This is a genomic window from bacterium, from assembly GCA_030649025.1.
Classification (GTDB): domain Bacteria; phylum Patescibacteriota; class Minisyncoccia; order JAUYLV01; family JAUYLV01; genus JAUSGO01.
On record JAUSGO010000031.1, the window covers coordinates 1 to 57028 of the forward strand.

The following is a 57028-nucleotide window of genomic DNA, read 5'->3' on the forward strand; positions in this document are numbered from 1 at the left end:
TGCTGGGCTTTTCGCATTTTCGTTGCCGCAACCGCCTCCATAGCACGGGTGATTTTCCCCGTGTTTGCCACTGACTTCATTCTTCTTTTAAGATCGCGAATGGATGGCATAACGATACTGTATCGGGATATCTATATAAAAAACTATGCCAACTTCTTCACTTCCTCTATTGCGGCCAGGAGCTCTTTCTCATTCTCTTCGGAGAGTTCTTTTGTCGTCCGGATCGCATCCAAAGTCTTTTGCTTGTGATTATGCAGAAACTCAATAAATTTTTCAGAAACCCTTCCGATTTTCTCAACCGGAATATCGTCAAGCAGACCCGACACGGCCACATAGAGCATCGAGACCTCTTCTTCAAGAGGCATGGGCGCCAGATCAACCTGTTTTAGAATTTCTGTCAGGCGTTTTCCGCGCTCAATTTGTTTTTGCGTCGCCTCTTCCAGTTCCGCGCCGAATTGCGCAAAAGCCGCAAGCTCCCTGAATTGCGCAAGTTCAAGACGTAATTGGCCGGCAACCTTTTTCATGGCTTTGGTTTGTGCAGCCGATCCCACGCGCGATACGGAAAGCCCCACATTTATCGCAGGCCGTATGCCTTGATAAAAAAGATCGCTTTCAAGATATATTTGCCCATCTGTGATGGAAATGACGTTGGTAGGAATGTAACTTGATATGTCCCCCGCCTGGGTTTCGATGATGGGCAGTGCCGTAAGCGATCCTCCCCCATATTTTTTTGCCATCTTTGCTGCGCGTTCCAAAAGCCGTGAGTGCAGATAAAAAACATCCCCTGGGTACGCTTCACGGCCCGGCGGACGGCGCAGAAGAAGCGAAATTTGTCGATACGCCCAGGCATGCTTTGTCAGATCGTCGTAAATGATCAGCGCATCGCGTCCCTTGTCCATGAAGTACTCCCCCATCGCGCATCCGGCATACGGCGCTATGTACCAAAGCGGTGCAGAATCTGACGCCGAAGCGGAAACTACGATGGTGTATTCCATAGCGCCGCGACGTGAAAGCTCCGCGACCATGCGCGCAACTTTAGATTCCTTCTGGCCAATGGCCACGTAAATACAAATTGGGCGGGTTTCCGGAGGTTCATTAAGCTGATTCAGTATTGCATCGATCACAATTGCGGTTTTCCCCGTCTGCCGGTCTCCTAAAATAAGCTCGCGCTGTCCTCTCCCGATGGGAATCATGCCATCGATGGCTTTAATACCCGTATGAAGGGGGGTTTTTACCGATTCGCGCCTGATGACCGACGGAGCTATTTTTTCGACCGGATAGTAGTCGCTTGTTTGTATAGGCCCCCTATCGTCGATCGGCTCGCCCAAAGCATTCACCACCCGACCCAGCATTGCCTCCCCCACGGGAACCTGGAGGATCTTACCCGTACTTTTTACCACATCGCCATCTTTTATCTGCGCATAATCGCCCAACACAACAGCGCCAACTGCATCTTCCTCCAAATTTAACACCAATCCAAAAACTGTCTGTGTTTTGTGCACGTTTGTGTTTTGTGCGGTTTCAAACTCAAGCATCTCACCCGCCATCGCTTCTGATAGCCCGTCAATGCGGGCTACGCCGTCTCCGATCGAGATGACATGCCCAATGTTCTCTGCTTTCATCTCGGCGCGGAATCCTTCAATTTCTTTTTTCAGTTTTTCTATAAGTATCGACATAAAAAGTATTATTTACCTACATGCGATTTTAGCTTTTGTAACTTTCCGCGCACGCTTCCGTCCACCCGCCAATCATCCCACATAAGCACCATGCCTCCAAGAACCTCCGGCACGGTTTTTTCTTTCACTATATATTCAGTACCAAATAATTTTTGTATCTGTATCAGAGTTTTTTGAGGAAGCTTCTTGGCAACAAGTGCTTCTGCGCCCTTTCCCTGCATAAGCTCCTCAACTATTTTCAGGATGGACGGTAAAAGTTTCAACGCCCTATGCTTTCTTAATATGCCAAAAAACGTCTTGATGCGTATTGAAAATTCTTCCTTTTGGGCGTCACGGAGGCTTTCGGAGAGCGCCCTGGCATAATGTTTTGCCGAGTATTTCATGGGTACAAATTACTTTTTTTGTGCAGCTACAATCGCCTCTTCCACAAATTCATCGTAGACTTTTTCGGGCAGGCGCTCACGAAGCACTTTCTCGGTAACCATAAAAACAAGTTCTTTGACCTCTCCGGCAACCTCATCCATTGCACGGGCCTGCTCCTCGCGGATCCGTTGACGGGCTTCTTTCACGAGTTTCTCGACTTTTTGCTCCGCAGCACGCAAAAATTCCTGCTCTTTTTCTTTCGCGAGGAGGCGCGTTTCCCGCAGTATCATATCGGCCTGGCTTTTTGCCCCATCGATCTCTGCGATTTTTCGCGCCTCAATGTCCGCCAACTCTCTGGCAATGCGCTCGCCCGACAAGACACTCTCTTCTATATCTTTTTTGCGTTTTGCAAGCAGTTCTATGACGGGTTTATAGAGAAACTTCTTAAGCAAGAAGAGTAAAATCAAAAAATTCACTGCCTGGGCCAAAAGCAGTTTCCAATCGATGCCAAGTTTGTGGATAAGTTCTTCCATATCCGCCTAAATCTGGAAAATTTTTAGAGCTAATTAGATCGTGTCATCCTTGGCGTTTGATCCGCTGTAGCCGGATCATAACGAAAAATCCTTTCAGACTTAAATGGGTACATTGACAAGTTCGTCCCAGAAGGTGTACTCTAAAAAAAGGTTTTGTATCTTAAAAAATATGGGAGGCGCCCTGTGAGCCACTATCAAATATCGATAGTCATCATGGTGGCGATCTCCTTTGGAGTTATTGCTGCCTATCGTAGGTTGGAATTGTTGCAGAACGTAAGGTGGCAGAAATGGTTTTTGTGGTTCTCGATAGGATCTCTGTTTGATTGGGCAACGACCACGCTCTGCTATCTCATGCTGGGAGACGCGCACGACGAAGGCAATCCCCTTGCACGATATCTTTTTGAGCAATACGGCTTTGGGATAGGACTTTTGATCCACGGGAGCATCGTTACCGCCCTCATGCTCGCGGTCGGAATCACGCTCGGAAAACGTCATGCCTATGCCCGGCTTGCTCTTCTCGTCGGAATGATTTTTCGTTTCTACGCTACAGTCGCAAATGTCTATCTCCTCTTCTCTTAGAAGCCGAATAATCGTATTCGGCTTTTTTCAATTTTGCCCGCGAGAGACATGAGACATCGCCCGAGCGGCTACAAAATTGAACCCCCTCACTCATCCTTTCGATACTTTTCCGATGCACACATTCCATGAGGCGTAGCCGTTACCGCGACTCTTGTATGATAGTCCGATAACGTCTCGGCGGGATGAGTGAGGGGGTAAAGAGCGTGTTCCTGAAATCCATGCGCGCAGGGCACTTAGGATTTCAGACACGCTTATACGAACTTGATAATAAGCGCCACAACCAGGGCGTAGATCGCAATGGCTTCCGCAAACGCGATCGCCAAGATCATTGCCGTCTGGATCTTCGGCGCCGCTTCGGGATTGCGGCCTATCGCTTCCATAGCTTTTCCGGCAAGCCAGCCAATGGCAAGCGCCGGCATAAAAGCTCCTGCAGCGATAGAAGCCGCGGCTGCAAAAGACTTCAGGACATCAGGAGATAATTCTGGCATAAGAAGAAATTCAAAATGCAAATCTCAAAATGCAAAATTTTGGAATATCGTGAAGGTTTTTCCTGCGAGAAAAACTTTCACTCCTTAATTTTGATTTTTGAACTTTGATTTTTGAGTTAATGCTAATGGTGTTCTTCTGTTGCTATTTTTAAGAATACGAGCGTGAGCATGGAAAAAACCAGCGCCTGCATAAATCCAACAAAGATTTCTAGTCCCAAAAATGGCAATGGGGCGATATACGGAACAAGGAACGCAATTACAGTGAGCAGTACCTCTCCCGCGAAGATATTGCCGAACAATCGGAATGAGAACGAGACCATTTTGGCGACCTCCCCGACCAATTCAAGAATCCCCACAAAAAGCAAGATGGGATTTTTAAAGTTTAGGTACTTTCCGGCATGCTTAAAAAAACCGATTGTGGCGACGCCCACAACGTGCACTATGATAACAGAAGATGCCGCAAGCGCCAAGGTCATATTGATATCGGAATTTACTGAACGGAAAAGCGGCACGAAGACATCGCCGTGTTCCCCTGCTTCATGAAAACCCAGAGAACCGACGCCCGGCAGAATTCCCATCCAATTCGAGAGCAATACAAAGAAAAAAATGGTTCCGACAATGGGAAAAAAGCGCTCGGCATCTCTTCGCGATCCCACGGCCTCCTCGATGAATGACACCGCCCCGTCAATGACCGCTTCTGCGGCATTCTGCATAACCCCTTGGGGTACCGGCTTAAGGCCTTGCCTTACCACAAATGCAAATACAATCAATACAGTAATCGCGAGCCACGACATTAAAAGCGTATTGGTGACGGGCAAGACGCCGAACAGGGTAAAAATTTTTTCTGCGGAGAGGGAAATGTGCATGATAGAAAATGTAAAATGTAAATCTCAAAATTTGAAATGACAGTTCAAAATCTTAAAATGATCCATTTGGTCATTTTACATTGTCATTTTGCACTTTGATTTTTGCATTTTGCATTGCGAACGATGAAAACACTTTTTTAAGCCGGAAAATTAGTATTACTAAAGTTATATGCATTGCCACCAATATCGCGCCCAGGAAGATCCACGGCATTGTGCCGAAATGTTTATCCAAAAGTCGCCCGGTAATACCAAAAACCAGAAGCGGCAGGAGAATCGCAAATGTTAAATGAAATATGTTCTTTTTCGTAAGTAGGGAGGTCATGGGCGGAAAACCGCCTCCATGTTACGCGAAACGCGCGAGGATGTCAATACGGCATTTTTCCACATTGCAAGATTGTTGACAATTTAAAAAAACCGCGCATAGTCAAGAAGCATGGACCTTTACAAAGGAGATACTCTGGCATGAAATATCCAATGAGAGGCATCGTCAAGATCATCGGTACCGCAATGCCCCTGTATGTGCTCTTCGCTCTGCCGCTTTTGGCGCAGAACCAGCCGCTTACACGTGATTCCTATAAAAACGCTGCAAACGTCGCTCTCCCCTCCGTAGTGAACATCAGCGTCAGATTTTCAACACCATTTTCCCCTACGGACCAGGGCGCAGGACCGAGCGAGAGTACTGGGAGCGGAATTGTTATGGATACGGATGGGTATATTGTCACTAATAAACACGTGATAAACGGCCCCATTCGGGACATTCAGATCAGTCTTTGGAACGGCGAGAAATTTTCGGCAACGCTCCAAGGTGTGGCATCCGATACCGATATTGCGATCATTAAAACAACGGCCCCTGCAGAAAAATTAAAACCCGCATCATTCCGAGATCTGGCAACGGTAAACGTCGGAGAAATCGTCGTTGCCATTGGCTCACCTCTTGGTCTGCAAAACTCGGTGACACACGGCATTATAAGCGCGATCCGCGTCATGACCCAGGCCGGACAGCGGGAGGTGCCCTCGCATCCCGTCATCCAAACGGATGCGGCCATTAACCCCGGAAATTCCGGAGGACCTCTCTTGGACCTTGATGGTCAGGTGATCGGTATAAATACCTTCATTCTTTCGAATACCCAAACGTCGATCGGCCTTGGTTTCTCAATTCCCGGCAACGTCGCCAAGACCATATACGAACAAATAAAAAGCGGCTCAGTAGCTCTGGGATGGATCGGCATTACTACCCAGAATCTCTCCAGCGACGTCGCGCGCGCATTCGACCTGCCGCCCGATACTCGCGGCGTTGTCATAACAAGCATCGTTCCCGCAAGCCCCGCAGTACAAGGCGGGCTGAAGCAGGGAGACTGCGTTGAATCAGTCGACGGAAAACCGCAAACAGAGTCATTAGCTTTTGAGTGGCTGGTACGAAACAGTGTTCCCGGTACACGACTTTCGCTCGCCGTGCGCCGCGGCAAGGCGCCTCCGAAATTATTCTCCATTACGGTCGCCAAACGGCCATCCCCATAAGAAAAACCCTTAGAAAATTTCTAAGGGCTTTTTAATAGTACTGAGATAAACAGGAGTCCAAGGGTCCCCCATAGGACATACTTGGTAAGATCCTGATATCGCGTCACATACTTGGTACCTATCGGGACGCGCTCTTCTGTCACGATATTGTGTAACATTCCGGCAAGCTCCGAACCGGTACGGGAGTGGCGATAGGTGCCGCCAAGCTCCGAAGCAAGCATCGCCAGACTCACTGTATCGGGCTTCGTGAAGATGATCTGCCCTACTTCTTCTCCCTCCGTCTGCACATAGAGTTCGCCGGGACAGCCATTCTTTTCACGCGTTTTCGGTATGGGGTAAGAGACTGCGGGATCTCCGATGCCGATAATATATACGGACACTTTTCCGAGTTCGCTTAGCGCCGTTAAAGCCTCGACTCTACGTTCGGCAAGAATGTTCGGCGGACCGTCGGGCTCACCATCCGTCATAATAACGAGAAGGCGCTTATGAGGCGACTCTTTTTTGAAAATCTTGGTCGCTTCCAGCGCTGCATCCCAATGATTTGTTCCGCCAAGAAGATCGGGAATAAGTTCTTCGTCGATCGTGCCGGAGACGCGCCGGAAAAACACATAGTCGCGCGTTAGCACAGGGACCATCCGGTATCCGAACCTGGAGAATACAACAAGCCCCAGGCGGTCGACTCCCCGCTCCTCAATCATCCGCAAGAACTCTTTTTCTTCCTGACGCGCAACTGTAAAGCGCGATGGGCCGCAACGGTCGTCGCTCGCCTGCGCCAACATCGAGAGCGAGAGATCTCGAGCGATAACAATATCAAGCGGCTCGTACTCCGTTTGCGGTTCCGTCAGTTTGGCGTGGGGCCCGAGAAGCAATACTCCGATACCCAGGCCGACAAGTGAAATGGCGCATGCGTAGAGAAAGAGACGCCACGTGCGAAACACTCTGCCGGCGTAAGAACCGCGCATTGCCAATATCTTGTTCCGCCGCCGGACCGCAAGAAGGCATATGACCAGGATCGAAGCTGCTGCGGCAAGCACATATGGCAGATACGCACCGTGCGTGAATGCTATCGAATCCATCACAACCTCCTATCTCCAGACGCGTTGGGAAGAACCCTCAGATTGGCCATTCTGCTCCGGAATACGCCGGCTCCAGTAGTCACTAATGCCTTCTTTCGGGTCTCCCTTGCCGTTCTTCAGTGCGGCCTGCCGAGCATTCCGCTCTTGAATGCGCTTCAAAAGCAGTTCGAGGTTTATTTTCGCAGCTACGTCGTACGGAGCGCATTCCAGAACCTTGCGGTACTGATCGCGCGCCGCATCAAGTTCATTGCGCGCCACAAGATACTCCGCGCCGTTGTAAAGAGCGCTGCACGCAACTGCGTTTTCGGGAGAACGTGAGGCTTCGCGGAACAGCGCTTCGGCTTTCGTTCCGTCCCCCAGTCCCGCTGCGGCAACACCGCTGGCATACGAAAGACGATTGGCAAAACGTTCGAATTGTTTCAGCTTCTGTAATGGATATGAACGGCGTTCTGCGGTGTAGCTAGCCAGGGTTTTTTGCATACCGGCATAGCTACCGCTCTGCTCCTGAACGCGCAAGGCCTGTTCCGTCTTTTCGTAGCCACGGTATATCCAGCACCATGCGGCAAGTACCGCAATGGTAAGAACAGTCAAACCAACACCAAATGTGCGCATAGGCACCTCCTTATGGAATTTTCATCCAAAAGTTCTCAATGAAGACCCAGGCAATAAAGAGCACAGCCGCCAACTGGAAGAGTTGTTTTTGCTGATTCTCTTCTTTGAGCTCGCCCTCCATGACAACTTTTGCTTTCTCGGCCTGGCTGATTTCCTGAAAGATGGCGGCGATACCTTCAACGTCGGCACTTTCCCGGTAGAGTCCGCCAGTCGCGACAACTGCTTCAGCAATTTCGGCTTTGCGCTTTTGACCTTCCTCATCGCTCAAACCCGTAGCCGCGGAACTATCGAATGCCGCGAAGTGCACCTTGATACCGAGCTGCTTGGCGAACCAGATGGCTTTGAGTGGATGTATGCCGGTGTTGTATTTTCCATCGGTAAAAAGGAGTACGAATTTCCCCTTTTGAGGGCCTACGCGGTCAGCGACCTCCCGAGCATAAGTAAGGTCTTCCTCGGGTGTACCAAGGCTGTCGACGCTGGCTTCAAGGAGCCAGCGGTCATAACGCTCGCCAAGCCTTCCACGCGCATCTTCTTCGATAAGCGCAATGAGCGAGATAAAAATGCCATCCCCAATGGCAGTGTAGGGGCCCAGCATCGTTGCCTCGAGGGTCCTGATAGCCGCCTCCGACTGGGCAAGGTCCTCCGTCGGATATGTGAAGATCGCTGCATATCCCCGGCCCCGCGTATTAGAGGAAGCTCCGCTGTACGCCGAAACGCCAACGAAGTCTCCTTTGCGAAGCTGCACAAAATCAAGGGCCATAATGCGGATCTTTTCCATCGTGCTTCCCGACTCCCGACCCATGCTCGTCGAAACGTCATAGGATATCATGCAAACTTTCTTCTCCAGCGTAAGGTACGTCGTTTTCAGCGTTGAGACGGGCCGCGCGAGCGCGAAGATAAGAAGCGTTGAGACGGCAAGCCACAGCAAAAGCGGAAGCCTCAACACTGCGCGAGAGAAAATGCCCGAGCGCTTGACCTGGAGCTTCGATGGCTGCAGAAGCCATTGCCGAGAACGTCCTGCCCACACCCAAAGGAGAATAAAAAGGGGGAGCAGGAGAAAGTAGACACCATGTGTGAATGTCATTGGTTACCTCCAACTCCCCAAAAATATCGGAATAGCTGTATAGGAATCCCCTTCGAGCTGATGTTCAAGCCGCGCCAGAACTTGGATCCAGGACGGATCCAAAATGCCGGCAAACTCATCGGCGGTAAAACTTGCCGCTTGAATACGGTCGATACGGCCTTCACCCCTGATACGGGAAACTGCATAGCGCGCCACCAAGCTCCGCAACACCATGCATCCGTCTTTTGAAGGAGCGCGATTATATTCCAGCCAGGCATTGCGTAATTTATACCGTAGCCTCAACCATGCCCAGAACGATGTTTCGTAGACGGGTTCGGGTAGTTCTTCGTCACCGGCCGTTGTGGAAACCGGTAGCCGCCTCTTGCGCGCTTTGCGTGCGGCAAGAAACGTGATAAGCCGGGAAATTCCGAAACCTGCAAGTCCAACGGCAAGCAGTGCGGCAAGCGTAGCTGGAACGATGAAGAAAAAGGTCCGTTCCATCGGATCGGTGTCAGGCATGCCTTTTTGTGGCTCGAGAACCGAATCCTTCTTAAGAATGCTGCGCACCGTAACATTTGCCGAAGAGGGCGATATGGTGCGTATGTCCGAAGACGCCCCTTTCTTGGCCTTTCGCAATTTCCAAAGCACCGGAGGAACCGGGGCCTTGAAGGGCTCGCTCTGGATATCGAGCACCAGATAGGTATAGCGATACGCAACAACGCGGTACGTTCCGGAATCTCCCACCGCCTCTTCCCGATGACGAGCCAGCATCGCAAAAGGCTTGTCCAGAGAAAACGATGAAAGGTACACAATGCCTTCCTGAGGTTTTTCGGGCGGATGTTCATTAAGGATCTCTGCTTCGGCACTGGCATGGATGGAAAGCGTAAGAACATTCGGGTCGCCGATATGCACGACCTCATGCAAGGTGTCCGTCAGCACGTAGAGCGGAACTTTTTCGAGTTTCACACTCTTCGAAAGCGCTGTGTTGCTTTTCCGCGTCTTTGTCACCTTGCCATCGGCACCGGGAATAATCTCGTCGTACTCATAGCGGACGGCAAGGGGCGGCACAGCATAGGCGCCAAGCGGAAGGTTTCCCAGAAGTCGCAGGACAACGGTGAACTCTTGCGCCGTCACTCCTTCCGCACCGGGAAGCGTTATGCGATTTCCCACTGCGATTGAGACTACCGAGAAAGGCGCTAGGTCCTGACCGGCATCAACTTCGACGCGAACGCCGGCAAGAGATCTTACAACATAATGGAATTTCACGGGCTCGTCTCCGACAAACACTTCCCGCTCCGCCAAAACACTAACAAGCACGGGTGGCCGACGGGGCGGCGCGGTCTTTCCTTCCTCGGGAGAAGGCTTGGGCACCGGAGCCTCCGCAGCTGCGGGAGGTTGAGCGGATTGTCCAAATTCGTTGGAAAATCCACCATCTTGAGCCGTTGCATAACCCTGAAAAAGGCAACCGAAGAGCAGCACAAACGGCGCAAAACGGAACTTTCTTGACAAGTATTTCATGATCCACCTCTCTAAAAGCGTATTGAGTTTTAAAATAACTTACAGAATCGTACTTTGTAGCGTACCGAAGAGATTGGGGAAAGTCAAACTCCTATATTAAGGGAGCCCATATGTGGAACGGATAACCGGATCAATAAAGAATAGCGAGGTATTGCCTAACAAATAATGACATCCTCCCCGGACTCTAAGGCCCAGATTCATGTGAGGTCCCCCGGTAAAAAGAAAAAGCCATGGGACGTACCCATGGCTTCATGTTAAATCTCTTCCCGCCGAGTTTCAAAAAAATCGGAGAGTTTTTCGTAGTGCTCCACGTCGGACTCCGATGTCCGGAGCAGGCAGGCGTCTATGCCAACGCGCTCAAGACCTGGCAGAGGATCGTAATCGCCGACTGACGATGCCCAGGATGTTGCTCCCGTTTCCGCATCGCGCAGCATGACCCCCCCTGCAAACGGCGGCAGCGATTCTTCGAGCGGATCACGCAGCGCCACTGCGATGACATCGCAGGCATCGGCAAGCATCTCCAGGTCTGTCGTATCCGTATTCGGAAAAAGAAAGTCCGATACGATACAAATAAGATCTGCGGGATCTTGCGGACGCATCGCGACGTCCCATGCGCGATTGAGGGCAGAAGAGGGGTCGGTCTTCTTTTCGGTAAGCGCGAGAACTTCGATCTGGGCAATAACGCTTTCGAGGGCATGCATGCTACGGATGGGATGGGACTCGAATTCGACGCGAGTCGTAAAAGCGAAAACAACAATAGTGAAGTTTCTCGCGAGACATGCGGTTGCAAGACCGCGCATGACATCGAGCGATGCGGCGTGTTTCAAGCGCGCAGAGCCAAGAAATTCTGAGGCGGAAACATCCACAAGAAAAAGTACGAGGGCGTTCCGGTCGGGATGTTTTTCGACAACGACCATTTGTCCCGTCCGAAGATAGTCGCGGACGCTCAAGGCACGAGGCGGGTCATCGGGTGAGAACTCGCGCATACCCTGAGGCTCAAAGCCATCCTCATCCACAAGAGAACTTGCGAGACAATCCCCTTCACGCTGGCGGACGCGCTTTTTGATGATTAGGGGAAGGTTTTCCCACATGGCTACACCCCCTTCCCGCCTATCGGAACACTGCGCAACACTTCCTCGATGACCTGATTGTTCGAAGTGATTCCATATTTTCTGGAGAGCCGGGGATCGCGAGAGAATTTGAAACGCAGTACGGGCCGCGCTAATGCCCGGATATCGCCAAATTCGATGCGGTCGCGTCCGTTCAGGAATGCGCGCGCAGCGGCTGCACGCAGCATGTCTTCACCGGCGCGGATGCCGGGCGCCCATCCTTCGGCGCCGGTCTTGGGACTGCGAACAACGGCGTGATTGAAGATGGCATCAATAATGCTATCGCTGTAGCGCACAATGACATCATCGTGATCGTGGCTCCGCACGTACTGGTCGAAAACAGCATTTCCCACTTCAACGAAATCCTTGACGTCGAAGACGAGTTGTACGTCATTCATGAGCTCCTCGGCGTTGTGCACATCGACACGGCACCGAAGCTCCGGAGAAGGGTACGGAACGAGTATGTTGAGCATAAACCGCTCCATAAGCGCTTCGGGAAGCTGATTCGTGGACTGGGAAGATTCGACACGATTCTGTGTTGCGGCGCACACATAAAACTCGCCGAGACTCACCGTCTCGTTCTCGAAAGTGATCTGCTGTTCTTCCAGAACTTCCAGAAATACCGAGCAGGTCTTGGGAGCCAGCCGGTTGATCTCGTCCGCAAGCAAGAATTGCGTAAAAAGCGCGCCGCGGCCAAGGCGCATGTCCTGCAGTTTTCCGCCGCCGTCCTTGTCCCCAAACCCGGCCAATCTGTAGAGTATCTCCGCGGGCTTAAGGTCCGGCGTACACTGAATGCGGCTTCTTTGTGCGTTAATAGTCCGCCCAACGGCATTTGCGAGAAGGGTTTTCCCTACGCCCGGGTCGCCTTCCAAAATCACATGTCCCTTTGCAAGGATACCAATGTATAAAAGCTCAACCTGCTCGTCCAGGGCAATAACGGGTTTGTGCACTTCTTTGAGGGCACGCCCATATTTCTCAAGGAACGCTCGCCCCATGTCATTATGGGGAAGCTTGTCTTTCCCGAGTAATTCGGTATCTTTGTCCATTTTTCTGCCTGCCTCTCTAAAAAAATTGAATGTATGTCAAGGAACCCTGTACTTCTTGAGTACATGTTATAGTATAAAATAATGTTCCCGTTGTCAAAATATAACATCCCGATTAAACTGCTTCTGAAAAATTTTTCCGCGGCCCCAAAAAATACCGGGGTTTATTTCTTTTTGTCCCGCGCAGGAAAAGCCCTTTACATCGGCAAGGCTATCGATATTAGAACGCGTCTTCGGTCACACTTTGCAAATGCGGATACGGCTAATCCTGCCAAGGCAAAGCTTCTTAAAGAAACGTGCGCGGTCCGGTGGGAGCTGTGCGATTCGGAGCCGGAAGCGCTCATTCGCGAGGCCGAACTCATTAAAAAACTGAAACCCAGATTCAATATCCTCCTGCGGGACGACAAAAACTATTTTTTTGTCGCTATTACCAAAGAGCCTTTCCCAAAAGTATTTTTGACACACCAGCCTTCCACGCCCTTAAAATCCATAAGTTACGGACAAGAAGCCAAATACATCGGGCCTTTTACGGACGGGGGCTCACTCAAACAGACATTAAAACATCTGCGGAAAATTTTTCCTTACTGTATCTGCAAAACACCGCATAGACGGCCCTGCCTTGCTGCCCTTCTTGGAAGATGCGCCGGCGCCTGTTGCCTTAAAGAGGCAAGGTTAAAATTAAAAAACTACGGAGAAATTAAGCGCCGATACCGGCAGGGAATCTTATCGCTCGCGGAAACTCTTGGCGGAAAACGTTATGCGCTAGGCGCCAGGCTTTTGCGCGAAATGAAAATTTCTGCCCGAAAAAATGAATTTGAAAAAGCAGCGCTCCTGCGCGATCAACTTCGGGCGCTTGAGACAGTTTTTAGACATCGTGCAGTCGTGGCAAACCGGGACATCAAAGAGGAGCGCGAAAAGGCCTTGAGTCACCTGCAAAAGTTATTAGATCTGCCAAAAGCGCCGCGCCGCATTGAGATGTACGATATGTCGAATATCCAGGGAACATGGGCTGTCGGATCCATGGTTGTATTCACCGATGGCTTGCCCGACAAAAGCCAATACCGCAAGTTCCGCATAAAAACTGTTCGCGGCATCGACGATACGGCCATGATGCAAGAAGTCATCTGGCGCCGCCTGCGGCACAATGAATGGCCGATAGCCGATATACTTGCGGTGGACGGAGGAAAAGGACAAATGAGCGCAACGCTTACAGCGTTGTACAATACCCAATATCCAATACCCAATATCCAATACATGCCAATCCTAGGATTGGCAAAGGGAAAGGACGAATTACATTACATGACATTTGAGGCTAAAAGCTATGAGCTAAAAGCTATAAGCTCTATGCCCCGCTCCCGCCTCCCCCGCCCGCTCCGGCATCTTCTGAACCATCTTCAAGCCGAAGCGCACCGATTCGCAATTACCTACCATCGGAAATTACGATCTTCCGGAACTTAGACATGCGTCACAGAAACAGAGAAAATTAAATCCCGCGTAACTGGCGCGGGATTTATGATGTGATGCTTTCTATTTCAACTTCGGTAAACGACTGGCGATGACCGATACGTCTGCGATAGCGTTTCTTGGGCTTGTATTTAAGCATTTTTATTTTTCGTGCTCTGCCTTCCCCAACAATAACTTTCGCCGCAACGCGCGCCGATGGCAGATAGGGTTTCCCGACCGTAACGCTTTCGCCGTTTGCGTTGCCAATCAAAAGCACCTCTCCAAAGTAAAAATTTTCTCCGGTGTTTTTCCCCAGTTTCTCCACTTTTAGCCGTTTTCCCGGAGAAACAATGTATTGTTTCCCTCCGGTTTTTATAATTGCCAGCTTGTCGGACATAGATGTTCTTTTACGCTAACTCAACGCCTTGAACGTAGTGTATCCTGTCGGAACCAAAAAGACAAGCCCTATGCAGGAGGAAGCTTCAACTCTTTCTCGATGTCTCCCGCAAGCTCCAAAATGCTATCGGCATAGAAAGCGAAGGCGGGATTATCCCAATTTTCTCCGGCAAAATATATAAGCGCGGCCTTGCGCTCTGTAGCCTCGGTTTTTTCGCTTGCTCCGGCCTGGGCAAGTTTTAAAGCCGTTCCGGCAAACGCATCATCAATATTCCATGGGGAAGGCAGCGCGTGACCTGTCAATTCTTTGATACCGTCTTCGTACCCAAGCCAGGTAAGAGGAAGGAACTGAGCCGGTCCCATCGCGCCTCCCCATCCATAGGAAGGTTTTTTGGATACCGGGACCGTATCGGGATTAAGTCCGAGCTTCTGCACGATGATAAGAAATCCGGGCCATTGGGATGGCTCCATGTCATCTTTCCAGTTCCCGGAGCCCTGTGAGGCGCCAAAACGTGATTCCTGCGCGACAAGCGCCAGCAAGAATGCCGGCCGTATGTTAACTCGGCGCGTGAGAGTCTCGGCATGCGCATATGCCTCGGCCAAAGAAAGTTCCCTTCCTACCCCTTCTCGATCGAAAAACTCCTGCTGTAAAGAAACTGACGCCAGCTCCGCCCGACGTAACAGATCCTGATAAAGCACCCCTCGTTTTTGCGTATACGCGCCGATTGCCTTTTTCCGGATGTCTTCCTGAAAAAGGGCGGATTCCTGGCGAAGCTCGAGTTCATGCAAAAGAATAAGTTCGTGGCTCTGTTTTTGCAGGCTTCTTTTTTGACGATCGAGATTTCGCTGTTCTTCCCGGATAAGCCCCACGCTTTCCCGAACCGCACGGTGCACAAGTTCGGTACTATGCACAGTATCGAAAAAACTCGAAAAGTTCGAAGCGGAAAGCACGAGATGTACCCGGCGTTTTTGCGACGTATCGATATCCCGTAGGAGCTCGGCGAGCATGCCGCGCTCCCTGGCGATGCGCTTCATGTATTCGGAGATCTTTCGATCAATATCCGCGGAACGCTGGCCTGTATCGGCTATAGAAAATTGCGTAAGGGATTTTTCGAGCGAGAGTTTTTTCTTGCGAGTCTCAATAAGCAAGACGGCATCCTGAAGGGACCTCACCTCTTGAGAACTTTCTTCGATACGGGTTTTATAGCCCTGGATCTGCGAGCGAAGTTCAAAAAGAGAATCATGAAGCGTCTGGTCGGCATATGCGTCTCGACACAATAAAAAAACGCATACAATGATGCATCCTGAAGCACAAATTCGAAGAGAGTCCCTGTAAAAATTTGAAAGTAGTAGCATTTAGAGACTACCCAAGAAGTCTCTTAGGCCTTAGCCTGCTTTCCGGCAGACGGAGATTTTAAATTTTCTTCTTTTTGGACAGCTTCTTCTTTCTTCTTATTACGCTCTTCCTCGCCAACCACCTTTATCTGACTAATCGCGGCCTGTTCCTCGGGAGCCTCACTAAGCTTCTCAAGCTCGCTTTCGGTGCGGGGCTCTTCGACAAGCGCAATAACCACATCCAAATTCGCCTCCACGGAAACTCCTTTGGGAAGTTTTATATCTTTGACGCGGACCATGTCATGGAATTTCTTAAGAAGCGAGATATCTACTTCCAGTTCTCTCGGCAAGTCCTGCGGAAGACATTCTACCTCTATATCCTGCATCGCGCGCACAAGCATGCCGCCTTCGTTCTTTACCGCAGAAGACTCTCCCACATACACCAGCGGGACTTTTGCCTTCAGCTTCTCGTCCATGCGCACTTCATAAAAATCAATATGCAAAAAACGATTCGTAAGCGCGTGACGCGTCATATCGTGCACCAGCACCTTCCGAATATCGTCCTGGCCGATCTGGAGTGAAACAAGGGAGCTTACACCCGCTTCTTTATATACCTTCAAAAAATCCTTCTCCCCAACTAAAATAGGCACGGCGCCCTTATGTTTTCCACCGTAAAGTACCGCGGGAATAAAACCATCCTTGCGGTATCTTTTTACTTTTTTACCAAGAACGGTTCTTGGTTTTCCGACAAGTTTATGCGTCTGCATAGTTTAGTGATTTACTGGTGCCGTGCCCGCTCTGTAGCACGCCTTCCTCTGCCGTCCGCGACACGCGCTTTTCTAAAAATACGTGGACGTTGAGCACATCATCGGAAGTGATTTCCGAGGCATTCCAAAAACGTTCGATGTCGGCTCTTGCCAGATCCGAGAGCATGCCCATGGTCGTCACCATTCCCAGCATCCCGGAAAGGATCGTGAGGATCGCCGAACTGCGGCACCGGGAACATTCGGCATGCACTACCGTAAAACGCTCGCCCTTTCGCAACATCTCGATACAACCCGAATCGTAGCCAAGACCGCACATCGGGCAGTGTCCAAAAACATGATGCTGGTGTTTTTTATGTCTCATGTGCGTACTCAACAATCACTTAAGATACTACCGGCTCCTCAAAACGTCAACCCCCGCCCCATCTTATCTTTACGGGATAAGATTCGGGGGCGTGCGGCCTTCAAAAACTGCAATAATATTCTCGGCGGCAAGGCGTGCCATGGCTGACCTGGTCTCATGCGTTGCTGAAGCGGTGTGCGGCGTCAAAACCACGTTCGGAAGCTCCGCAAGTCCGGATGCAAGGGAGGGCTCATTCTCAAACACATCCAGGGCCGCGCCTCTGATCCATTCTTCTTTGAGAGCCCGTACCAATACCGCCTCATCCACAATAGGTCCCCGAGACGTATTGATGAGATAGGAGGATTTTTTCATTCCCCGCAATTCCTTTTCCCCAAAAAGATGGCGCGTGGTTTCGAGCAAAGGCACGTGAATACTCACGAAATCCGCTTCGCGCAGAAGCTCGGGAAGAGCGCGATACTGTGCCGAAAATTCCTTTTCAAATTCACTATTCGGCTTCACGTCGTGATAGAGCACCTTCATGCCGAATCCTTTCACCGCTTTCTGGGCGAGCGCGCTTCCGATCCGTCCAAGTCCAACGATGCCCAAGGTCTTGCCGTGCACTTCGCTCCCCAGTAGCAACATGGGCGCCCATCCGATATATTTTCCCGCACGAGTGAACGCGTCACTTTCTGGAATGCGGCGCGCTATGGCCATAAGAAGCGCAAAGGCGTGTTCCGCGACGGCTTCGGTGAGCACTCCCGGGGTATTAGTGACTGCGATGTGGCGTTCCTTAGCCGCAGCGATATCTATGTTGTCGAATCCCACCGCGTAATTCGCGATGATTTTAAGCTGGACGCCAATGCTATCCATAACCTCCGCATTGATCTTGTCGGTTAAAAGCGAGATAAGCCCGTCGCATCCTTTTGCGCTCTCTAAAATTTCTTCTTTTGTAAGAACCCGATCGTAAGGATTTACCGAAACGTCAAATCCCTTCTCTTTTAGTAAAGAGAGGGCGGGCTCGGGAATTCCACGAGTGATAAAGACTTTTGCCATGTTAATTAGAACCGGAACGGGGAAAATCCCGCGAACGTTTAATTTCTATTGCTCCGAGAGTATTTTCATCAATGACCCTAAGCGTATCAAGCCAATACGTGATGGTCGTAACTAAAAACACAACCACGACCATGGCAATAACTCCCCAATAGAGCATGCCTCCGCGGTAGCTTTCGCCTCCTATGACAATGCTGGTAGCCGCCGATTTTTGTTCCGTCATGACCATACGCTTTGCGTGTTAAAAATCACAAAGAAATGACTTGGCCTTCAAAATGCTCTATGAGCAATTTTTCCAACACCTCCTCGCCACCCATGTATTCCATAAATATCTTATTCCACAAGGCCTCTTGCTGGTGATAGAGGTATTTTATCATGTGTTTTTCCATAACAAGCGCCATGATGTTGTCCAGGAGGTCGAAACTGATAAGGCGTTCCGACCCATCTTGCTCGCTTTTGAAGATATCCCCCACAAAATCAAGGTTATACCAGAACCCCACGTTCGTAAACGCAAAACGGTCGTTAAGCCGCGCAATGTCCCGTTCGGTCCTCCTCCAATGGAGCGCTTCGGGATTGACATGCGGGGTAAAAAGAAGCGGATGCCGTTCGTCTTCTTTCGCAAGATACCGCTGTACGATGAGCCAACGCGCTCCTTCGCCCAGAGCCTGGTCGGGTCTGGGTACGTCTCCCCGGAAAAGCGAGATGAGGCGCAGGGCAAAATCCGGACGTTGCGCATAGCGACGCATGAGCTTGGCATAAAAACTTACCTCGTGCAGATAATGGTTCAAAAGGCCATAGAGGCGGAGCGTCTCTCCCGGCGTATCTATGCGGTCTGGTATCACGAAGATAACACCAAGCTCTTTCAGGTGGCTCACGTTATGATATTTCTTTTTTTGGAATTTTTTTGCAATTTCAAGCCACTTGCCCCCAAGCACCGTCATGACAATGGGCCGCTCTTCAAAATCAGCGGGTGTCAACGCTTCATAGGCTTTGAAAAATACCGTATTGAGCCATTCCGAGCCTTCCACAATGCGCAGCGCGGCAAATACTTCATAAAAGTTCTCTTTGGCCAGAAGTTCCTGAACCGAAGCGTAGCCTAGCGCTGAAAGGATTTTCTGGGGAGGATATTGATAGAGAAATTCTTTTGCTTTTTTTTCCTTGAGAAAAAACCCCTTCGGCGGGTACACAAATTCATACGCGAAGTTAAAAAGCGAGTGCAGTCCTTCAAGCGTTGTGCCATCCGGCTTGCGAAAAAGCTCGTAGAGTTCCGCGTCCGATTGGCGGAGCGCATCCAGCAACACTCCGTATGCCTGTTCGGCTGACGCGTTTTTATGCAGGCCGAACATATTGCGGATCAACAGCACGCGCTTCGCGTTCTCCGCGGCGATATTTTCAATGACCGTCGTCTTTCCGGTCGCCTTGGCCATTTTTGCTTCCAACGCATAAAGATCCCCGATGGGGATGCGCAGGATGGCCGCTATTTTATTGAACGATTCTTCCCGTTCCATATCCGCAAAGTTTAATCCGCTTTGCCAATTCAGATTCGGCTTCGGCTAACCGCAAAGTTGCGCCATCTGGGGCTTGTGAATTCGCGCCTGCCAAGAATCCCCGCCTTAGCTCCGAAATGCTCCACAACCGAGGTTGCGTTCGCCGAGCCCAGGCGCATAGCATATTTAATGACATCCGGCGGGTATATATCGCACACCGCCGCCTTTTTCTTTCTTGCTCCTTGCTCCTTGTTCCTTGTTCCTTGAATCAGCCCCGCCACAAAACCGGACCCGAAGGCATCCCCAGCTCCCGTACGATTGACCAATTGCTTCTCGCGGAAAACCCCGGCAGTATAGAGATTTGCGCCGTCGGAAACCATAGCTCCATGCGCTCCATCCGTAAGTACCGCAAGACACGGCATCCATTCATCAATTTTCTTAAAAATGGCCTCGTGTTTCCGATATGGAATACCGGTGATCATGCTTGCCTCCTCGCGGTTCATAATAAGCACGTCCACCTGCCGAAGCATGCTTCTAAAATACGCCGCGCCGCGCTTAAGCATGGGAAGCGAAGGATTCAGCGCCGTGCGGATGCCGTGCGCCCTGGCATACCGCAATGCTTTCTCGCACGTCTTGAATGCACCGCCAGGAAACAGAAAAAACCATCGCGTCTTCAGCTCTTCCCATGCGATATCTTCCGGAAGAAGGCGTTCGCTCGCTCCCCGATATACTAAAATAGTGCGCTCGCCCCCGGATAGCAGAAGCAGGGAATAGGCCGTGGAATATTTTTTTGTTTTCAATAAAAAGCGCGCATCAACATGCTCGCCCAAAAGCCCGCTTCTCACCTCTTCGCCCGACACGTCGCTTCCCACTTTTGCAATGCATGCGGTTTTCAGTCCCTGCCGGGCAAAGGTCACTGCAGCATTCGTCGCGCCGCCTCCGGTGGTAAAAATTATCCTTGAGACGTCTATCTTTGCTCCTGCGGGCATAGAGAGCGCCTGTCCGGTCGAAAATTTTCTCTCTTTTCTCAAAACAAACGAGGGGCTTTCTATGAAAGCGTCGCGCGTCGCAGTTCCAATGGTGATAATGTCGTACACAGGCAACAAAGTGATTGAGTGACCGAGTCACGAAGTGATCGGCATAGGTCTCAACTAGGCTTGAACGATAACAATAATTCTATAACGGCACTCCTCTTACCGGCATTTCTATAAGCCGAACATGCGGGTCCTCCGTAAGCTGTAAGAGCTTTTCAACACGAACTAGAGCTTGCACGATATTATCCGTTCCTTTTTGCTTAACACCGATATCGTCCGACATGACATAGTCATTATAGGTTATGTTTTGTATATAGATATAGACCTTAATGGAACCGCTCGTAATCTGCAGCCCATTTTTTCTAGCGAATTCCTCATAGTTGGAGGATTGTGTAAGTCCAAAGAGAACGCCTGAAAGCTTGGAAGTGTCTTGAGTTGACGCATCCCTTTCTTCAATCACTTTTTGTGAAGCATTAATGGCGTTTTGAATTCCTAATTTTGCCGGCTCTGGAACTTTTAAAAGAATGACCTGGAGCACCTGGAGATGTTTAGTAATAGCTTGCTCGAAACGCGTGGAGAGATCGGTCTCGTTTTTTCCCGATTTTTTTATCTCGCTGATCTTATCAAGTGCCTGCTGGAGCTGATTCTTATATTTCTCAAGGGTTTTCTCTGCAATATCTGTTTTCTCTTTTTCAATCAATTTCTGGTACTCGGCCATACGCACGTCCGCCAAGTGAAGATATTGTTTGGCCTTGTTTTCCGCCCCGAAGGTAAAGAAGGTCTGGATATTTTCCTTCCAGGTTTTCAAAAAATAAAAATGGCTGTCGGGCGTGATTCCCGAGTCTGGTAATCCTTCGGCTTTGGCGAAAACCAAACCAGAAAAAAGCAATGACAAAGCAATTAAAGAGATGGTGTATTTCATATCTCTAAAAATAACAGATTTCGTACTTTTAAAAAATATTTTTCTGGAGATCCGCCGGCTGGTGGAGAGTTAGCCCGCTTCGCCAAAGTTTCAGCGAGGCGAGGAAGTTTTTCTTTCGCGCTGCCACTCATGACTTTCTCTTAAGTACTTTCTTTATCGCTTCCTTGATAGACCCCACGCCCATGCCGAAGGCTTCAATGAGCTCGTTGGGTTCACCCGATTCGCCGAAACGGTCGTGAACTCCAACAAATTCCATAGGAACAGGATGGTGCTGTACTAAAATTTCAGCGACGCGCGACCCCATGCCTCCCATAATTTGATGTTCTTCGACCGTGACCACCGCCCCGCAGGTCTTGGCCGCATTCGTTATTACTTCCTCATCCATCGGCTTTATGGAAGCATTATTCACCACCATACAAGAAATGCCCTCCTGCTCCAGGTCCCGTGCCGCAAGAAGCGCGTTATAGACGAGGGGACCACAGGCAATAATCGCAACATCTTTCCCTTCCCAAAAAACCTGCGCTTTGCCGATTTGGAAGGGGGTCTCCTCCGTAGTGAACACCGGCGTTTTTTCCCGCTGGAAACGGAAAAACGCGGGTTTTCCCGTATCGGCTATGGTCATGGTCACTTTCCGATTCTCGATAGAATCACATGCAGAAAAAACCTGCATATTGGGCAGAGTGCGCATGATAGCGATATCTTCTATTGCCTGATGCGTCGCGCCATCGGGTCCTACGGAAACTCCTGCATGGGCGCCTGCGATTTTCACCGGCTGGTCATTATAGCAGATAGTGGTGCGCACCTGCTCCCAGGCCCTTCCCGGACAGAACATCGTGTAGGAGGCAACGTAAGGAATCTTCCCCGCTGCGGCCATGCCGGATGCCACGGTAACAAGATTCTGCTCCGCCACACCCATCTGCACAAATCTGTCCGGATACGAATCGGCAAACTTTTTTGTCTGCGTCGAGCCCGTAAGATCCGCGCAAAGCGCCACCACATTAGGATTTTTATCCCCGAGTAATTTCAAACCTTCGCCATACCCCATACGGGTCGGCTCCTGCTTGATCGCAGGATCGAACAGATTCTCAACAAGTTTTGCTTTTGGATTTACGGGCATGTGCGAGCTATTAGGTTTATAGCTGATAACTTATAAGTTTTATAATAAGACGTGGCGGGTGGGGAGTCGTCCGCCAGCAGACGGATGGGGCAGCCGACATATTCCATGTCTATACCATCCCCTCTTTTTATGTTTTTGTTGCGGCGCGCTTAAGACAATTTTTCGAAGACAAAAACTAGTTCGCCACCGTTACGCTCTGCTGTGTAATCGTTGAATATCCTATCGCGTCCGTCGCAAGCACCGCGATAATATGTTCGCCATTTTTTGCGCCGGCCGTATCCCATGCGAAGACATAAGGCTCCGCTGAAAAAACGGCAATCTCCGCGCCGTCCAAAAGGAACTTCACCGCCGATGCGTTCTTGTCCGATACCGCGCTTATCTGGATCTTGCCGCTTACGCTAGCATTTTTTGCCGGAGTAAGGATGCGGACACCGTCCTTCTGCATCATGCTTCCGCGCTTGATTTGCGTCATCATACGGTCTGAAAAATCAAAAAAAGACGTTTGCGTGCGGTTTGCCCGCGAAATTTCCACAACGGCAAGCAAAAACGCGAAAAACACGAACGCAAACCCCACTATGGTCCCTATCCAGAATGGATACCACTTGGAAATCTCGGAACCATTACCCTTCACTAAACGAAAAGAAACATTATCGGGCATACTGCTTGAGCTTCTAGCTTTCGGTTAATAGCTTTTAGAAATATCCATCCCCAAAAGGAGGGTTTCCTATAAGCTACAATCTATGAGCTATAAGCTGATTACTCATGTTCGCTTTTTATTTTTCCTCCGAGCGTGCGCAGTTGGTTAAGAAAATCCTCCGCTTGCTTCTGGTCCTTGGGGGGGATGCCGTGCCATGCGTAATCGAATTCAATGGATTCCACGCCTTTGCCAGGAATATTGTGGGAAATAATGCACACGGGTTTTTCATACACCGCGCGCGCCGTTTCATACGCATTTACGATCTCTTCGAAATTATGCCCATTAATGTCGATAACGTGCCAGTTGAACGCCTCGAATTTTGCGCGTAGGGGTTCGAGCGGCATAATGTCCTCCGTCATGCCGTCGATCTGTATGTTATTGCGGTCAATGAGCACCGTAAGATTGTCGAGCTTCAGTTTCCCTGCAAGCATGAAGGCTTCCCAGTTATTTCCCGCATCCAACTCTCCGTCGCCGACCAAACAGTGTACCTGCCATTTTTTCTTATCCATGCGCGCGGCAATGGCCATGCCAACCCCTTGCGACGTTCCGCTGCCCAGTGGCCCCGACGAAGTTTCAATGCCGGGCAATTTCTCGCGGTGCGGATGACCTTGCAGACGCGAGCCGAATTTTCTGAGCGTTTTTAATTCCTCTTTGGGGAAGTATCCCGCCTCGGCAAGCGTTGCGTAAAGCACGGGGCAGATGTGGCCGTTGGAGAGAATGATGCGGTCCCGTTCTTCCCAGCCGGGGTTTTTTGGGTCGTGCTTGACAATATGAAAGTAGAGCGCGGTAAACACATCGGCCATGCCCAAGGGGCCCGCCGTGTGTCCCGAACCTGCCGCAAGCAGCATGGGAATGAGATCTTCCCGTATCGCCTGGGCCTTCGCTTCCAAAAATTTAACTTTGTCGTCGTGAAGATGGGACATACTAAAATTGTTTTACGAACCCCGCACTTATTTCAGAGCAAACGTGTGGTGATACGGTTGTTCATCGCGCGGTAGCGGCTTACGCCTCACCTCATCTTAAGATAATGATTCTTGCAAGAATAAGTATGGGGTTTTGTTTTGTTTCCAAAAATTTCCAAGAAGTTTTTTGACAAAACATCAAAAAAAACCTTTCTTTTTCTCAAAGAATCTATGCAAGAACGCCGCACCCAGCGCTCCAAGAACCGGCCCTATCCAATATATGAAGTGTCCCGACCATGAGCCGCTCACCAAAGCGGGTCCCAGAGCGCGCGCCGGGTTCATTGCAGCACCCGTGAACGGTCCTCCCAAAAGAATATCCATTGCAATGGTAAGCCCAATGATAAGTCCCGCCAGATTCTTTGCGCCGCTTCCTTCGTCAGTAACGGCGAACACAACAAAAACGAGCAGGAACGTTAAAAGAGCCTCTATCATCATGCCCTGTACCAACGAGGTTTCGGCTCCAGGAACCGGCGTACCGCCGCCTCCGGCTATGAACGCAACAGGAGCAAGTATGCGCAAAAAAATAGCCGCAACAATCGCGCCGCCTAATTGTGCTCCTATGTAAATCCCTATCAGGTCCCTGCCAAGCTTCTTTCTTGCCCACATCGCGATAGACACTGCGGGATTCATGTGCGCCCCGGAAACATGCCCTACCGCATATACCATCGCGGCGATCGCAAACCCGTGAGCAAGCGCAATGGCCACAAGACCCCCGCCGGCAAGAACGCTGCCTGCACCGATAAAAATAAGCGCGAATGTGCCGATAAATTCGGCGAGAACGACTTTGAGCATAGAATTTACAGATCTTAGAGATTCCTAAATTGTTCTACGGTGTGCGCGATGTCCGAACTTGAGAAGATCTCGAAACCCGAACAAAGAGCGTTGGCGCCGGCTCCAGCCGCCGCTTTAGCCGTGCCGAGAGCCAAGCTGACGCCACCGTCAACTTCTATTATACAAGAAGGGAATTGCCTACGTAAACGCACAACTTTGTCGATAATATCCGACCGCATGGTCTGCCCCGAAGGACCCGGCGTGACGCCCAGCACCAACACATAAGGTGTCAGAGGAGCATGCGGCGCGTAGGCGCCTTCGGGGGTCTCGGGACACAATGCCACTCCGATCTCCCGGCTCTCTTTATCCAGTCGCTCTTTGATCATAGAAAAATTTGTCGTGGATTCAACGTGCACCAAAAACCTCTTTGCTCCCGTCTTCAGCCATTCGGCAAGATGCTCCTCGGGCCTATCTATCATAAGATGCAGCTCGATATTAAGAGGCGTTTTGAAATCATAGAGCGCGGCCGGGTCATTGAATATCTTAACGGACGAAAAAACACCATCGCTCACATCCACGTGAACCCAATGCACATACGGTTCCACGAGGCGAATACGACGGCGGATCTCTTCAGGATCTTTATGATTGATGGATGGTATAACCTCTATCATGCAGACTTTTGGGCCGCCTTCTCTATTTCATCAAGTTTTTTCAGCCGGCGCATGTGCCGTTCCTCTCCGGAAAAAGGCGTCTGAAGCCACGTCTTCACTAAATGAAAAGTTTCTCTTTCGGTAAGATAATCCGCGGCAAGCGACAGAACGTTGGCATTATCATGCAGGCGCGAGAAACGCGCCATCTCGTCCGTTGCGATCAGGGAACTGCGCACATTAGGATATTTGTTCGCCGCCACATCCACGCCGACCCCGGACCGGCAAAGCAGAATGCCGCGGTCTTGATCGGGGTTTTTTGAGACGGCCTCTGCCACTTTGCGCGCAAAATCCGGATAGTCGTCATCCGGGTCGTAGACGGCATTCCCCACATCCGTAAATTCAACACCCATCTCTTGCAGGAGTTTTTTTATTTCCTCTTTTTTTTGAAACCCTCCGTGGTCGGAGCCGATGTAAAGCATAGCAAAAATTTAAAATGCAAAAGTCAAAATGGAAAATTTAGGAATATCGTGGAAGTTTTTCTTGCAAGAAAAACTTCCACTCCTTAATTTTGATTTTTGATATTTGATTTTTTATTTTTAGGTGCGGAGCAGTTTAAGGCCCAGGCCGAAAAACAACAACAAAGACACAAGAATAATCCCAAGCACGATGATGCCCAATACGGTAGAAGCGATCATGAGCAGTCCGTAATGAAATCCGTAGCGCTTCCATGACCAGTACGCGGGAAGCACTGTAAAGAGCAATACCGCAATGCCCGCGAGCCACGCCACAAGTAATATCAACGGGCCGGACTCCACTCCGCGCGACACCACAAGCCAGCGCACCAAAGAAAGCGATGCGCCCAGCGTTGCCACAGTTACAACCGAGGTAAGTGCGGCATTGAGCAGCACTTCATCGGCATGCTCGCTTGCGTTATGCGGAGCGTTTTCAAGTTTTTTTATGGCAAGTGAAAGCATCGCGGAAGGAAGAATGCCGACGAGAATATATTTTGCAAAAAATTTAAGAAATTTTTTAAGCATATCCGGTTCTATAATAGTTTTCCGGCTTTAATAACATGCTGCAGAAGCGTTGCGGCATACCCCCATTCGTTGTCATACCAGGCAAGCACTTTCACCAGATCTCCGTCAATAACCTTGGTGAAGGATGTATCGACGATGGACCCGTGCGGATTTCCTATAATGTCGGATGAGACGAGTTGTTCATCGGTTAAGGCCAATATCCCCTTCCAACGCGGCTCGGCGGCCGCTTTGCGGAAAATATCGTTTATTTCTTCAACCGAGGTTCTTCGAGAAGCTACAAACGTAAAGTCAACCAATGACCCCGTCGAGACGGGCACGCGGATCGCGATGCCATCAAACTTCCCGTCAAGTTCCGGCAAGGCTTTTCCGACGGAAATGGCCGCACCCGTGGTTGAGGGTACGATGTTTTGCGCGCCTGCGCGTCCCCTTCTCCAATCTTTTGCATCGGGACTATCCACGATTTTCTGGGTTGCCGTGTAGGCGTGTACCGTGGACAGCATGGCTTTTTTAACGCCGGGATTTGCCATCATAACAGCCGCAACCGGGCTTGCGGCGTTAGTGGTGCAGGAAGCATTGGAAGTTACCGCGCATCCTACCATACGGTCTTCGTTCAGCCCCATAAGCACCGTGACCCCCGCCTCTCCTTCTTTGCCCTTGCCGGGAGCCGAAATAATCACACGCTTGGCGCCTGCCGTGACATGGGCTGATGCTTTTTCGTAATCTTCAAAAAATCCCGTGCTTTCTATGACTACATCGATCTCCGACTCTTTCCACGGTAATTTTGCCGGGTCTTTTTCTTGCAGAAATTGGATTTCCTTTCCGTCTACCACAAGCTTGCCCTGTTTTTTATCGCTTCCCACCTGTCTCTCGTATTTTCCGTATACGGTGTCGTACTTCAAGAGATAGGCGAGATTCTCAACATCACCCAAATCGTTTACCGCAACGATATCAATGCCGCCATAGTCGAATGCTTGGCGAAAAAATACCCGCCCTATCCTGCCAAAACCGTTAATGGCTATGCGAAGCTTTTTCATAATGCATGTGCTTGATGCTTATCTATCAGATAATTATATCACGGTATGGTAAAAACACGAAGGTATTATTGTATCCGCACGTAGAAATCCGGTTCCGCGACGGTTGAGCCGGAGCTTGAAACAAGACCGAACGGATAATCCCCCTCCGGCGCGTCGGCGTTTGCCGTGATGGTGTAGACGCCGATGCCGGATATCGTTTCCGTGTTGGTATTTGCAAAGAGGACTTCGCAAATTTTATCATCCGCAATATTCCGTACACCGATAGAATTCTGCTCGCCCTTGGCATTACAGCCGAACGGATAACTCATGGGAATATATCCAAGCCCCGCAGCGCCGATACTCATCTTTGGGGGCTCGGCCGGACCCGCTCCATAAACGATAGTGCCGTCAAGAATATAGGAGTCTCCTCGATTGAGGCAAATAACGTTTAGACCGCTAAGTGAACCGCATTTTTTATCGCCGACGCTCGAGAAGACGGAAAATACGGCGTCAGCGGTAAAACTGTTTATACTTACTTTCTTAACCCATGACCCGGCAAGTCTCGGCACCCAAGCATACCCCGCACCGGTCCAATTTCCGGAGGCATCCGTGACGTGTCCATAAAACGTATTTTGTTCTCCCGTCGGCACACCGTCTTTCCAGCTTGACCAGAGAATATCGGAATTGGGCGCACCTCCGGTTATGGTATAGATGGGAACTTCTCCTGCTCCATAGCTAGCCTTATCGAGCGCCAGAAGAATCGCGCCTGGGCACGAAGCACCGCTTGCCGTGCATGCATTTTGATTTGCACAAATGCCGGCGGTGTTCGGAACGGCAATGCATGCGCCCGATACGCATTCAAAATGCGTTCCCGGAGCAAGGCACGAATTCGTAGTAACCGAAATCCTGTTTGAGATCATGGCGCCACGAGAATCTTTGCCGGCACCGTCGTATCGCGCCTTGACCTCAAATTTATATAGCGTCCCCTTGGAAAGGCCGCTAATGTCGTAGGCTAAAACAGAACCCGGGATCAAAAGATCGGGAGTTCTTCCTATCTCAATATCGCTTGCGTTATACCATATCACCGTATACTGGGAGGCTTTGCGGTCATCCCAATTCAATCGGACCGTAACCGTGTTGTTCGCCTGACACGCGCCTTGAGGAGCGGCCGCTTCAATCCGAAGCGTCGGAGCCGGAACGGGCGGAACGCTCACGCACCCCAGCATAATGGCCTGCGCACTCGCGTCACTGGAAATTGAAAGCATAAGACCGTTAACAATCTGCCATGGCCGAGCTCCGTTTCCGTCAATCCTGCTTACCGCTTTCAAATTCCCTTCGGATGAATACCCGGCCTCTTCGCAGTTTCCGTCATTCGGCGCGTTGTATCCGGCGCTTCCACCCTTCCGAAGATTCGTTTTGGGATCAAGTTGCTGGTAATCCTGATAGACGCAGACCTGTGAGGGATTTGAGGTGCTGCCACACCGATTCGGCACACCTCCTCCGTCCGTAGTCGAGAAAGTATATCCCCACCAATTAACAACTTGGTTCGCCGGACAAAAACTTTTAGGCAGACTTCCTCCCTGTCCTCCGCTTCCGCAAAAACCAGCTGTGGCCCATGGACCTTGGCAGGTATCGGTCGTCCCATCAACGTTCAGTTCGCACCTGAAGTCATAGAGCCAGGCCTCGCTGTCATCCGAACCATACCCGTATCCCGTCAGCACATTCATGTTGCCGCTTGCCGGATCGAATACCGGTGCCGGCCCGGGAAAGGCACTGGTCGCGTGCGCAATATTCTCCGCGCCAACAAACATTGCCAACGAAAAAAGAAGAAAGCTCGCTTCCTTGAAAAGAACGACGTACGCGCTTCTCTTTTTTTCTGAAAACTTGTCTCTCATATCATCTTATTCATCGTTGTTCAATGGTCTGTCTGCCATTTTGCCTATACGAGACCTGGATACCAACTTCTCCCGTAGGAATTTGCACCATCGCGATGCGCACGCCGTCCTCTCCCTTTACCGCATCAAGCCTCCCCTCGTTGGCATCGGCCTGGGTCATGGCATTCTGGATGAACTCCCAGCCCCGTTTTGCGAAATAGTCAGAAAAATATTCTTTATGCTCCTCCAAAGATCGTTTCGAAACATATTCAACTAAAAGATAGGCGTACTGCTCTCCCGGATGTTCCTGTCTCCAGCTTTGTTTAAAAATAATATCTCTTTCGATAATAAGGTCTTGCGGAAATCCGTGGGGAAGCGCTCCGGGCTTGGAAAAAACGGGCGGCAGTTCAATCGGCATGCCGGGTGCGGGAATTTGCGAGATCTGCGGCCCGTAATTACGCCCGGGATCGCTGACAAGATATGTAACAGGACTGTTTATGGAAAAAAATCGTTGCAGCACCCCGTATCTCCAAATGACGAGTGCCATGATAAACGAAGCGATGATTATTGAAATCAAAAGAATTTTTTTTGATCGAGATGCCATGGCTATAATTTTACACTAACCTCGGGATTCAAAAAAGCTTTAAAATTCTCCGCCATTCCCAAAATAAGGACGGCTCGGGCGTTAAACACACATGCGCAAAGTACGTTCACAAAGCTGTGCCACCGCCGCACGAGCCATCGCATTGTATGCTCATATTCTCAATACAAATGTTCGTATTGCATGCGCTGCCCTTGTTTGGGACACAACAGGTAGTATTGTCTGGCTGGCAGACGGCCTGCACCCCGGTGCAGGTATTATTGCACGTCCCGCCGCATCCATTATCTCCTCCACATTTTACCGGCGGACCGGAGCAATTGGGAACACATGCGGCATCGGCAGGGGCAAGGGTAACAACGACGCCCGGCGAGACGCTGCTGTTCCCCGCCGCGTCATACGCTTTTGCCTGCAAGCGATAGGAACCGTCGTTAATGCTTGAAATATCCCAGTCAAACTCGAAAGATTTAAGATCGTCCCCTCGCCTGCCTGCTCCGATAAGCGCATCATTTGCGAGGAAATCAACCCTGACCGCCCCTACATTGTCGCTTGTTACCGCCCAGATAGCGAAATTGTCCTTGAGCGCCGTTACGGGGTTGGTTTGCTTGGGACTCGTGATATTCACCGTTGGCTTCTGTGTGTCGGCGCCGGGGAAAGGCGCTATGCCAACTTTGGCAAGGCGCTTTTGCAACAATACCCTGCTTAAAGCGTTGTACCCGAAAGGGTCGGAAAGCGAACGCATGAGAGAGCTTGGAGACGATCGGTAATAAACCGTTTTGCCCGCGCATCCGGCGATACAGGCTGTAATATTATATGTGGCGTTATCCCAAAGCGGGCAGGTTTGCGACCCATCGCAGTTTCTTCCCGAAAAGTATGGCGTTGGCTTGTTGTGGTATTCGTCAAGCAGACTGCCGAAGGAGTGGCTGAACTCATGTACCGCGGTTCTGGCTACAAAATTCCTTTTCCCCCCAACCGTTGTAACAAATGCCTGTCCTCCAACGCCAAGGTCCATCTCATTATGGTTTCGATCGTAAGACGATATGCTGGTATCGAAATACGCGCAGCCGGTAGGAGCATCCAACGTACCCGAGCGAACAAATGTTAAGACCGTATCGTACGGCCCTTGAGAATTCGTAAGGGCTGTTACGGCGCTTTGATTGCAGGAATAGGCGGGAGCGCATTCGTTCTGGGAACAGTTAAGACGCGTATCGGAAAGCGGGAGAAAGCCGACCGGTTCAATGCTGATGGCCGAAGCGAATGCGGCATATGGCTCAAGAGAAAGGAGAAGATCCCTGAACGCCTGCCAGTCTCCGTCAAACTCCTCCTGGCTCGGATAATTCACGCCGAGCACCGCAATACGCAGCATTCCGCCTGCCGCGCGCGCGGTATTCGGAGCGAACTTGAACGTCATTTCGGATGCGATGCCGGAGGAACCGTGCCGAAGCGCGAATTTTCTGTGTGATTCTTGGATCGCACTTGCAACAGTCTGTTGGGTAATGAAATTTCCAATCGCATCGGTAATGACAAGCGTTTTGGCTCCGGTAATTGCCGGCAAAACCATGCCGGCGTTCAATGATCCGATATCCCCCCCGACAAGCTGCGCGGGGTCAATATTGCCAGATGCATCCAGGACCTCTCCGATCACGGTATTGGGAGCATTGAACGGATGCACAAAAAGCGTCTCACCGTTCACATCCAGAAGTTTTGCGATATATTCTCCACTGTCGAGCGTCGGTGGCGTATAAAATCCGTCGAATGGCGCTCCGGCTGCAGAAATAACGCTCCCTTCGCCATCGCCGGAGATGTTCATGTCAACAAAGATCATTGGCGCAGATGCCGGACCGCCTTCTTCTCCGTTACTACCGGTAACTCCGGCCGGGCTTCCCGTGCCGACGAAAGTGCCTACTACCTGCACAAAGACCCTTGCGAGAATAAGTATGGTAAACCCTATGACGGCCCACAGCAGGATTTCCTTCGCTTTTCGATATCGTTCTTCGTTGCCAAATGAGAGCATCATGCGCACACCGGCATACACAATAAGAAAGGCCGCTGCAATGATGCCGATAAAGACGAGAAAATTAACAAGATTGGTGATAAGTTCTTTAACAGATCTTGCATTCAAAAAATTCGGTATGGACGCACTGCCGAAAACCACTTGCGCATGCGCTAGCGCCGGTACGGCAAGTGCCAAAACTATAAGAACCAAAAAAACCAAAGAGATTTTTTTCATATTTTTCCGCATCAATTTATGCTTCTTGTTCCCCGGAGCACAGAGGCCCGCTCAAGACGCCGCAGCGCAACGGCATATGCCGCGTATTTCAATGATGTACGGGAAGATTTTTTTTCCTGAAGCACCGCTTTTAGCCCTTCCGTCATAAGTTTGCGGAGTTTTTCGTGCACTTCTTGCTTCTCCCAGTAATACCCCGTGCGGTTCTGCACCCATTCCAGGTAACTTACGGCGACTCCGCCGCTATTTGCAAGAATGTCGGGGATTACGGAAATGCGGCGTTTTTCCAGCAATGCATCCGCCTCCGGAGTTGTCGGGCCGTTAGCAAGCTCCAGGATCAGCTTTGCTTTGACGCGTTTGGCGTTTTCTTTTGTCAGCTGGCTCTCAAGAGCCGCTGGAACCAGAACGTCAACCGGAAGCTCGAGAAGTTCGGCGTTGGTCAAGTTATATTTCGGCAATTTTTTTCCATTCTTCTTTAAAGAAAGAAGTTTTTTTACGGCAAGCCCCTGCGCGTTAAACCAGGCGCCTTTTGAATCGGATATCGCAACGATCGTATGTCCCCGCTCCTGAAGTAGCTGCGCCGCAATTCCTCCGACGTTCCCCATGCCTTGTATGGCAATGGCAAGTTTTGAATTTTGAATTTTGAATTTTGCTTGAGGTACTCCTCAAGTGTATAGATGCCGCCGAGCGCCGTCGCCTCTTCCCGGCCCTGGGAACCGCCAAGCTCCGCGGGCTTTCCCGTAAATGCTCCCCATGCGGATACGCCCATAAGGCGCGAGTACTCGTCGGCCATCCACGCCATGATGCGCGCATCGCTCCCTACGTCCGGCGCGGGTACATCTATATCCGGACCAATGCTGCGCCAGAAGGCCCTTACCCATGCGCGCGAGAGTCTTTCCAGCTCCTTGGGCGAAAGTGCTTTTGGGTCAACGCCGATGCCACCTTTGCCGCCGCCCATGGGGATGCCTATAACGGCACATTTAAGCGTCATGCCAAGCGCCAATCCCTTTACCTCTTCCGAATCGACATCTGGATGAAACCGGATACCGCCTTTGTAAGGACCGCGGAGATTATTGTGCTGTATCCGATATGCGTCAAAAACCGCGGGCTTGCCATTGTCTAGCTTGATGTGCAACTTCTTGCGCAAAATCCTATCCGGGTTTTTGAGAACGTTAAGAACAGAAGGCTTAATATGCGCCTTCTTTCCGGCCCGCCACAGACCGCGCATCATGTTTTCGAAAAGTGAAGCGCTCATTTAAATTATGCCTCGATTATTAACTTCCGCGGAGCTCCGGAGCGCAACATCCAATGCAGCGGCACAACAAGAACATGAGATTATTTTTGAGACATCAGCCACTGGTGAGCTGCCAGCGTTGCCTTCGCCGCCTCCCCAGAGGCAATGATCGCCTGTTTGTAGGGAATGTCGGTAACATCGCCGGCCGCGAAGATCCCCGGATGCGATGTCATATTGGTTTTGGAGTCTACCACAATTTCTCCGAACCGATTAACTTCCACGAGGTCCTTCACCAAAGCGGAGTTCGGAGAAAATCCGACAGCAATAAAAACTCCGTCAAGGGCAAGTTCAAAAACTTCCTCACTCTTTGCGTCTTTGTAGCGCAGTCCCGTGACCCATCCGTCTTTTCCGAGAATTTCTGTGGTGATGGCGTTATAAATAACCGTGATCTGCTCTCCGGCGGCTTTTATATTCTCTTTCGTCACTTCGTCGGCTTTCAGCGTTTCTCCCCGGTGCAAGAGATACACCTTCGTCGCGTATTTCGTAAGAAGTAAGGCGGCTTCCGTTCCCGTATTTCCTCCCCCGATAACCGCAGTGCGTTTCCCAACAAAAAGAGGCGCGTCGCACGTCGCGCAATACGTTACGCCCTTATTCGTATGCATCTGCTCTCCGGGAACTTGCAAGAACTTCGGTTTGCCCCCGGTAGCGACCAGAATGGCCCGCGTTTCTATCACCTCCCCTTTCGCGCTCACTGCCTGGAATATCTCGCGCCCCTCTTCTCTGCGGCTGATAATTTTCTCGACCAGCCACGGCTCCTTCAAATCAACCTCCAGTCCGGAAACCTGCTGTTTCATGTTTTGCACCAATTTGTATCCATCAACATCAATGTACCCGGGATAATTATGAAACTCGGGCTGCAGCGCCGCCTGTCCCCCTATCTCGCCTGCCGTCATCGCCACTTTCATTTTTTTTCTTCCGGCATAGATACCCGCGGTCATCGCCGCAGCTCCGCCGCCCACGATTACCAAGTCATAGACCATGAAATAAGATTAGCTTACCAGCTTGTTAGCTTATTAGCCCAAAAAGTTCGAAATTTCCTAGAAAGCTAGTCAGCTAGAAAGCTAGTCAGCTAGAAAGCTAAAAGCTCTCAAATAGCATTGCCGCTCCCAGCGCTCCGGCATCATCAATATTTTTTGCTGGCATGATGGGAAGGCGTTTTGCGCGCCCAGATATGATGTGCGCAAACGCCACCTTCCGCGCGACACGAAGAAAAAGTTTATGTGCATTTGCTATGCCTCCCCCAAGTACTACTGCGTCAGGGTCCAGAGTATTGGCGATATTCGCAATACCAATTCCAAGATTATAGCCAAAATCCTCGTAAATCTTTTTTGCCTTGCGGTTTCCGGAAAAAGCCGACTCTCCCAGCTCCTTCGGTTCTTTCCCTCCGACCCGCATGATAAACTTACGCGACGCATACATCTCGAGACACCCTCTCTGACCGCACACGCATCGCTCTCCCTTTGGCATTATAACGGTATGTCCGATCTCTCCGGCCATATCATGGGCTCCCGCCCAGATCTTTTTACCGACCAGAACTCCCCCTCCCAGACCCGTACCAATGGTCAGCCCAACAATAATCGGTGCACCCAGACGGCCCCTCGAACGAACCGGAAAAGACGCCTTGGCCCCTTTTACAAAACATCTCGCATCGTTCTCGAGCCTTATGGGAATATGTGAACGACGTTGAAGCCATGAGGAAAGACCCAGGCCTCTTAGTGCCGGGAAATTCGGAGCGGAAAGAAGCGTTCCTCTTTTTTCGTCAAGGTCGGAAGGGACCCCAATGCCGATCCCGTCTATTTTTTCTCCCACGGCAAATTGTTGCAGAGTCTCCACAGTTCGCAAAATTACCTCAAGCACCGCTTCACGCGTCCTTTTTTTGTGCAGAACATGCACGCGCTCAATAATACGGCCTCCTTTCATCAGGATGCCGTGTATTTTCGTTCCTCCGATATCAATACCGATAATGTAGGCCACGATCAGACGTAATCACGCATTGCGGACTTCGGATTGAGATAATCCGTGATCCGTAATCCGTGATTCGCTCAATTTTTTATTCCTAAAAGCTCCATAAGGCGCGCCTTATCAAATCCCACGATAAGTTGGCCGTCTACATCAATGACCGGCACGCCCATCTGTCCCGAGCGCTGGATCATTTCGTCCCGGTAAGAAGCGTCTTGGGCTACGTTGTGATCCGTGTAGAGAATCTTATGCTGATCAAAAAATTCCTTTGCCATGCGGCAATAGACGCAGGTGGGCGTTGAATAGATATTTATTGTTGGCATACGGTAATGGGTTAACAAGCTAATGAGTTGGCGAGTTCGCAACCCGCTAACCCGTTAACTGGATAATCATGATTAAAAAACTACACGAGCAACGAATGTATATAACGTTTAAGCTGTTCTTTCTCCGGCACCATCCCCTGACTATACACCTTCCCATCAATTTCGAGAATGGGAGGACGGGAAGCTCCTTTGCATAGAGGGAAAAACCACCAGAATATCCACGAGCGAACGCGAAATCTGACCGCCCGCTCCACCCCAAGCTCGCGTATGATCCCCGCCACAAGATCGGCAAGGACGTCCTCTCTGTCCGCGCGGCGGTATACAATAATAGAAAGCGTACGGCGAGCCGGCCAGGTTTTTTCTATCATGCGGGCAACCGGCTCCATGACGTGGCCTGAGGAGCCGACTACCGCACTTGTCGTTGATTGCAGTGATGCCTCATTCGTTGTGGGCATAGCGCTCTTTAATTTCCTTCACTTCATTTTCAACTTCCTCCAGCCTCTCTTTGCACGAATGCACCAATTGCAGCCCCTCCGCGTATTTTTTCATCGCCTCTTCAACGTCGGCCTCATCGCCTTCAAGTTCCAAGACAATACGCTCGAGCCGTTCGAACGCTTCTTTGAATTTCATTGGCTTACTTTTTGGAGTTGTTGATCTTTTTATCGGCATATATTTAATCCCTTGAAAACACCAAAATAGCGAATGCACCGTATGCAAGAGAAAATCCGTTAAGTACGAGGGAGGCGATGCCGAGTCCTTCGGCGCGGCCAATTCTTTTTATGCGCAATAACGTCAGCACAAGACTTAGCGCAATCGGCGCGAAAAATAGCACCGCCGAGAGTGTAGTTGCCTCAACCGCATTGGCGGCCTGGGACGGAGGAGTTCCTTGGCTCTGTACGGGAATCATGCCCGCGCCATACAAGAGATGGGTTATTATACTCATCGCCGAGAGCACCGAGGACCAAAGCGAAAGGGAAAATGAAAGATAGGGCATGATATAAAAATCCTAATATTCCTTTTGTAGAACCTGCTATTCTTTCACTATGGATACGAACTTCCCTTTCGCAAGGAGCGTCTCGACCTCTTCATGCGCACTAAGCTCTAAAGCATCTTTTATCACTCTACCATTTTTCCTGGTGATGGAGTAGCCCCGGGCTAAAATTCCGCGGGGATTGAGCGTTTTGAGCAGATCGGAAATGCGCCGTATTTCCTGACGATACTTTTCCATGCGCCCCGAAAAAGCGGTCTGCAATCTTGAAGAAAGCATTCTTCCTTTTTCTATCTTTTCAAGAAGCGGCCGCGCAAGCCGCCTCATCGCCTCCCCAAGGCGTTCGGATGCCAAACGTGCGTGCCGTTGTATTAAGCTTCCGAGTTCGACTTCCCACGTATCCAATTCGAATTGAACTCCCTCGCGAGAAGGTGTTACAACCTCGGCGGCATTTGAGGGCGTAGACGCCCGCAGATCGCAAGCAAGATCCGCCAAAGTAATGTCCCGCTCGTGCCCGACGCCAACCACCACCGGGATTTTTGAAGCGAAGATCGCCCGCGCAACGCTCTCGGTGTTAAATGCCGCAAGGTCCTCTAGCGACCCTCCCCCGCGTACCACAACCAAAACATCGGGTACGGGCATGTGATCGTTAAAATACTGTACCGCACGGACAACCTCTTCCTCGGCTTTAGCACCCTGCACATGCACGTTCATGAACGATATTTCAATGCCGCCCCAGCGGTTGTTGAGAATTCTCAGAAAATCAGAATACGCCGCCGCCTCACGCGAGGTGATAAGTCCGATCCGCTCCGGAAAGCGAGGCAGGGTTTTTTTACGCTCGGGCAAAAATAACCCCTCCGCTTCAAGCTTCCGCCGCATAATTTCAAAAGCGCGCTTAAGCGCCCCTTCACCGACCGGCTCAATGGATTTTACGCGGAACGTGTATTTTCCGTAGGGAACATAGAGACCCGGAGAACCGGTTACGAGAACTTCCATGCCGTCTTCCAATTCCGTACGCAACTGGAATGCCATGATAAAACAATTCATGCGCGCCGCCTCATCCTTGAGATCGAAGTAGATGAACTTTCCGTTCTGCGAGCGTTTGAAGTCGCAAACCTCTCCCCGAACTCGCACCATCACTTCAGAAAGTTCCGCATTCACAAAGTTGCTAAGCTCGGCTACCGTATAGATTTTTTGATCATCAAGCAGCATAAGATTCCTAAAAACATCATACCATATTTGGGAACTTGACCCCCACACCTTTAGTGCGTTGACGGCGCAAAGCGCCGCGAACAGCATCTAAAGCAGGAGAAGAATTTTCTTGGAAATACACTTCTTGCTATATGCCCACGCGTACCATATACGCACTAAAGGTGAGGGGGTTGACAAAATTTAAAGAGATAGTATAATGGACATCGTGAGGCTGAGTTCTTTTATGCCCCGACTAAAAGCGGCTGATTCGAGGAAGTATTGGCCTCCCCAATTTTTGTGAGGGGGGATAACGCTGAATTCCAGCTCCGGAACTGGGAACGCCGTGAAATCCAGTATAACCTCGCTTGATGATTGCGCGCATGCCGCCTCCTGTGGGGGCCATCACAAGGGGAAGAATCGCCCACCATCTCTTTTTTTTACAGAGGGCGCTATCCCCGGTAAATTCGCGGAGAGTATCCCGTTTATCCTTTTGTCATTTGGAGTGCTACTCCCGACTCGGCCTTTTTGAAGCGCCCGACGGGACGGGGAAAGAAACCCCCGTCCTCCGGGCCAAACCCCGCCTTGCGGCGGATTGTTGGGTAAAAAACCCGGCGTGGTCTTCATGACACGCCGGGTATAAATTTTTTTACGCAAAAAAGGCCTGGAGACAATCCGGGCTTTTTAAAAAAACTCTCGTGCCGACCCTATTTCTTGGACACAATCACCACTTTACCGCCTATCAGGTCGGCCTCTACCGTGTCCCCTTCCTTCACTTTGCCTTCTATGATCTCGCGCGCCATGGGGTCCATAATGACCGTTTGCATAACGCGCTTTAACGGACGCGCGCCATACGACGGATCATAGCCCATACCCGCAAGAAATTTCCTTGCTGCCGTGGAAACTTCGAGTTTTACCTGTTTATCCTGTAGACGCTCGTTAAGCCTTTTCACCTGCACGTCCACGATCTTCTCTATCACGCGGGGTGTGAGGTTGTTGAATATCACGACTTCATCGATGCGATTTAAAAACTCCGGGCGGAAATGCTTTGTAAGTTCCCGTCCGACCTCCTCCTTGATCTCGTCTTTGGCAACACCCTCCATGAAAAGATTTTGCGCAAGGTTTGAGGTCATGATAATAATGGTATTTTTGAAATTCACCGCTCTGCCTTTGGCATCGGTGAGTTTTCCGTTGTCGAGCACCTGCAGGAGAATGTTAAAAATTTCCGGGTGCGCTTTCTCGATCTCATCAAATAGTACTACGCTGTAGGGCCTGCGGCGCACCGCTTCGGTCAATTGTCCCCCTTCCTCAAATCCGACGTAGCCCGGAGGAGAGCCGATGAGGCGCGATACGGCATGCTGTTCCATATATTCGGACATATCAAGCCGTATTAAAGCTTTTTCATCATTGAATAAGAACTCCGCCAGGGCACGAGCAAGCTCGGTCTTTCCCACGCCGGTAGGCCCCAGGAAAATAAACGATGCGGTCGGCCGCGTGGCCTCGGCAAGGCCCGCCCGGCTTCTGCGAATGGCGTCCGCGATGCTCCGCACCGCATCATCCTGTCCGATAACGCGTTTCCCAAGGATCTCTTCCATGAGCGAGAGTTTCATGGATTCGGTTTCTCGGAGTTTGGTGACCGGGATCCCGGTCCATTGCGCCACCACGCGGGCAATATCCTCCTCATCGACCTCTTCTTTCAAAAAGCGGTGTTTTTTTTCAAGATCAAAAAGTTTTTTATCGAGGTCTTTTAGCTTATTTTCGACATTGGGCAGGCGGCCATAGCGGATCTCCGCAACCTTCTCCAGGTTCCCTTCCCGCTCATGACGTTCGGCTTCGGCACGAAGCCTTTCGCGTTCCTCCTTGGCTTTCCGGATCTCGGCTATCATATTCTTTTCCTTATGCCACTGCGCTTCAAGGATTTTGACCTTCTCTCTCGTATCGGCAATTTCCTTCTCGACTTTCTCAAGCCGTTCCTGTATGCGTTTGTCTTTTTTCCGTCCAAGAAGTTTTTGCTCGTTTTTTAACGCCTCGCGCTCGATCTCAAGCGTCGTAATGCGCCGAGAAGCCGTATCGAGTTCCTGCGGCATTGAGTCAATTTCCAGCCGAATGAATGAAGCAGCCTCATCCATCAAATCAACGGCTTTATCTGGAAGGAATCGTTCGGCTATGTAGCGGTGCGAGAGTTCCGAGGCCGCGATAAGCGCCCGGTCGGTAATACGCACGCCATGATGCACCTCGTAGCGTTCCTTGAGTCCCCGCAAGATCGCTATCGTATCTTCCACCGAAGGCTCTTTAACCAAAACCGGCTGGAAGCGTCGCTCCAGCGCCGCGTCTTTTTCAATATGGCGCTGGTATTCTTTGATGGTGGTTGCCCCGATGGCATGCAGTTCCCCGCGTGCAAGCGCCGGCTTAAGGAGATTTGAAGCGTCAATGGAGCCTTCGGCTGCGCCTGCGCCGATAAGCATGTGCAATTCATCTATAAAAAGGATGATCTTCCCTTCATTGGCCGTGACCTCCTTCACCACGGCTTTCAGCCGCTCTTCGAATTCCCCGCGGAACTTCGTGCCGGCAACCAGACTTCCCAGATCAAGCGCAACAAGCTCTTTGCGCTTCAAGCTCTCGGGAACATCGCCCGCGACAATACGTTGCGCCAGACCTTCCACAATTGCGGTTTTTCCGACGCCCGCCTCTCCGATAAGCACGGGATTATTTTTCGTACGGCGTGCCAACACCTGCATGACGCGGCGAATCTCTCCGTCTCTCCCGATAACCGGATCCAACTTCCCTTCCCGCGCGAGCTTTGTAAGATTCCGCGCATACTTCTCCAGTATCTGATATTTTGATTCCGGTTCATGCGATTCCACGCGCTGCGACCCCCGAAGGGATTTAAGCGCCTTAAGGGTCGCTTCCTCCGAAACATTGGCTTCTTCAAGAACCTTCAGGGCAAGGGATTTCTGGCGCAGGAGACCAAGGAGCAGATGCTCGGTAGAAACGTAATCGTCGTGCATTGTCTGTCGCGCACGATCGGCTTCGGCAAATACACCGGCAAGTTCCTGGGTCAGATACATCTGATTGCCGGCGTTCTCCTGAACATTGCGTGTCCGCGGAAGCTGGGATAGCGCTTCATCGGTACGGGCAAGTATCATTTTTGCGTCAATGCCTATTTTAGAAAATATCTGCGGAATAAAACCATCGGCGTCCGAAGCCAATGAAAAAAGAAGGTGCAGGGCGTCAATGCTCTGCTGCCCCCGGGCGCGCGCAACATGCGCGGCTTGTTCAACCGCCTGCTGGGCTTTGTTCGTGAAACTGTTCGGGTCCATGACGGGCATATACTGAAAATTTCTAATGTCTAATGCCTAAATAGAGCTTGGGATGGATTTTTTTAATAATCTGCTTTGTTGGTATTTCGGAAAAAATGCTTGGTTGGTAAGTATGATGTAAAATAATGGCTCAATAATGGGTTTTTTTAATGCCATTATATCGAATTTTTGAAAAATTCGATATAATTCCGGCGCTCCAAGAAAGCGTAAGCAAGCTTCCGCCTTGCTTCTCGCTTGGAATTATAGCATATCCTTTAGTACTTGACAAGAGCATAAGATAATTATACAATTTATATTCGTAGCTTTTTTACAATCTCGTGCTAACTCGTACTGACAAAGACCATGGGCGGCCTTGCCCTACAAAGCCTCTTATTCGAGGAAGTGCACGCAGTGCGCGCAAGTAGACAAGGCGGTCGCTTTCGCGATCTATGTCTGCCTGTGGGAGAAAAGAATGCAATTACCAATTCTGGAATCGCGCGGTAAGATCATCGAAACAGTTTTCCAAAACCAGGTCACCATCGTTGTCGGCGAAACCGGGAGCGGCAAGACGACGCAGATCCCGCAGTATTTGTACCACGCGGGGTTTGCCAAAGATGGCATCATCGGCATTACGGAACCGCGGCGCATCGCTGCGATCTCCACCGCCGAGTTTGTTGCCAAGCAACTCAAAATGCCGCTTGGCGGTCTTGTCGGATACCAAGTCCGTTTCGACGACACGTCCTGCGACGGCACCCAGCTCAAGTTTATGACTGACGGAATTCTCCTTCGGGAATTCCAGTCGGACCCGGACTTGAGAAAGTATGCCATCATTGTTGTGGATGAGGCTCACGAGCGGAGCCAGAACATCGATTTTGCTCTCGGCCTCTTGAAAAATCTTCTGAAGCGGAGAAAAGACCTGAAGGTCGTTGTGGCTTCTGCCACGATCGACGAAGGTAAGTTCTCGCGCTACTTCGACAACGCTCCCGTCATCAACGTTTCCGGCCGGATGTTTCCCGTAACCACCGCGTGGTCAGAGAAAAACATCCCGGAAGAAAAGATGGTGGATGCCGTTGTTGGAAAAGTAAGGGAGATCCACGAACAGGAAAGTCTTGGAGACATTCTGGTCTTCATGACCGGACAGGACACCATTCATGCGGTCATCGAAGGCTTGGAAGAGCTTCATCTTTCGGATCTCGTGACCATCCCCGTCTACGCCGCCCTCTCCCAAGAGGAGCAGCAGAAAATCTTTGCTGCCTACCCCGGGAAACGCAAGGTGGTGGTTGCGACGAACATCGCGGAGACATCGATAACCATCGATGGCATCGTATGTGTAGTCGACTCGGGACTCGTCAAACAGTCCAACTTTCACCCCGAAAGCGGCATCGAAAGCCTCGACGTCGTGGAACATTCACAAGCCGGATGCGAGCAGCGCAAAGGCAGAGCCGGAAGAACGCAGGCGGGTATCTGCTACCGTATGTACACCCAGGAAAACTTTCAGGCGCGGACAAAGTTTACCGAACCTGAAATCCGCAGAACCAGCCTTGCAAGCGTGGTTCTGGCCATGGAGGACATTGGCATCAAGGATATCCGGGAATTCGATTTCATTGATCCGCCGGAGAAAGAGGCCTTTTTTGAAGCGTACGAGACCTTAATTGCACTCGGAGCAATTCTCCGGGAGAAGAAAGGTCTTACCGAGACGGGAAAATCCATGGCGCGTCTTCCCCTGGAACCGCGCATTGCCCGCATGCTTCTTGAAGCGGCCAAGCACAACTGCGTCAAGGACGTCTCTACAATCGCGGCGTTTCTGTCGGTACGGAGCATCTTTGTCCGACCAAAGGAAAAGGAAGTTGAAGCCGATGCCGCGCATTACCGACTGAAGGTACCAAGTTCCGACGCACTCACGTTCCTGAAAGTCTGGCGAGCTTACGAGCAAGCTGGATTTTCCAGTTCCTGGTGCTTCGGTAACTTTCTGAACGCAAAAGCCTTGCAGGAGGTGGTGAAGATCCGAACCCAGCTTTTCGAGATCCTTTCCCGCGAGGGGATGGAACTTACGGAAAGCAAGGATCAGGACGCCATTGCCAAAGCGGTATCGGTAGGGTTGGCTTACAACCTTTTCGAACACCGGTCTCGGCAATGGTACAGAGGCGTGCTTCGTACAAACAGCGAGGTGGCAATTCATCCAAGCTCAGCCGTATTCGGCAACATGGGGCTGCATTGGGTGGTGGCTTGCGAAATCGTGCGCACAACTAAGGTTTGGGCACGAGGTTGCACGGCAGTGAAACCGGAGTGGCTGCCGGATATCGCACCCCCGCTTTACAAGTTCGGCGAACCTATACTCGATTCCTACACCTCTGGTGAGGATTGGGTGGTGGCGAAAAAGCCGGTTCTCTTTCGCGACCAGATCGTGGGATACGCGAAAAGCAAAATCACCATACCTGAAGCTGCTCGGATTCAGCAAGAACGGATACGGGAAGCTACTGCCAAGGGGATGATTGCCCTTACGTTCAAAAAGGCACCCGGCTTATTTGGCTCCCTCGACAACATGGTTGCCGAACTGAACGGCGTCTCTTACAAGACCTGGTCTCACTACGATGTTGAGGAAGAACAGACCTACTACTGTACTACCGAGGACTTTATCGGTAGAAAGTACGCGAGGACGGCGTTCAAGGTCTTCAATCTTCCTGAACACGAAGGAGAAAAAGCGACAGCTGCGAGTATACAACCAAGCGCTCTGGACAATCTTGCTAGACACTGGGGCGCGCGGTTGAAGTAAGTAAGCATCATCGGCTCGGAAAACATCCCGAGCCGATTATTTTTATTGGCACAGAGGGGCATACCCCGCACTAAAACTCGAATAACGTCCGCGAACAGATATTTATATGAGTCTCGGAATCCGCCTTCGGCTCTGGACATCACTTGCAAATGTCTGAAGAAAAGCTTAGTGCGGGGTTTCATTTTGTACCCCCGCCTTGGCGGGGAAAAAATATCAAAAAACACCTTAACTCAAGCGAGTTGGTGTTTTAGTGTTAAGATCGGACATCCCAGGAGTCGTTACGCGCGAAGCCGAAAACTTCGAGTTTCCGCAATACGCTCTCTATGGAGGATGACGGCGTTGAGGCGCCGGCAGTGACAAAGATGTGCTCCGCCCCGTCAAGATCTTCTTTCAGAAGTTCTTCATCGCGCAGAATAAAAAGCGTATGCCTTTGCAGTTCATTCGAGGAAATTTCCGCAAGATGCGTCGAGTTTGCGCTTCGCGGGTCTCCTATCACGATGACCGCGTCAAACGCTCTTCCCCGTTCGCGGAGCTCTGCTTGTTTTTTTGAGATATCGTCGCACATGGTTGGAATGTATCTCACATTCACAAACCGTGCGTGGAGCGCTTCAAGGATACGGTCAATTTCTTTGGCATTGAACGTCGTCTGGTTTACTACGCCTATCGGTTCGCGTGCTTCATATGGAAGAGATGTAACTTCATCCGGAAACTGAACAACATGTACCTCGCCCTCAAGAACGCCGATAACTCCGGCAACCTCCGGATGATGGCGCGAACGGATGCCGATAAGCACCATCTTCCTTCCCTCATTCTTGAGCTCAAGCGCCATCGCATGAAGATTTTTAACGATAGGGCAGGTCATATCAATAACCTGTTTATCGCCGAGTAGATCCCTGGCCTGCTCAATATCTTTCGGATTGCGGCCGTGCGCAGTAATAAAAAGCGTGCTTCCCTTCGCTTCTTCCATATGTTCTGTCACGCGTATGCCCTTTTGCTCAAGGTCTTCGACGGCAACCGCGTTATGCACAAGGTTCCCAAGAACAAAAAAGTTCTGGCCGTCTTTTCCCCGTATGTCTTTGGCTCCTCTTGCGCCATCTATGGCGCGCTCAACCCCCCAGCAAAACCCCGCGGTCCGGGCAAGCGTAACAGTACGCAATAAGTGGGTCATCAGCGCCTCCTCTCAACCACAATACTTATCTCTCTTCCGGGATGATGGGGTGCCGCGTCAAAGTCCACGAAAAGCAGGACGGATTGGTACGTTCCCAGGTCCAGCAAATTTTTATGGACGTTCAAATGCAAAGAGCCGTCTTTCACTTCGCCGGGCACCGAGCAGGGAAAGGTTCTGGCCAAGAGATGGCTCAACGCATTGCGCGGCTCCGTGCCGCCAAGAGACTGTATCCGTTCTTCCCGATCATGAACGAAATTCCGACCCTCGCCCCATGCAAAAATTTTTCGCATGAAATCCAGAGCAAACTCCGGCAGATCATGCCGTACAAGGCCTTCTTCATTTTCCTGCACACAAAGCATCGGCAGAAAACCGGCCGTGGTGTGCTTCACTTGGATGTTAACAATGCCATTCTGGATTTCAAGATGCTTAATCACGCCGTTCAGATGAGGGGTCAGGTCAATGAATTTGATGTGCTCAAACTCCGTTGGTAAAAGTTCATGTAGCCCGACATTAAGCGTCATGTGGCCCGTTTCCCGCTTCTGGCGAGTCGGCATATCTTTTCCTCCTGTGATTTATGATGTAAATGTGCGTAAGGTATGAAAAGCTTATGATAAAAAATGCCGGAAGTCAACCCCGTTAGAGATCCGATACCTATTGCATTGGCACCCCCCCACCTCGGCTCTTAACAAAACTCTTGCTGGACAAAGAGGAGTTTTTTTGATATGAGGAACCCGAAAAGTTATGAGCGGAGCACCCTCCGCTCTTTTTCGTTGCCGTTGCGCGCTTGCAAAAAAAGGTGGCAGCGTGCTACAGTGTCCTTTCGGGCGCACAAATTCAAAAGGCTTGCCGTATGCGCCGCAGAAGGTCTTTTACAAATTCTTCCGGAGGAGACATTCAATGATAAGAGCAGTTTTCGGCTTGATCACAATGGTTTTGCTTGCCGCCTTTCTCTTTATATGGGGAATGTACGGTTTCGTTGCGCCACTACTCACCCACTCGGTCACATACGAAGATGGGGCTGTGTCTGAAATCAGGGCACCGGGGCCTTTCCTGCATGGCCGGATAAGCACCGTTCGGTACCAACGAACTCAATATACCGAAGAAGCTTCATTGTTTCTGATGCCATTGCCGTTTTCTGACCCAGGGTCCATTTCCGTCTTGGCAGAGTTTGAACCGGATGGTTCCAGTCAAATCAAGCGAGTGATCATCGGCGACCATGCCTACACGGAGCAAACGCTGCACAATCACCCCGATGTGCTCGAAAAAGCCACAAGGGTGCTCAAACTTGGTCGCGTGAAATATGCGGAAATTACATTAACTCCGGAACGCTGATACGTTCTTTTCTGGGCAACACTGCCCAGATTTTTTTAATTTCCAGATCCGCACACACGGGTAACATAAAGCGCCCCCAGTGGGGCGCTTTTCTTCTTCCGATAGCCAAAGGGATGCGAGAATCTGTTTCTAGGAAAGATGTTTGGAGACGAGTTTTGTCATCTCAAACATATCAACCGTCGCCTTTCCGCCGAATACTACCTTCAGAGCCGCATCAGCATTGATATTGCGTTTCTTGGCAGGGTCCTGGAGGTTTTTGCTTTTAATATACACCCAGAGCTTTTTAACAACTTCCGATCTGGGCATTGGCCCCTCGCCGACTACGACGGCCAACTCCTTACTGACACTCATCGGCTTCATGAACGCTGAATTTTTTTGCGCCATATATTGATATTACTTAATAATTATTAATTATCTGTGAGTTCATTATACCTGATTACACTTAAATTTACCATGGCACTTCGGTGGAAGAGAATTAGGCATGTTTGTACAACGCTGTGCTCCGGCGGCAGGATTCGAACCTGCGACCAAGGGATTACACGTGATCCTCTGCTTTCGTAGAGGCGCGGACTATATCTTCACCATGATCCGACTATAACCGGACTTTAGGTGCTCTGGTATCTAGTCTCTACGGCGCCCCACCTAAGTCTTGCTTTGCAAAATTGAGGCAGGTTCCCACGGTATTACCCGTTCTTGCGAACAAGGGCTTCACCGTTATCCCAGAGAGTTCATTCCTAAGTTTCCTTAGGAAGCTGCGTAAAGCTGGCTTCGATTTCTCGATGGCAATTCGCACACACCAATATACATTTATCTAGCTCCCGCTTAATAGCGTCCCATGAGCGCGTATAACCTTTGTCACCGATTGCAAACTCTTTAGAAGCTGGGTTGCGGTGATGTAGATCAAGTGCCCAGATGCATTTTTTATATCCGCATACTTGGCATTTTCCTCCTTTGTACTCCACCGCAAGCATCTTGAGTTTCCTTCTGCGCTTTGCAACCGCTTTCTTCAGGTATTCCGCACGATCACGGTATGTGCGTTTTTCGACCTTTGCCATATAAAGCCAGCCAATAGCCACAGTCCCCTGCGCTACCGCTGCGCTACGCCGGAGCATAGCGTTGTACATAATTTTTAACACCTAATATCCGCCCAATTTACGCAGACTTACGTGCTGGCGGATTTTTTCAATGGCCTTTGCTTCAATTTGCCGTATACGCTCTCTCGTTACGCCAAATTCTTTTCCAACCTCTTCCAGGGTGTGTGTGATGCCGTCTTCAAGCCCAAAGCGCATCTGCAGGATCTTTTGCTCTCTGGGCGTTAAATCCTTGACGATGATGTTGAGGTGATCTTTAAGAAGCTTCCGTGCCGCCTGTTGAACGGGTGAGGTCTCCTTTTCATCTTCAATAAACTCCACCAGCGTCGAATCCTCCTCTCCTTCTCCGACCGGCGCTTCCAAAGATACCACATCCTGGGAAATTTTTCTAATCTGGCGGATCTTTTCAAGCGCCATTCCCATCTCGCTCGATAATTCCTCGTCGAGCGGCTCTCTTCCCAGATCCTGCAGAAGCCGCCGTTTGACCTGCGTATATTTGGAAATGGTTTCTACCATGTGCACAGGGATGCGGATGGTGCGCGCCTGGTCGGCAAGGGCGCGGGTGATCGCCTGCCTTATCCACCAGGTGGCATACGTGGAAAACTTGTATCCGCGCCGGTAATCGAATTTTTCCACGGCCTTAAAAAGGCCAATATTGCCTTCCTGTATGAGGTCCAGGAGCGTAAGATTCTGGCTTCTTCCCACATAGCGCTTGGCGATGGATACCACCAGACGCAAATTTGCCTGGGTGAGTTTCTGCCGGGCCGCTTCTTCGTTTTTTTCAATGAGTTTTGCAAGCTCCACCTCTTCAGCTCCTTTCAGCAAGGGCACGCGCCCAATCTCCCGCAAATACATCTGCACGGAATCGTGCGCAGCTCCCTCCGCTTCCCCGGCGTCCCGTTTTTTTCCCTTCGGAACGGCACCTTCTTTGCCCTTCTTCGGCAATGTATCAAAAAATCCCCTTGTCTCCTTAATAACAATGTTCTGCGTCTCAAGTTCCCGATACAGTTTTTCAATATCCTCGACGTTTTCTTCGGCATTCGGCACGAAATGGAGGACTTCCAGTTCCGTAACAAATCCTCTCTCGCGGCCGCGGCGCAGCAACTCCTCAATATGCGTCCGGTCAAGGCTTATGCGTGCCTCGCGTTTTTTCGCGCTACGGCGTTTTTGAGAACGGCGCGTCGCATGCGCCTTTCGGCTCCGTATGATCTTTTTTTGCTTCTTTTTCATATGTTGTTGAAATTTTCGAAAGAGATTACCGGGGGGCGGCTATCATACTCTGTTTTTCGCGTTTTTGCAACTCGCCGGATACCCGGGTGAATTCTTCAAGGATCACGGAGCGCAGCGAGACATTCGCGGATTTGACCTCCTGGCCCAACGTTCTCAGGCGCTCACGAAGCTTGCGTAGCGAAAGTTCATGGATGAACGCCTCCATTTCTTTTACGGGATTGATCTTCGGAAGCGTCTCGGTATAACGGTCCGCCTTAAGCAAAAGTTGGTCCAGATGCATCTGGAATTCTTCCGAAACAACATCCGGCGCTTCCTTGGAAGAATCGGTTTGTATGCTGGGTATAATATGAAGGAAGAGCGAGCGCGTATGTTCCGAAGAAAAAAGGTCCTGCGTGAGGTGCTGGGCAAGAAGGCGGCCCGCATCGGGATACTTCACAAGGAACGCAATAAGAAATTCCTCTATGTCCGACCATCGGCTTCGGACAATTTGAGCAGGAACGGAAGAAGTTTGAGATGGCTCGCTTCGATGTTCTTGGGGAATCTTTTGCATCGCCTCGTGTAAAAAACGCTCTTCAACGCCGATGGATCCTGCCAGTTTTGCCAAATAATGGCCCTGCATGACGGGGTTGGGGAAAATGCGGATAAAAGGAAGAAGATCGTCGGTAATTCTGCGCTTGCCTTCCGGCGTTTTGGTATCGCTTACAAAAGAAGCTTTCTGCAGGTAATAATCCATTGCGGGCATTGCCTCTTCAACCGCACGAAGCCAGCTTGATGCATCCTGCAAAACCAGATCGGCAGGATCCTTTCCCCCTTCGATGCGGATAATGCAGACCGCGATATCGCAAGACAAAAGAAGCATGACGGAGCGCTTGGTTGCCAAGATCCCTGCTTCGTCGCTGTCGAAAGCCGTCGAAACATTTGAAGCGTACCGCTTAAGGAGTCTGGCGTGCTCCTGGGTAAGCGCGGTACCGGATGTCGCAACCGTGTGCAGGATGCCGGCCTGATGGGACAAGAGAAGATCGAACTGACCTTCCACAAGCACCGCATGGTCTTTTTCCCGGATAGCCTGTTTAGCCCTGTCCAGACCGTAAAGAAGCCTGCTTTTGCTATATATGAGTGTTTCCGGGGTATTTACATACTTTGCCGGCGTCATGGAAGACCCTGCCGGATGGCGAGACTCGTAGTGCCGTCCGGAAAACCCGACCGCATTTCCCTGAATATCAAAAAGCGGAAACATGATGCGGTTATGAAAACGGTCTCTCCAGTCTCCCCGTTCCGTCCGTATGGCAAGCCCCGCGTGTTCTATCTCCTCCGGCCGGAACCCTTTGAATTTAAGATGACGCAAAAGACCGTCCCATGAAGCGCTCGGCGCATATCCAAGCCTGAAGTTCTCGGAGGTATCGGTGGCTACTCCCCGACCTATAAGATATTCTCGTATCTCGCGCTCCGTCTCCTTAGCCAATGTTTCCTGGTAGAACGCAACGGCGGCTTTAAGAGTGTCGTACATGCGCGCGCGCTCGCTCCGCACCCGTGGATCCTCCTGCCTAAGGACAACGCCGGCTCGATCGGCCAAGATACGCAGAGCATCGGGGAATTCAACGCCGTCCATTTTCATCACGAACGAGAACATGTCTCCCCCGAGGCCGCATCCGAAGCAGTGCCATATCTGCTTGTCTTTCGAAACATAAAACGATGGGGTTTTTTCATGGTGAAAGGGGCAGAGCCCTTTTAGGTTTGCTCCGACCTGATTTAGTTTCATGTAGCCCCCGATGACATCGGCCACATCAAGGCGATTTTTTACTTCTTCGGATGGGGAAAGCATACTCGTGAGTAAAACTCAAAAGATAAAAGTCAAAACTACAACTTAAAAATCAAAATTTTCTTCCAGAAAATTCTTGTAATCAAAAAATTCTCATTTTACGTTCACTACCGGGCATACACAACGCTCACTTTCGTTTCATTTTGCGAAAGGGCAAAAAGAACCACATGGACCGATGCAAGCCCTTTGGTGCCCCGAAGCGTCGTATATCCTTCCCCGGATGTTCTGAAACCAAGCGTCCAGCCCTGTGTCCTAAAAACTTCAAGATAAAAAGTTTCCAGTTTTTCAAGCGGCAGGGAGGCGCGATATGCGACGCTTTGCTGGAGTGCTCCGGTAAAAGCGGTCGTCTCTTCCGCCGAAAACCCCCGCTGGGCTGAAGGCGCAATAAATATCCGGGGGAAGGCTTCGGGAAGGGTGCCAAGCCGAAGAATATCCTTTCCTGCTTTTGGCAGGGTAAAGCCCGATAAATCTGCCGGATCCGATTCCTTTCTGCTACCTATAAAATCCCTGTACAACCCAAAAAATATGGGGTGCGTGTAATATATAACACCCGTAAGTACAATGCCGCAAATAATGGGAATAGCGCTTCGACGCATAACTGAATTTGTTTTTCAACTTAACAGCTTCTAAGGAACTAATTGTCCGCACACATATACCTGAAATCCCAGGAACGTCATCATTGAGACAAAAACAGGCTTTGCAAGGAGCAGCACCAAAAGCCCCAAGACTCCCGCCCCAAGCGCCTGTTTGCCCTTTTGAACCCGCGCGGGATTTCCAAGCGAAAGGAAAAGGGAGAATCCCGCAAGCACGATAAGAATGGCAAATGAGGGAATACCGTACCGGACGAGCACCTTATACACTTCGCAGAGCGAGTAATCGGGAACGCCGCTGACGGGAGGCGCTGTGGGTCCCACAATATCTTCCACCGTAAGCGTGCAGGAAGCCGTATTGGCTTTCTGGGGACTGGAACTGTCCGTAACATCAACCGTTGCGTTGTAAATACCGGGATCCGGAAATGTTTGGTTAAAGGCGCATGTGCTTTTGCCGTCAATGAGGGGGCTGTCCGAATGCCATGCGCACGAATAAGGCTCCGTGCCGTTTGAAACGTTAATGCTGAAATCTGCCGTTCCGTCTTCGCTGATAAGGCTTGGAGACATGCGGCATGAGGCATCAAGTATTGATACGCATCTGCCTTCTGCCGTGCATACCTCGCCCTCTCCAGAACAGGTGCCGCAATCCAGGCATCCGGTCTGGTTATCCGGATTTGGATCGCCGGGAATACAGGCATCACAGCCGTTGGACCACGCACCGCACTGGGCTCCACCGCTAGCGACCGTGCTACAGGTCTTCGGAATACAAGGGATTTTGGTAAACTCTATAAGAAATTCTGTGGGACGCACCGCATCCAGAGTCCCATTAAGTAGTTCGGTGCACGGCTTCTCATCTGTGATATCAACGAGTCCGGGAGTGCCCGCAGAAGAGTTTGGATCAGTGGTTCCCCCCGGCGTAAAATTCGGGTCATAGGTTCCCCCCGGAGAATAGGTCGGATAATAGCCCCCTCCCTGCGCAAAACTTTGGTTTACGATTCCCGGCGCAAAGCCTTGAGCAATAGTATCTTGTCCCATATCAAAGCTCTGGTCGATAAGGCGCAATTTGCAGGTGTAATTGGCAAAAAGCGATTCGGTGCCCGGCGGCACGCTCAACGTGTAGGAACCAAGTTCCATCTTATCATCGTCAAAGGCCAAGGCGGGGGTTGTTGTTGCTGTACCCGGAGCTCCCGCGGTGCTCTCTTTGCGCTCATACGGCGAGGGGCCCTGGAGAATGAAGGGAAGCCCCAGCTCCGTATCCGGAGCCTCGGCCTTTACGGAACGCACGATGATGCGTCCCGTCACGTTGTAGGCAAGACATAATCCATCTATTCCCGCATCATCGTCAATTGAGAATTTAATTCCGTAAATGATCCGCCGGGAAGGAGGCAGATTGGGATCGGTAATATCCACTACCGGCGCGGAGTATTGGCACTCATTGTACCATCCGCTGTTGCTTCCCGATGCTTTACATCTATTACTCTCGCTCCGCGCATTCTTGTTGGGATCGGGCAGGTCGCTTACAAGCCGCACGGTTTTGAGATCCATGCCGCCTCTATAGTCACGTTCATCACAGGTACCGTTGTAATCAGCCGGGCTAAGATTATCCAATCCCCTGCCGCTCCAGCCAAGCAAGGGCCCTATAAGCGTGCCCGATGCCTTATCAACCTTCCGGAATATCTGAAAATAGCAGGGAAGTGTAGGAGACCCATCATCCATATCATCTATATCATAACCCCTGCCGCCGCTCGTGCGCGAAGGAGTGAAGCGCCATCCGACGGCATATTTGTCTCTTGGCACAAAAACTTCATAGTCCTTCCTGTCGGGCAAGTCTCCTGAATTGCACATTCTGGCATGTTGTGCTCCGAGTTGTCCCAATCCCGTAGGGTTATATTTTATCGCGCCACCGGGCTGCAATTCTCCTTCATAGACATTGGTCATGCATTCTTTATCGTCCGACCCGAAACCGAAGCCGACCATGGCGTATCCTTGTGGACCTACAGTAAGGGCGCCGGGTCCTTCAAGCGGCGTTCTATTATTTAAATACCAGCTGATGAGTTTGTAGGTAACGAATATGGTAGTAAGAACTATGCCTACAATCGGTATAACATTCGAGCTTAAAATACTGGAGCCTCCTCCGCCACCTAACGATACCTCTTTTATGGGTTCGAGAAGAATACTGACAGCATTCGCGTCTTGAACGGGATTGAGCGGATCTGCTCTTGCTTCTAGTGCAGTACTCCCTTCACAGACCGCGGCGATATCCTGGGCTAGAGCTTCCTTGGGTGCGTGCGCCAAAAGCACGCTTAAAAGAATTGCGCCGGCTATTAAAATTCTTTTATTGTAGAGCATACCAAGAAACATCATAACTCAATATACTATATCATCAACACGTCATGGACGTAAGCCGTAAGCCGATGAAATGCAGGAAGATAATGATAATGCTTTTTGCAAAAAGAAGTACAAGGAGCCCTATGACAGCTGCTTCAAGCGTGGTTTTTGCCGTGCGCCTTCTTGCCTCGTCCCCCTGCGAGGTCAAAAACCTTATGCCCGCAATGCCGATAATGATGACAACCACAATAAGTCCGAGGGTAACGAGCCAATTTGCCGCAGTACAAAAAATACTATAGAAAGAAAGAGATGGCAGAGGGTTTTTGGTGGTGAGGTCGTAGATCTCTTCTGCAAGAGCGCCCCTCGCCCTAAAAAAAACAATGCCGGCTAAAATAAAAAAGGCGGCAGGAAGCGTAGACAATTCGATATTAAACTTTTTAAAAGGATTCATGGGTGGATGCCGTATGCCCGGCGGAGGGTGCGGGGTTCGAACTCGCGGTTCCTGGATAGCTTTTCACTCATTGAAGACATTGTAGCTACCCGCGAAAAGCCAAGACTTTGGCTTTTCGCCCCTTGCGGGTCGCACGCTTTCTGTTGAAAAACCTAGCTGGCGGAGGCGAGAGGATTCGAACCTCTGATACCTTGCGGTATACTCGCTTTCCAAGCGAGCGCACTCGACCGCTATGCGACGCCTCCTTAATGTGAAAATAAGCGCACTAGTTCCTGGGTCGCCTCTCATCCATTAGAAACAAAGTAGCAACCCGCGGAATCTGAAAACCTTCAGATTCCGCCCATTATGAGAACCCTCCGTCCCCTCGTCTTACAACCATTACCCAAAAGACTTCCCCACTCTCCAAGGGGGTCCTTTGCTACTGCGGTGTCAGCTGGTACATCGCCCGAGAGCCGGGGTTCTGGCCGAATGCGATTGTGTAGCCTGCAAGCGCCTGCTGGCTGTTTCGCTCATCAATATCGAAAATGACTTCTCCTTTTTTTGTGGCACCGGCACCAACTCCATAATTCAGGAATTCGCTCGACCATCCCGCGGGCGGCATAATGGACCCATCGGGGGTGATGAGGCGCATATCGGCATTCGTGAAAGGACCCGAGGGCCCTTTTCCGACATTAAGGATCTCGAAGCTCACTACGACAAATTTTCTTCCCGGAGCAATCGGCTTTTGATCATTATAGGTATCGCGGTACTCTACCTTCAATACATCAAGCTTTAATTCCGCTCCTCCCGCAACGGTGTAGGCGACATTTTCGGGACCTTTCACGGGAGCGAATTTGTCTTTCTCCGGGCTTAGCCGATTGATGAGCCCCACCACCGCAAAACCGAGGCCAAGAATGATGACGGCAACCAAAATAATGCTTGCGACAGGGAAGATCTTGCTTTTTTGGAATTGCTTCCACATGTCCCCCAGCGAGGAACCGGGAGAGGACGGGGATGAAGACGGTAAAGGAGGACGAAAATTCTGTTGTGGAGGATTGATGTCCATATCCATTGAGATTAGTGAAATAAATTAGAGATTTAAATTTTTATTCCTCGTAATGCCGCAATACGCTCTTCGATGGGCGGATGCGTCATGAAAAGTTTTGCGAACCAGCTTACGCGCCCATCGCGCCCTGCCAAGGGAGAAGCGATATAGAGGTGCGCGGTGGCGTTGGACGCCATCTCGAGTTTCGGCGCGTAAGATATTTTTTCAAGCGCTCGCGCAAGTCCTTCCGGATACCGCGTGACCAAGGCTCCCGCAGCATCGGCCAAAAATTCCCTCCTGCGCGATACCGCAAACTGTATCATCTGTGCCGCAAGCGGGGCCAAAAGCGCAAAAAGAATTCCAAGCGCCAGGAAAATAATGCCGGCACTGCCCCCTCCTTCCCTGTCACGTCGTCCTCTTCCTCCAAAGAAAGAAAACCGGAAGAACCAATCGGCAAGCAGAACCACCAGTCCGGCCAATATCGCCACAACGGTAGACACAAGCGTGTCGCGATTGCCAATGTGACTCATCTCATGCGCCAACACGCCCTCAAGCTCGCTTTTTTCAAGCGTCCGCATAATACCTTCCGTCACCGCTACCACCCCATGCGCCGGATCTCGCCCAGTTGCAAAGGCGTTCAGAGCGTGGCTCGGGAGCATAAAGAGCCGTGGCATGGGAAGCCCCATCGTCAGGGCAAGATTTTCAACAATACGGTAAAACTCCGGGTTGTCCTTCTTTTCGATGGGACGCGCCTGATGAAGCGCTAAGACAATTCTATCAGACCACCAGTAAGATGCAATGCTCATCGCGGAACTGAACATGACCGCGAAAAATAATATTTCCGGGCTTCCGTACACCCGAGAGAACAGCCACCCGAGCATAATGACAAAACCAAAAAAAAGGCTTATGAGAAGCCAGGTTTTATGGATATTCGATTCGGCTTGTTGGTAAAGAGTCGGCATGCTTTTCTAAAGAAAACTTCCATACCTTCCGCCTAACGCCTTTTGTAATTCCACATCAAGCGTCTTCAGCATACCTCGGTATGACCTATCGATGACCGGCGTAACATTTCCCAGGAACTGCTTCAGTTCTTTCTCGTCCATGCCCCGGAATTGCCCATGTTCATTCAGATACCCGGCCGCCATAGCCCGTATTTTCTGAAATTCCTCATGAGGAACACCGCGATGCTTGCGGGAGACCGCACTTAGCACCTTCTCGAATTCTTCTTCCGAAACAACGCGAGACGGCGGATTGTTGAATAGACCCATAAGCGCTTCGCTTAAATTTAAAACTCAAAAGTCAAAAATCAAAATTTTGGAGTCTTGTGAAGGTTTTACGCGTAAAACCTTCATGCCTCAACAATTTTACATTTTGAGATTTACATTTTGCATTAGAATTTCACTTTCACCGGCTCTTTGGCTGCGGGATTATCAAGATCAAAAAATTCTTTTTTGGCAAACCCAAACCATCCGGCGACGATATTCGAAGGAAAGGATTCCACTTTGGTGTTCAGCTCCATGACCACGGAGTTAAAAAATCTCCGCGCGGCCTGGATCTTATCCTCCGTATCGGTCAGTTCGCGCTGCAACTCCAAAAAATTCTGATTGGCTTTCAGGTCCGGATAATTTTCGGAGACCGCAAAGAGGGTCTTTAGGGCTCCGGAGAGCATGTTCTCGGCCTGCAAGTGCTCTTTGTTTTGCGTACCGCCGCTCTGCATCGCCCGCGTCCGCGCTTCCGTCACTTTCTCAAAAACCCCCTTTTCGTGACCGGCGTATCCCTTCACCGTCTCCAATAAATTCGGGATAAGATCGTACCGGCGTTTTTGCTGTACTTCGATGTCGGACTCGGCTTCCTGTGTTCGCTGGCGCAAGCGAATAAAGCCGTTATACATGGCAATAAACCAAAGTAGGAGAACAACGATAAGCGCAATGAGTATGTACCAGATATTCATATATTTTTAACTATGTTAATGCTGTAAAATACCCCAACATCAGTATACCAAATGGA

At 50.5% G+C, this 57028-nt stretch carries 60 protein-coding genes and 1 tRNA gene; 5 read left to right on the forward strand and 56 right to left on the reverse strand.

The genetic code is table 11. The annotated features are described in order from the left end of the window. The 4 genes from Q7S09_04375 to atpF all read right to left on the reverse strand — a co-directional run. A partial coding sequence (locus Q7S09_04375) for a F0F1 ATP synthase subunit gamma (protein ID MDO8558390.1) occupies nt 1-110 on the reverse strand: 110 nt, incomplete at its 3' end. A 33-nt stretch (nt 111-143) separates the two neighbouring features. Continuing rightward, on the reverse strand, nt 144-1676 hold the full coding sequence (gene atpA, locus Q7S09_04380; protein ID MDO8558391.1) for a F0F1 ATP synthase subunit alpha: 1533 nt from the start codon (nt 1674-1676) through the stop codon (nt 144-146). A gap of 8 nt (nt 1677-1684) precedes the next feature. Continuing rightward, entirely contained in the window at nt 1685-2059 is a 375-nt protein-coding gene (locus tag Q7S09_04385) for a F0F1 ATP synthase subunit delta (protein MDO8558392.1), read from the reverse strand. Between the two features lie 9 nt (nt 2060-2068). Continuing rightward, nucleotides 2069-2572 (reverse strand): F0F1 ATP synthase subunit B, encoded by a 504-nt coding sequence (gene atpF / locus Q7S09_04390; GenBank protein MDO8558393.1) that lies wholly within the window; start codon nt 2570-2572, stop codon nt 2069-2071. A gap of 183 nt (nt 2573-2755) precedes the next feature. Here atpF and Q7S09_04395 point away from each other — a divergent pair, with 183 nt between their 5' ends. Next, complete coding sequence (locus Q7S09_04395; protein MDO8558394.1) at nt 2756-3151, forward strand: hypothetical protein; 396 nt, start codon at nt 2756-2758, stop codon at nt 3149-3151. A 251-nt stretch (nt 3152-3402) separates the two neighbouring features. Here the strand turns inward: Q7S09_04395 and atpE are convergent, their stop codons facing one another. Continuing rightward, nucleotides 3403-3639 carry an ATP synthase F0 subunit C gene (gene atpE, locus Q7S09_04400; GenBank protein MDO8558395.1) on the reverse strand — a complete coding sequence of 79 codons (237 nt, stop codon included), beginning with the start codon at nt 3637-3639 and terminating at the stop codon, nt 3403-3405. Nucleotides 3640-3761: 122 nt separating this feature from the next. Further along, the gene (gene atpB / locus Q7S09_04405) at nt 3762-4505 is read right to left on the reverse strand and encodes a F0F1 ATP synthase subunit A (protein MDO8558396.1); all 744 of its coding nucleotides are present in this window, start codon (nt 4503-4505) and stop codon (nt 3762-3764) included. Nucleotides 4506-4967: 462 nt separating this feature from the next. Here atpB and Q7S09_04410 point away from each other — a divergent pair, with 462 nt between their 5' ends. Next, nucleotides 4968-6023 (forward strand): trypsin-like peptidase domain-containing protein, encoded by a 1056-nt coding sequence (locus Q7S09_04410; GenBank protein MDO8558397.1) that lies wholly within the window; start codon nt 4968-4970, stop codon nt 6021-6023. A gap of 20 nt (nt 6024-6043) precedes the next feature. On the opposite strand, the gene Q7S09_04415 is transcribed toward Q7S09_04410, so the two are convergent. The 6 genes from Q7S09_04415 to Q7S09_04440 all read right to left on the reverse strand — a co-directional run bounded on the left by Q7S09_04415 (nt 6044) and on the right by Q7S09_04440 (nt 12447). Next, complete coding sequence (locus Q7S09_04415; protein MDO8558398.1) at nt 6044-7099, reverse strand: VWA domain-containing protein; 1056 nt, start codon at nt 7097-7099, stop codon at nt 6044-6046. Between the two features lie 9 nt (nt 7100-7108). Beyond that, nucleotides 7109-7711, reverse strand: coding sequence for a hypothetical protein (locus Q7S09_04420; protein ID MDO8558399.1), 603 nt, complete (start codon nt 7709-7711; stop codon nt 7109-7111). Nucleotides 7712-7721: 10 nt separating this feature from the next. Beyond that, the gene (locus Q7S09_04425; GenBank protein ID MDO8558400.1) at nt 7722-8795 is read right to left on the reverse strand and encodes a hypothetical protein; all 1074 of its coding nucleotides are present in this window, start codon (nt 8793-8795) and stop codon (nt 7722-7724) included. A 3-nt stretch (nt 8796-8798) separates the two neighbouring features. After that, nucleotides 8799-10292 carry a hypothetical protein gene (locus Q7S09_04430; protein ID MDO8558401.1) on the reverse strand — a complete coding sequence of 498 codons (1494 nt, stop codon included), beginning with the start codon at nt 10290-10292 and terminating at the stop codon, nt 8799-8801. Nucleotides 10293-10546: 254 nt separating this feature from the next. Beyond that, on the reverse strand, nt 10547-11383 hold the full coding sequence (locus Q7S09_04435) for a DUF58 domain-containing protein (GenBank protein MDO8558402.1): 837 nt from the start codon (nt 11381-11383) through the stop codon (nt 10547-10549). Between the two features lie 2 nt (nt 11384-11385). Beyond that, nucleotides 11386-12447, reverse strand: coding sequence for a MoxR family ATPase (locus Q7S09_04440; protein MDO8558403.1), 1062 nt, complete (start codon nt 12445-12447; stop codon nt 11386-11388). 81 nt (nt 12448-12528) lie between these two features. Here Q7S09_04440 and Q7S09_04445 point away from each other — a divergent pair, with 81 nt between their 5' ends. Further along, a complete protein-coding gene (locus tag Q7S09_04445) occupies nt 12529-13902 on the forward strand; it encodes a GIY-YIG nuclease family protein (protein ID MDO8558404.1) in 1374 nt (457 codons plus the stop codon). Nucleotides 13903-13954: 52 nt separating this feature from the next. On the opposite strand, the gene rplU is transcribed toward Q7S09_04445, so the two are convergent. The 30 genes from rplU to clpB all read right to left on the reverse strand — a co-directional run bounded on the left by rplU (nt 13955) and on the right by clpB (nt 41236). Next, complete coding sequence (rplU, locus tag Q7S09_04450) at nt 13955-14284, reverse strand: 50S ribosomal protein L21 (GenBank protein MDO8558405.1); 330 nt, start codon at nt 14282-14284, stop codon at nt 13955-13957. A gap of 68 nt (nt 14285-14352) precedes the next feature. Continuing rightward, the gene (locus tag Q7S09_04455; protein MDO8558406.1) at nt 14353-15561 is read right to left on the reverse strand and encodes a hypothetical protein; all 1209 of its coding nucleotides are present in this window, start codon (nt 15559-15561) and stop codon (nt 14353-14355) included. A gap of 101 nt (nt 15562-15662) precedes the next feature. Beyond that, complete coding sequence (locus Q7S09_04460; GenBank protein ID MDO8558407.1) at nt 15663-16385, reverse strand: 50S ribosomal protein L25; 723 nt, start codon at nt 16383-16385, stop codon at nt 15663-15665. Continuing rightward, the gene (locus Q7S09_04465) at nt 16372-16746 is read right to left on the reverse strand and encodes a hypothetical protein (GenBank protein ID MDO8558408.1); all 375 of its coding nucleotides are present in this window, start codon (nt 16744-16746) and stop codon (nt 16372-16374) included. The genes Q7S09_04460 and Q7S09_04465 overlap by 14 nt, the downstream gene beginning before the upstream one ends. 69 nt (nt 16747-16815) lie before the next feature. Beyond that, on the reverse strand, nt 16816-17778 hold the full coding sequence (locus Q7S09_04470) for a D-glycerate dehydrogenase (GenBank protein ID MDO8558409.1): 963 nt from the start codon (nt 17776-17778) through the stop codon (nt 16816-16818). A gap of 1 nt (nt 17779) precedes the next feature. Then, nucleotides 17780-17998, reverse strand: a complete 219-nt coding sequence (locus Q7S09_04475; GenBank protein ID MDO8558410.1) for a hypothetical protein — start codon at nt 17996-17998, stop codon at nt 17780-17782. A 25-nt stretch (nt 17999-18023) separates the two neighbouring features. Continuing rightward, complete coding sequence (locus Q7S09_04480) at nt 18024-19283, reverse strand: hypothetical protein (GenBank protein MDO8558411.1); 1260 nt, start codon at nt 19281-19283, stop codon at nt 18024-18026. 29 nt (nt 19284-19312) lie between these two features. After that, nucleotides 19313-20359, reverse strand: coding sequence for a carbohydrate kinase family protein (locus tag Q7S09_04485; GenBank protein MDO8558412.1), 1047 nt, complete (start codon nt 20357-20359; stop codon nt 19313-19315). Between the two features lie 79 nt (nt 20360-20438). Beyond that, a complete protein-coding gene (locus Q7S09_04490) occupies nt 20439-21218 on the reverse strand; it encodes a DUF5667 domain-containing protein (GenBank protein MDO8558413.1) in 780 nt (259 codons plus the stop codon). A 127-nt stretch (nt 21219-21345) separates the two neighbouring features. Next, nucleotides 21346-22335: a transketolase C-terminal domain-containing protein gene (locus Q7S09_04495; protein MDO8558414.1), complete on the reverse strand. Its 990-nt coding sequence runs from the start codon at nt 22333-22335 to the stop codon at nt 21346-21348. Between the two features lie 175 nt (nt 22336-22510). Continuing rightward, a complete protein-coding gene (locus Q7S09_04500; GenBank protein ID MDO8558415.1) occupies nt 22511-22993 on the reverse strand; it encodes an Ig-like domain-containing protein in 483 nt (160 codons plus the stop codon). A 98-nt stretch (nt 22994-23091) separates the two neighbouring features. Then, complete coding sequence (locus Q7S09_04505) at nt 23092-23955, reverse strand: transketolase (protein ID MDO8558416.1); 864 nt, start codon at nt 23953-23955, stop codon at nt 23092-23094. Between the two features lie 177 nt (nt 23956-24132). Then, a complete protein-coding gene (locus Q7S09_04510) occupies nt 24133-24786 on the reverse strand; it encodes an aquaporin (protein MDO8558417.1) in 654 nt (217 codons plus the stop codon). A gap of 14 nt (nt 24787-24800) precedes the next feature. Further along, nucleotides 24801-25436, reverse strand: a complete 636-nt coding sequence (locus tag Q7S09_04515) for a hypothetical protein (GenBank protein ID MDO8558418.1) — start codon at nt 25434-25436, stop codon at nt 24801-24803. Further along, nucleotides 25433-25894 carry an RpiB/LacA/LacB family sugar-phosphate isomerase gene (locus Q7S09_04520; GenBank protein ID MDO8558419.1) on the reverse strand — a complete coding sequence of 154 codons (462 nt, stop codon included), beginning with the start codon at nt 25892-25894 and terminating at the stop codon, nt 25433-25435. The genes Q7S09_04515 and Q7S09_04520 overlap by 4 nt, the downstream gene beginning before the upstream one ends. 117 nt (nt 25895-26011) lie before the next feature. Then, nucleotides 26012-26452, reverse strand: coding sequence for a hypothetical protein (locus Q7S09_04525; protein ID MDO8558420.1), 441 nt, complete (start codon nt 26450-26452; stop codon nt 26012-26014). Nucleotides 26453-26460: 8 nt separating this feature from the next. Next, a complete protein-coding gene (gene gap / locus Q7S09_04530; GenBank protein MDO8558421.1) occupies nt 26461-27486 on the reverse strand; it encodes a type I glyceraldehyde-3-phosphate dehydrogenase in 1026 nt (341 codons plus the stop codon). Between the two features lie 65 nt (nt 27487-27551). Beyond that, on the reverse strand, nt 27552-29360 hold the full coding sequence (locus Q7S09_04535; GenBank protein MDO8558422.1) for a hypothetical protein: 1809 nt from the start codon (nt 29358-29360) through the stop codon (nt 27552-27554). 10 nt (nt 29361-29370) lie between these two features. After that, nucleotides 29371-29943 carry a hypothetical protein gene (locus Q7S09_04540; GenBank protein ID MDO8558423.1) on the reverse strand — a complete coding sequence of 191 codons (573 nt, stop codon included), beginning with the start codon at nt 29941-29943 and terminating at the stop codon, nt 29371-29373. A 106-nt stretch (nt 29944-30049) separates the two neighbouring features. Further along, on the reverse strand, nt 30050-32167 hold the full coding sequence (locus Q7S09_04545; protein MDO8558424.1) for an Ig-like domain-containing protein: 2118 nt from the start codon (nt 32165-32167) through the stop codon (nt 30050-30052). Between the two features lie 11 nt (nt 32168-32178). Then, nucleotides 32179-32769, reverse strand: coding sequence for a glutamate dehydrogenase (locus Q7S09_04550; protein ID MDO8558425.1), 591 nt, complete (start codon nt 32767-32769; stop codon nt 32179-32181). Continuing rightward, nucleotides 32658-33395: a Glu/Leu/Phe/Val dehydrogenase dimerization domain-containing protein gene (locus tag Q7S09_04555; protein MDO8558426.1), complete on the reverse strand. Its 738-nt coding sequence runs from the start codon at nt 33393-33395 to the stop codon at nt 32658-32660. Before Q7S09_04555 ends, Q7S09_04550 begins: the two co-directional genes overlap by 112 nt. A gap of 104 nt (nt 33396-33499) precedes the next feature. Beyond that, the gene (locus tag Q7S09_04560; GenBank protein ID MDO8558427.1) at nt 33500-34438 is read right to left on the reverse strand and encodes an FAD-dependent oxidoreductase; all 939 of its coding nucleotides are present in this window, start codon (nt 34436-34438) and stop codon (nt 33500-33502) included. Between the two features lie 97 nt (nt 34439-34535). Further along, complete coding sequence (locus Q7S09_04565) at nt 34536-35432, reverse strand: ROK family protein (protein ID MDO8558428.1); 897 nt, start codon at nt 35430-35432, stop codon at nt 34536-34538. A 68-nt stretch (nt 35433-35500) separates the two neighbouring features. Beyond that, nucleotides 35501-35740: a glutaredoxin family protein gene (locus tag Q7S09_04570; protein MDO8558429.1), complete on the reverse strand. Its 240-nt coding sequence runs from the start codon at nt 35738-35740 to the stop codon at nt 35501-35503. Nucleotides 35741-35820: 80 nt separating this feature from the next. Beyond that, nucleotides 35821-36195 (reverse strand): hypothetical protein, encoded by a 375-nt coding sequence (locus tag Q7S09_04575; GenBank protein MDO8558430.1) that lies wholly within the window; start codon nt 36193-36195, stop codon nt 35821-35823. Continuing rightward, nucleotides 36179-36409, reverse strand: a complete 231-nt coding sequence (gene xseB, locus Q7S09_04580; protein ID MDO8558431.1) for an exodeoxyribonuclease VII small subunit — start codon at nt 36407-36409, stop codon at nt 36179-36181. Before xseB ends, Q7S09_04575 begins: the two co-directional genes overlap by 17 nt. 4 nt (nt 36410-36413) lie before the next feature. Beyond that, a complete protein-coding gene (locus tag Q7S09_04585) occupies nt 36414-36734 on the reverse strand; it encodes a hypothetical protein (GenBank protein MDO8558432.1) in 321 nt (106 codons plus the stop codon). Nucleotides 36735-36770: 36 nt separating this feature from the next. Further along, nucleotides 36771-37940: an exodeoxyribonuclease VII large subunit gene (gene xseA / locus Q7S09_04590; GenBank protein ID MDO8558433.1), complete on the reverse strand. Its 1170-nt coding sequence runs from the start codon at nt 37938-37940 to the stop codon at nt 36771-36773. 683 nt (nt 37941-38623) lie between these two features. Beyond that, nucleotides 38624-41236 carry an ATP-dependent chaperone ClpB gene (gene clpB / locus Q7S09_04595; protein ID MDO8558434.1) on the reverse strand — a complete coding sequence of 871 codons (2613 nt, stop codon included), beginning with the start codon at nt 41234-41236 and terminating at the stop codon, nt 38624-38626. A 451-nt stretch (nt 41237-41687) separates the two neighbouring features. On the opposite strand from clpB, the gene Q7S09_04600 reads away from it, so the two are divergent. Beyond that, a complete protein-coding gene (locus Q7S09_04600) occupies nt 41688-43988 on the forward strand; it encodes an ATP-dependent RNA helicase (protein ID MDO8558435.1) in 2301 nt (766 codons plus the stop codon). Nucleotides 43989-44241: 253 nt separating this feature from the next. Here the strand turns inward: Q7S09_04600 and ispH are convergent, their stop codons facing one another. Both ispH and Q7S09_04610 read right to left on the reverse strand, forming a co-directional pair. Beyond that, nucleotides 44242-45156 carry a 4-hydroxy-3-methylbut-2-enyl diphosphate reductase gene (gene ispH / locus Q7S09_04605; protein MDO8558436.1) on the reverse strand — a complete coding sequence of 305 codons (915 nt, stop codon included), beginning with the start codon at nt 45154-45156 and terminating at the stop codon, nt 44242-44244. Then, complete coding sequence (locus Q7S09_04610) at nt 45156-45710, reverse strand: YjbQ family protein (protein MDO8558437.1); 555 nt, start codon at nt 45708-45710, stop codon at nt 45156-45158. Before Q7S09_04610 ends, ispH begins: the two co-directional genes overlap by 1 nt. 187 nt (nt 45711-45897) lie before the next feature. Here Q7S09_04610 and Q7S09_04615 point away from each other — a divergent pair, with 187 nt between their 5' ends. After that, entirely contained in the window at nt 45898-46488 is a 591-nt protein-coding gene (locus tag Q7S09_04615) for a hypothetical protein (GenBank protein MDO8558438.1), read from the forward strand. Nucleotides 46489-46617: 129 nt separating this feature from the next. Here the strand turns inward: Q7S09_04615 and Q7S09_04620 are convergent, their stop codons facing one another. The 12 genes from Q7S09_04620 to Q7S09_04675 form a co-directional block, all read right to left on the reverse strand. Continuing rightward, complete coding sequence (locus Q7S09_04620; GenBank protein ID MDO8558439.1) at nt 46618-46872, reverse strand: SWIB/MDM2 domain-containing protein; 255 nt, start codon at nt 46870-46872, stop codon at nt 46618-46620. A 350-nt stretch (nt 46873-47222) separates the two neighbouring features. Further along, nucleotides 47223-47543, reverse strand: coding sequence for a hypothetical protein (locus Q7S09_04625; protein ID MDO8558440.1), 321 nt, complete (start codon nt 47541-47543; stop codon nt 47223-47225). 81 nt (nt 47544-47624) lie between these two features. Then, complete coding sequence (locus Q7S09_04630) at nt 47625-48809, reverse strand: sigma-70 family RNA polymerase sigma factor (protein MDO8558441.1); 1185 nt, start codon at nt 48807-48809, stop codon at nt 47625-47627. 25 nt (nt 48810-48834) lie between these two features. Beyond that, on the reverse strand, nt 48835-50631 hold the full coding sequence (gene dnaG, locus Q7S09_04635) for a DNA primase (protein ID MDO8558442.1): 1797 nt from the start codon (nt 50629-50631) through the stop codon (nt 48835-48837). Between the two features lie 104 nt (nt 50632-50735). Beyond that, a complete protein-coding gene (locus Q7S09_04640; protein ID MDO8558443.1) occupies nt 50736-51224 on the reverse strand; it encodes a hypothetical protein in 489 nt (162 codons plus the stop codon). 30 nt (nt 51225-51254) lie between these two features. Further along, nucleotides 51255-53582, reverse strand: coding sequence for a hypothetical protein (locus tag Q7S09_04645; protein ID MDO8558444.1), 2328 nt, complete (start codon nt 53580-53582; stop codon nt 51255-51257). A 19-nt stretch (nt 53583-53601) separates the two neighbouring features. Beyond that, nucleotides 53602-53997, reverse strand: coding sequence for a hypothetical protein (locus Q7S09_04650; protein ID MDO8558445.1), 396 nt, complete (start codon nt 53995-53997; stop codon nt 53602-53604). 157 nt (nt 53998-54154) lie between these two features. Continuing rightward, nucleotides 54155-54242 (reverse strand) — tRNA-Ser (locus Q7S09_04655). A 173-nt stretch (nt 54243-54415) separates the two neighbouring features. After that, nucleotides 54416-55042, reverse strand: a complete 627-nt coding sequence (locus Q7S09_04660; GenBank protein ID MDO8558446.1) for a hypothetical protein — start codon at nt 55040-55042, stop codon at nt 54416-54418. Between the two features lie 32 nt (nt 55043-55074). After that, entirely contained in the window at nt 55075-55983 is a 909-nt protein-coding gene (locus tag Q7S09_04665) for a M48 family metallopeptidase (GenBank protein MDO8558447.1), read from the reverse strand. 6 nt (nt 55984-55989) lie between these two features. Continuing rightward, on the reverse strand, nt 55990-56289 hold the full coding sequence (locus Q7S09_04670) for a hypothetical protein (protein ID MDO8558448.1): 300 nt from the start codon (nt 56287-56289) through the stop codon (nt 55990-55992). Nucleotides 56290-56411: 122 nt separating this feature from the next. Continuing rightward, on the reverse strand, nt 56412-56972 hold the full coding sequence (locus tag Q7S09_04675; GenBank protein MDO8558449.1) for a LemA family protein: 561 nt from the start codon (nt 56970-56972) through the stop codon (nt 56412-56414). Between the last annotated feature and the right edge of the window lie 56 nt (nt 56973-57028).

Coding starts and splice junctions, on each gene's coding strand:
- Q7S09_04600 (MDO8558435.1), top strand. CDS start 41,688: ATGCAATTACCAATTCTGGAATCGCGCGGTAAGATCATCGAAACAGTT.
- Q7S09_04515 (MDO8558418.1), bottom strand. CDS start 25,436: ATGATAGAGGTTATACCATCCATCAATCATAAAGATCCTGAAGAGATC.
- Q7S09_04670 (MDO8558448.1), bottom strand. CDS start 56,289: ATGGGTCTATTCAACAATCCGCCGTCTCGCGTTGTTTCGGAAGAAGAA.
- Q7S09_04430 (MDO8558401.1), bottom strand. CDS start 10,292: ATGAAATACTTGTCAAGAAAGTTCCGTTTTGCGCCGTTTGTGCTGCTC.
- Q7S09_04660 (MDO8558446.1), bottom strand. CDS start 55,042: ATGGACATCAATCCTCCACAACAGAATTTTCGTCCTCCTTTACCGTCT.
- Q7S09_04480 (MDO8558411.1), bottom strand. CDS start 19,283: ATGGAACGGGAAGAATCGTTCAATAAAATAGCGGCCATCCTGCGCATC.
- Q7S09_04495 (MDO8558414.1), bottom strand. CDS start 22,335: ATGCCCGTAAATCCAAAAGCAAAACTTGTTGAGAATCTGTTCGATCCT.
- Q7S09_04665 (MDO8558447.1), bottom strand. CDS start 55,983: ATGCCGACTCTTTACCAACAAGCCGAATCGAATATCCATAAAACCTGG.
- Q7S09_04535 (MDO8558422.1), bottom strand. CDS start 29,360: ATGAGAGACAAGTTTTCAGAAAAAAAGAGAAGCGCGTACGTCGTTCTT.
- atpE (MDO8558395.1), bottom strand. CDS start 3,639: ATGCCAGAATTATCTCCTGATGTCCTGAAGTCTTTTGCAGCCGCGGCT.
- Q7S09_04420 (MDO8558399.1), bottom strand. CDS start 7,711: ATGCGCACATTTGGTGTTGGTTTGACTGTTCTTACCATTGCGGTACTT.
- Q7S09_04610 (MDO8558437.1), bottom strand. CDS start 45,710: ATGCCGACTCGCCAGAAGCGGGAAACGGGCCACATGACGCTTAATGTC.
- clpB (MDO8558434.1), bottom strand. CDS start 41,236: ATGGACCCGAACAGTTTCACGAACAAAGCCCAGCAGGCGGTTGAACAA.
- Q7S09_04585 (MDO8558432.1), bottom strand. CDS start 36,734: ATGCCCTATCTTTCATTTTCCCTTTCGCTTTGGTCCTCGGTGCTCTCG.
- Q7S09_04615 (MDO8558438.1), top strand. CDS start 45,898: ATGAGCGGAGCACCCTCCGCTCTTTTTCGTTGCCGTTGCGCGCTTGCA.
- ispH (MDO8558436.1), bottom strand. CDS start 45,156: ATGACCCACTTATTGCGTACTGTTACGCTTGCCCGGACCGCGGGGTTT.
- atpA (MDO8558391.1), bottom strand. CDS start 1,676: ATGTCGATACTTATAGAAAAACTGAAAAAAGAAATTGAAGGATTCCGC.
- dnaG (MDO8558442.1), bottom strand. CDS start 50,631: ATGCTTTCCCCATCCGAAGAAGTAAAAAATCGCCTTGATGTGGCCGAT.
- Q7S09_04425 (MDO8558400.1), bottom strand. CDS start 8,795: ATGACATTCACACATGGTGTCTACTTTCTCCTGCTCCCCCTTTTTATT.
- Q7S09_04625 (MDO8558440.1), bottom strand. CDS start 47,543: ATGGCAAAGGTCGAAAAACGCACATACCGTGATCGTGCGGAATACCTG.
- Q7S09_04510 (MDO8558417.1), bottom strand. CDS start 24,786: ATGCTCAAAGTCGTTCTCGCCGAATTTATCGGCACATTCGCGCTTATT.
- Q7S09_04435 (MDO8558402.1), bottom strand. CDS start 11,383: ATGTGGGAAAACCTTCCCCTAATCATCAAAAAGCGCGTCCGCCAGCGT.
- xseB (MDO8558431.1), bottom strand. CDS start 36,409: ATGCCGATAAAAAGATCAACAACTCCAAAAAGTAAGCCAATGAAATTC.
- Q7S09_04525 (MDO8558420.1), bottom strand. CDS start 26,452: ATGCTTAAAAAATTTCTTAAATTTTTTGCAAAATATATTCTCGTCGGC.
- Q7S09_04555 (MDO8558426.1), bottom strand. CDS start 33,395: ATGATGCGCGGTCTGTGGCGGGCCGGAAAGAAGGCGCATATTAAGCCT.
- Q7S09_04650 (MDO8558445.1), bottom strand. CDS start 53,997: ATGAATCCTTTTAAAAAGTTTAATATCGAATTGTCTACGCTTCCTGCC.
- Q7S09_04490 (MDO8558413.1), bottom strand. CDS start 21,218: ATGAAATACACCATCTCTTTAATTGCTTTGTCATTGCTTTTTTCTGGT.
- Q7S09_04645 (MDO8558444.1), bottom strand. CDS start 53,582: ATGATGTTTCTTGGTATGCTCTACAATAAAAGAATTTTAATAGCCGGC.
- Q7S09_04475 (MDO8558410.1), bottom strand. CDS start 17,998: ATGACGGAACAAAAATCGGCGGCTACCAGCATTGTCATAGGAGGCGAA.
- Q7S09_04620 (MDO8558439.1), bottom strand. CDS start 46,872: ATGGCGCAAAAAAATTCAGCGTTCATGAAGCCGATGAGTGTCAGTAAG.
- Q7S09_04440 (MDO8558403.1), bottom strand. CDS start 12,447: ATGGACAAAGATACCGAATTACTCGGGAAAGACAAGCTTCCCCATAAT.
- Q7S09_04630 (MDO8558441.1), bottom strand. CDS start 48,809: ATGAAAAAGAAGCAAAAAAAGATCATACGGAGCCGAAAGGCGCATGCG.
- atpB (MDO8558396.1), bottom strand. CDS start 4,505: ATGCACATTTCCCTCTCCGCAGAAAAAATTTTTACCCTGTTCGGCGTC.
- Q7S09_04560 (MDO8558427.1), bottom strand. CDS start 34,438: ATGGTCTATGACTTGGTAATCGTGGGCGGCGGAGCTGCGGCGATGACC.
- Q7S09_04415 (MDO8558398.1), bottom strand. CDS start 7,099: ATGGATTCGATAGCATTCACGCACGGTGCGTATCTGCCATATGTGCTT.
- Q7S09_04500 (MDO8558415.1), bottom strand. CDS start 22,993: ATGCCCGATAATGTTTCTTTTCGTTTAGTGAAGGGTAATGGTTCCGAG.
- xseA (MDO8558433.1), bottom strand. CDS start 37,940: ATGCTGCTTGATGATCAAAAAATCTATACGGTAGCCGAGCTTAGCAAC.
- Q7S09_04575 (MDO8558430.1), bottom strand. CDS start 36,195: ATGCCCACAACGAATGAGGCATCACTGCAATCAACGACAAGTGCGGTA.
- Q7S09_04550 (MDO8558425.1), bottom strand. CDS start 32,769: ATGGGGAACGTCGGAGGAATTGCGGCGCAGCTACTTCAGGAGCGGGGA.
- Q7S09_04545 (MDO8558424.1), bottom strand. CDS start 32,167: ATGAAAAAAATCTCTTTGGTTTTTTTGGTTCTTATAGTTTTGGCACTT.
- atpF (MDO8558393.1), bottom strand. CDS start 2,572: ATGGAAGAACTTATCCACAAACTTGGCATCGATTGGAAACTGCTTTTG.
- Q7S09_04520 (MDO8558419.1), bottom strand. CDS start 25,894: ATGCTTTACATCGGCTCCGACCACGGAGGGTTTCAAAAAAAAGAGGAA.
- Q7S09_04460 (MDO8558407.1), bottom strand. CDS start 16,385: ATGCAGACGCATAAACTTGTCGGAAAACCAAGAACCGTTCTTGGTAAA.
- Q7S09_04675 (MDO8558449.1), bottom strand. CDS start 56,972: ATGAATATCTGGTACATACTCATTGCGCTTATCGTTGTTCTCCTACTT.
- rplU (MDO8558405.1), bottom strand. CDS start 14,284: ATGTCCGACAAGCTGGCAATTATAAAAACCGGAGGGAAACAATACATT.
- Q7S09_04445 (MDO8558404.1), top strand. CDS start 12,529: ATGTTCCCGTTGTCAAAATATAACATCCCGATTAAACTGCTTCTGAAA.
- Q7S09_04570 (MDO8558429.1), bottom strand. CDS start 35,740: ATGCCAACAATAAATATCTATTCAACGCCCACCTGCGTCTATTGCCGC.
- gap (MDO8558421.1), bottom strand. CDS start 27,486: ATGAAAAAGCTTCGCATAGCCATTAACGGTTTTGGCAGGATAGGGCGG.
- Q7S09_04540 (MDO8558423.1), bottom strand. CDS start 29,943: ATGGCATCTCGATCAAAAAAAATTCTTTTGATTTCAATAATCATCGCT.
- Q7S09_04470 (MDO8558409.1), bottom strand. CDS start 17,778: ATGGCAAAAGTCTTTATCACTCGTGGAATTCCCGAGCCCGCCCTCTCT.
- Q7S09_04385 (MDO8558392.1), bottom strand. CDS start 2,059: ATGAAATACTCGGCAAAACATTATGCCAGGGCGCTCTCCGAAAGCCTC.
- Q7S09_04465 (MDO8558408.1), bottom strand. CDS start 16,746: ATGAGACATAAAAAACACCAGCATCATGTTTTTGGACACTGCCCGATG.
- Q7S09_04640 (MDO8558443.1), bottom strand. CDS start 51,224: ATGCGTCGAAGCGCTATTCCCATTATTTGCGGCATTGTACTTACGGGT.
- Q7S09_04410 (MDO8558397.1), top strand. CDS start 4,968: ATGAAATATCCAATGAGAGGCATCGTCAAGATCATCGGTACCGCAATG.
- Q7S09_04505 (MDO8558416.1), bottom strand. CDS start 23,955: ATGTCCCATCTTCACGACGACAAAGTTAAATTTTTGGAAGCGAAGGCC.